This is a genomic window from Yersinia enterocolitica subsp. enterocolitica (assembly GCF_901472495.1).
In the GTDB taxonomy this organism is placed as follows: domain Bacteria; phylum Pseudomonadota; class Gammaproteobacteria; order Enterobacterales; family Enterobacteriaceae; genus Yersinia; species Yersinia enterocolitica.
On record NZ_LR590469.1, the window covers coordinates 634,386 to 692,056 of the forward strand.

Here is a 57,671-nt window from a genome sequence, read left to right on the forward strand (position 1 = left end):
TGAGTATTGCCGTGCTTACGACAAATTTACCCGTTACTTTCCCTAAACTCTCAGCAAGTGATTTTATTTTATCTTTTCTTATTCTACTCACAAATTCATGTGTGATTATATTTAATTCTTTAGCTAAATCTTCATTTGTAATTCCTTTTTTTATTCTTTGTAAGAGCCGTGTTGTCGATATCTCATTTCTTGACCTGTTTTCCGTATCAATAAAATCAACAAATATAAATGATATGTCTTTTGAAAAATCAATGACAATATCACCGGCTTGTTTAAAGTATATTTTGTAGGCTGGTTTATTTTTTTAATTTAAAATTTCTATTATTTTATTTGCTATTAAATCCTGTTTTGACATTTTACACTCCTTATATAGTGTCTTGTGCTGTTTTTATTACGGTCGCAATTAGTACATTTATTTGCGAAAATTGGAGGTAAAAATATCCTATCATAGGTTAATGTTTTAATCGTGCGGAAAACTGTCGCAGGGTTGAAGTATTGGACTAAATTGCTTATCTGATGGCTATACTTCTATCTATTTTAGGATTATTGCTCAACTTAATTCCTAATTATTGAGGTGTATCTTAATACAATTAACCTTTTAAAAGTAAATCTAAATCAATGGGGAAGGGGATGACACTCTATTGTACGACAAATTATATTGATAAAGAATATTCTCTGCGATTTATGAGCGGGAATATGAGAATTGATTACGCAATGGATCCTGACCTTTCTTCAAAATCCTCCAGATGCTCTTTTACCTCCTGGTGTAAAAGATAACCCGAGCTTAATAGTCCGGGATTTATATTCTTTTCGTTTCGTGGCTTAAGGCTGAAACCAGTCGTCAGCACTTTCCCACGTTTCCTGCAAAATCTCTTCAACCGCCTGTTTATCATCCGAACCACCGCCTAACACAGTTAACCCGTCAGCAGCTGCAAATCCCACTTTTACACTGACCTCACAAAACTGCCTGGTGAGTCGTTTATCCAATTCTTCAGTCAATGCATCGGTATACCCAGCAGGGATTTATTGATATTCAGGTTATTGAGGTGGTAATGGATAATTGATAAATGAGGCAAGAATGGGGCAAAAAATTATCGCAAACTAACTCGAACTATGCCAACAATAGGCAAGACACTTTGCGGTAAGGCACTGCCAGCCACGAAGTTCACACGAACTTACGCGAATTTAAAATCAACCACTTCACATTATGAATATGGGTGTCTAAACTTCATGTGACAATGCCCATAAATAAAGAGATGCGGTTGTGCCATAAGGCGTGTAGCGGCGGCGATAGCGTTCAAAACGTTCGCGCGGTAGCGTTTTGTGGCGATATAAATTCATCATGCCGCGGCGGATCGCCAAATCACCCCAACTGAGCACATCAGGGCGAGAAAGTGAAGAAATAAGTAGCATTTCTGCAGTCCAGATACCGATACCATTTAGGCTCGAAAGCTGGGTAATGACCTCATTATCCGGTAACAAAGAAATAGCTGATAAATCAAGAGATCCATCAAGTGCTGCATTCGCTGCACCTTTAATATATCCGGCTTTACGCATCGTCATTCCGCAGCCCTGAATAGCTTCTATCGGCGCTGCGGCAATAGTTATTGGTGTTACCGTGCCGACTAATGTCAGCAGACGTGCATTAACGGTGAGTGCCGCTTTAACAGAAATCTGCTGATCAACAATGTTTCTGATGAGTGCAGCAAATAAATCTGGTGATAATGGGCGGGCAATCATTCCTAATCGCTCGATAGCTGCCGCCATCTTTTTGTCCCGCCGCTTAAGATGATTTATCTCTGTTTCACCGTAACTGTAGAACACGTATTTGCTCCCAACATTGCCGACTATAAAATGATTTGATTTAGCATAACCTTAACGCCCACCGATGACTCTCTATTTCTTGCTTACTAAGCGCTCTGCGCCAGTACTATATTTTGATGGCCAATTTTTTGCAGTATTACTGAAATATCAACATCATCGATTTTGTCTGCCTTCAAGTGAGCAATGGCATATTCATGCCAGATTCCAGATTCCAGGAATAAAATAAACAGCTCTCTATCCAGATGATTTTCATTCACCATATTCAACATAATATTGAGCGCTTCAGACAATAATTTTCCTGGTTTATAAGGGCGGTCTGCTGCTGTTAACGCTTCAAATACATCAGCGATAGCCATCATTCGAACCGGGATACTCATCTGTTTATAAGTGAGTTGATAGGGATATCCCTTGCCATCCATACGCTCATGGTGACCACCGGCAATAGAGGGAACATTCGCCATAGTTCGTGGGAAGGGGAGTTTCTTGAGCATAACAATGGTCTGCATAATGTGCTCATTTATTTTATAGCGATCCTCTTCGGTCAAGGTACCACGCCGAATACTGAGGTTATAAATCTCTCCACGGTTATAAAGCAAAGTGGGTTCTGGTAGTTTGAAATCATAATACTCTGGGCGTTTATTCTTATTATCGCGATAGATAATATGCTCTTTTTTATCTGCCAATAGGGGTTCTTGTACTGGTAATGGGGTCGCTGGCTGCCGGGCTTTGCGCTCGCGTTCTTCCTGAGCAATACCGGCGTTATCATCTAATGTACGAGTCCAGTGATATCCGGCAATTTGCTGAATACGCGCGATCGCTTCATCAGACATAAATTCACCACCGATATTGCAGTGGGCAATAAAGTAAAAATCATCATCCAATTGGCGCAACTCTGCTGCCAGCGCTTGTTGATCAGTTTCATTGACGTTAATGGTGGCATAACGACGTAAGAAGTCGATCTCTTTTTCACGTTTTATGACTTCAAATCTCATGCGTATTTCATGAATACGGTCATAGATTAATTCCAGTTTTGTCGATTTATCCACGACAAATTCAGGTGTCGTTATCTTGCCACAATCATGTAGCCAGCATGCTGTATGCAGTTCTTCCCACTCATTTTCAGATAAATTAAAGTTAGCGAACGGTCCTTCTTTGATATTCACTGCGGCTCTGGCAAGCATTTTGGTGATTTCAGGGACTCGTTGGCAGTGGCCACCGGTATAGGCACTCTTGGCATCGATAGCTCCCGCAATAAGCTCAATAAATGCATTGAGCAGGTTTTTTTGCTCCTGCAATAATTGCTGGGTCTCTACGGAAACAGATAAACTGCCGACCAGCGCATTAACTAATTGAATTTTAGAATGTTCACGTTCTGCATTTAATTGATAAGGATTAAATAGCAACAAAAAACCCAAGAGTTGTTTATCGTGAGTTTTCATGGGCACAGCAACAAACCGCAAGGGTAAATAAGGCTGTAAGAAGTCTTGTAATTGACGGAATATATTTTCTTTATTTAGCGTTCCGGCAATAGTTTTTCCCTCAAGAACGGGCTGGAAAGTGGTGAAGCTATCTTCTGTTATACTCAATGAGGGCATTTCAGCTACTGGGATATTTTCACCATTCCAACGAAATGCTGTCGGTGTGAAATGGCCTTCTTGTTTATCTGCAAGGAATATAATGCCGCCGGTCATCGCGGCGATTTCAGTTGTTTCACTTAATAACCCCTGCATCTGGCGGAAGAAGTTATTTTCCGCCGTCAGCATATTGCCCATTGAAATAAACTGCTTCAGTGTCGATTTCATTTTTGACATTGATTTGTGCAGTTCATCGACTTCTTCAATCATAGAATGTTCAGACTCACGCTCTTCGAAATGCAAATTACTGATGGAATCAGCATCCTGACGGAGGCGAATCAGTGGATTGGATATCTTCCGAGAGAAATACCACACCAACGGTAAACTGAGCATTAATAGGATAAAGGCGATAAGGGTTGAGTGATTCCGAATGGAGTTTGCATCAGCAGTCAAATAACTGGCTGGCGTCGCAATAACTAGCTGATATTTATTGCCGCTGTTATCAATATCGACAATGGAGCCGTACCAGTGCTTACCCTGCGCTTCAAACATGATGCTGTTGCCATTGTTATTAGCCAGTTGGTTATTGCTCACAAGACTACTTTCTTGGGTATCTAGCAATGTTTGTAATACCGGGATTTGCTTATCCGCATGAGTAGGGTTTACTGGGGAATCTTTAGGTAAGCTTGCGATAACCTCACCGTGAGAATTTATAATAATAGCCTGGCTGCCAGGCGGTAGGTTCTGTCTTATTAAAAACTGCGATAACGAGGCTAGGGAAACATCCAACCCAATAATTGCCTGATTATTTTCAGACCGACGACTATAAGTGAAACCCACTTCACCGGTCCCCTTGAAAATATAAATAGGTGATGTAATAAGACCAGGGTTGGTTGATGCCATAATAAACCAATCCCGCTTTCTGGGATCATAGTTATCATTATCTCTCGGCATAACGGCAATGACTTGCTGCTTTTCGTTCAGATAAATAAACTGTTTTTCCGGCAAACTATCAAGGAATCGATTACTTTGAATCATCCACTCGGCCCCCTCTGGGGCGTGAAATAGTTTACGGTTAGCTTCGGTCAGACGCCGCAACATAAATAAATCGCCATTAGGATAGGCACTATATACGGCACTGGCATAATCATTCTGTTTCAGTATTTCAATAAATTTACTGACAAAACTCATGCGCTGTTCAAGTGTTGATAACTCTGTAATTTGCATACTGGCAAGGATGTTGACAGACATCATCATGGGCCGTGTTACTGCGTCTAATTCTGCTGCGATTGCCTCACCCGTTTTTTGATACTGCCGGTTGGTGCTGATTTCAGTCAATTTAGTCAATTGGCTATGACTGAAAATGATAATGACGGTACCAATTGAGACAATCAATAGAGTGAAGAGTACCGCAATCTGGATATGCAATGGATAGCGGCTTTTTAGTCCGAGCAAGTTACTGGGCATCATTGCGATCCTGGGAGGATATTATTTAACCAATTTTAATCATAGGATGCCCTTGCAGAAGTGACATATTCCTCTTTCTTTCAGTGGCTTACATTTATTTATATGATTATAAAGACTTTTATCGATATTAAGGTCGTATTGCTGGAGGAAAAAACTGGAGGTGGCCTAAAAAATAATGTTTTAGTGTGTAGAATATCTAAAAGCAGTATTTAGCAGCCCAGATGATGATGAGCAAAAAATGAGGGGATGCAACGAGTTGTATAGCGGGAAGGTAGGTAAATCCTGACGAAAATGATCAAAAATAGAGTCTGAGCAGACTCATCCAGGCCCTAAATTAGGTTTAAATAACGCTGAAAGCTCACTGGGGGGGGATCAGTATCCATAGCTTGCAAGCGATGATGCCCGCGTATGGCTGTAGGAGCAAATCCAAAACGTTTACGAAAGCGTTCTGCGAAACGTGATGCGCTTTCATAACCAACTTGACTGGCAATTAATGAAATTGGCCAATCTGTACCTTGCAATAAACGTAAAGCGCTGGTCATACGGACATCAATCATCAAATCACGTAATAGTATATTTTCGGCCGCTAATTTTCGCCGCAATACCACTTCGCTCATTGCCATATGATCGGCAACCTCAGCGGCTGACCATATTTTGTGTGGGTCAATTGACAGGCAGCGTCGTACCTTTTCACTTAATGAATGATCATCATTAAGTTTAAATTTAACACCGCGCTGAGCTAACCAAAGTAATAACTCAAGCATACGGTGCCTGACAATAGTAGGAGGGATATCACCCACATCGGATATTGCTTTAAATGTATTACCAAAAGTATTAATAAATTCAGGTGCCAAATCACGCACCGGCATAACCCCAGGTATAACGCCAAGGCCTGCGGAAGCAGGGTGATTAGCAAATGTCGTTATCAAACGCGGATCGCAGCGAAGTTGGTGGCTAAAAAATAACCCCTCAGTAGATAGTCCATTAATTATGTCAATTGTTTGACCACTACTGACGGCGACTATTTCACCCGGCCGGACGATGCACTCTTGATTATCCCAGCGAATGACTTTATGCCCACGGTTAACCATGATGAGCAAAGGATGCTCAATATAGACTGAGGTAAGGAGTAGCTCTGTATGTTGAATAACATGTGCCGAGCTACCCACACCGGGGCAAAATTTAATTGTACGTTCCATCGATATTCATTTCACAATTTTGGCCTGAGAATATCTTTACGCTTTGAATGGCAGACTAGCAACTTATTTTAATAGAAAATTCACCATCACTGACTATTTTAGCGAAAAGCTATGGAGTGAGAATAATAGTCAATCAGACATGGAAAATTGTTACCATCAATAAATTCATTTGTTAAAAACAATAACAATTTGAATTGATTGCTATTTTAATAATTGTAGTTGCAAGCGATAGTTCAGTTATAAACACTATTGTATGACCATGCTAGCGGTAGATTACTGTGTTTCGCCTAATAGCAAAGCATGGTCAGGGAATTGGCCGTACGTATTATTTACCGCCTGTTGTTTGGTCGATTGCCCAACTAAGTCACTTAATGTATCAAGGCGTAGTTGCAATAAACGTTTAATTTCAATTTCATTATCCAAAATAGCTCTTAGCTTCTCCCGTAATAAATCTTGCAGCATTAGCGATGAGCATGAAGAAATAGTGATATTAGCGGTGCTTTCAACAGCTTTAAGGTAAGTCATTTCCAGATCAACCAGCGCATCCCAATTGCCCTCGGTCGCCAGCACTAACATTTGCTCGCTGAGGGTCAGGATTTGTTGATATTCAGACAAAAGGTGCTGGTGACGTTCCATTAAATGGGGTCCTAATCAGGTTGATAATTGGGGCCGATCTGCCGCCAGGCATCCGCAATATTTTCGAGCAAAGCGAGCACTTCAGTAATTGCCTGTTCGTCATTATGCAAGTTGGCATGCAGCAAGCGCCGCGACATATAGTCATATAAAGCCGACAAATTCTCTGCCAGCTCACCGCCTTTTTCCATATTAAGGCCTGCACTCAGCCCATTATTAATAATGTTAATGGCTTTAGAAAGTGCAGCACCTTTGGCTGGAATATCTCCCTGATTCATCAAGATGCGGGCACGAACCAGGGCGCTCTGCGCCCCGTCGAATAGCATCACGATCAATTGATGTGGGCTGGCGCTCATTACCCCACTTTCCAAGCCTACCGTAGCATACGCCTGGCTCCCTGATCGGTTGTACATATCCTATCCTTTATGAAGAAAATTGCTGAGTTAAGAAACTGACAGTACTGTTCATTGACGTCATCATTTTATCCAATTGAGTAAATTGTGTTTTATAACGCTCAATGGTTAATGCAATGCTCGCGGTGGTCGCAGTGACTTGTGTATCCAGATTCTTTAATGACTTATTGATGCCATCAGTGGCACTTTTCAGTGTGCCCTTAGTGGTATCCAGTACAGTATTCAGCAAATTATCAGTTTGGGTTGCAAATCCAGTCTCTTTGCCATCACCAACAAAGAATGCCACCACACCGTTTGGCTTCTCAGTTAAGGCTTTATCCAGTTTAGTTGAATCTATTGTCAGTTTGCCTTTGATATCTTGTGTGATGCCCAAACTGGCCAAGGTCTTCACATCACCGGGCTGCGCAGAAGCCAATTGACTTTTCAATTGTGTTTGAATACTGCGCAATGTGCCATCACCGACCAACGCACCATTATTGGTTGACTGATCTTTACCCTGTTCAACCGCCGTATATTGGGTTAGTGAACCAAAAGTGGTTTGCAATGAGTTATAAGCATCAACCCAGGTTTGAATGGCTGTTTTCATCGCGGTGCTATCGCGCGTGATGTTTAGCGTTTCTGGTTCACTGGTCTTGGTTTTAGCTTTCAGTGTTAAGGTAACGCCTTGCGGTGCATCGGTAATAGTGTTGCTTTGGCGAGTAATTGCCACCCCGTTGACGGTTAGTGCTGCATCTTCTGCTGCCACTTTTTGCGTCATGCCACCGCTGCCACCGGTGCTGCTCGGTGTGTAATTAAGAAAATCATTTAACGTATCATCACCCGTTACACTAATAGTCATTTCTGACTGAGTACCGGTGTCTTTCGACGTTAACGCCAGATAATAGGTATTATCATCCGCTTTCATGATGCTGGCGCTAACACCGCCTTCTTGTTTATTGATGGCATCGCGGATACCGGTCAACGAAGTTTGGTCGCTGGTTAGAGTGACTTCAAGCGGATCTTTTTTGCCTGGTTGGATGATAGTGATAGTCCGTGAGGCATTATCATTACCTAACTTATTGGTCGCATCGGGTACCTCTGCGGACAATAAGGACTGTGATTTCGCCAGATTAGTCACTTCGATAGTGTAACTACCGGCACTGGCCGCACTATCAGTTACAGCACTGAATGCTGTGTTCGTGCTACTTACGGCGGTAGAGGTCAGTGTGTCAGCTTTTTTCAGCGCGGCTGAAGCGGTTTCCACTTTTGCCAGCGCACTTTGCAAAATACCATAAGCGGTAAGTTTGCTTTTATAACTGGTTTGCTGTGTGGTCAGCGGTGTTAATCGCGCTTGTTCTGCATTTGATAAACTCGTCAAAAGAGAACTTAACTCCATGCCTGATCCAACGCCCAGCGAACTGATACTTGCCATGTCTAATCCTTAATATTCAAGTGTCGTTACCGGGTTATCGGCCAGGGGATGGAAAAGTTTACACATAAAATAGAAATAATGATGGGCAGAATAGCAGGGGATAACAGAGTGCTATTTGCCGCATTGACCCACCTATTAGTGGCAATATTCCAAAATAGTTAATTAAAGGTTTGGTCAAATACGCCGATACAAGCTGTAACGGTGATAAAACCGTGGGTGATAAGCTCGAACCATAATCTAACAGAATTTAAGGAATACCAACTATGGCGGTCATTAACACTAACAGCTTGTCTCTGCTGACTCAGAACAACCTGAACAAATCCCAGTCTTCTTTAGGCACCGCCATTGAGCGTTTGTCTTCCGGTCTGCGTATCAACAGCGCAAAAGACGATGCAGCGGGTCAGGCGATTGCCAACCGTTTCACTTCTAACATCAACGGTTTGACTGTGGCAGCACGTAATGCCAACGACGGTATCTCACTGTCACAGACTGCTGAAGGCGCGTTGGGCGAAATCAACAACAACCTGCAACGTGTGCGTGACCTGACTGTTCAGGCGCAAAACAGCTCTAACTCAGCATCTGATATCGACTCCATTCAGTCTGAAGTTAACCAGCGCATGGAAGAAATCAACCGTGTGACCAAGCAAACTGATTTCAACGGCATCAAAGTATTGGATAACCGTACCAAGACAGACTCAAGCTACGATTTCCAGGTCGGTTCGAAAGATAATGAACAAATCAGCATTGCGATTGGTGCAAGTTCTGGCTGGAATCTGGCGACAGCCAATGCTGATGGTACTTCATCAGATACTGTAAATACTTATGCTTTCACTAAGACCACGGCTCTTGATACTAAGCAAGCCGCGTATGATTCGGCAAATGGTGCATATCTGGCAGCCGTTAAAGCCGATGCCACTAATGGCACAACAACGGCAGCAGCACTTAAAGGTGCCGCGGATACTGCGACTACCGATCTGGCAACCGCGGTTAAAGATGCTACCGCAGTTAATGAAGCGGTGAACGGTAAGTCACGTACTGTTGCCGCCAAGGGCTTTGATGTGTTGAATGGCACCGTCGCTGCTGATGGTAAAGCAACCGGTACCTCACCGTTGGCCGATATCGATAAAGCGCTGAAAGCGGTTGATACTCAGCGCAGCGTATTGGGTGCGTCTCAGAACCGTTTTGAGTCAACCATCACCAACCTGAATAACACCGTGAACAACCTGACCTCAGCCCGTAGCCGTATTCAGGATGCGGATTACTCAACTGAAGTGTCCAACATGAGCCGTGCACAAATTCTGCAACAAGCCGGTACTTCTGTTCTGGCTCAGGCTAACCAGGTTCCACAAACTGTATTGTCTCTGCTGCGTTAATATTATTCAGCCGATTCTTTCGAGCCTCCATATTATGGGGGCTTTTTTAATTGAGATTTTTAATCAATTTACCCTGCTGCTGATGGTTATTTTACTAAAGCTCTGAGGTTCGTTGCCGATAATAAAAAAGACGGTGATTGAAGCCGTAGGCAAATAAGCCTGAACCTTAGCCGAATCATATTTAAAGGAATACCTACTATGGCGGTCATTAACACTAACAGCCTGTCTCTGCTGACTCAGAACAACCTGAACAAATCCCAGTCTTCTTTAGGCACCGCCATTGAGCGTTTGTCTTCCGGTCTGCGTATCAACAGCGCAAAAGACGATGCAGCGGGTCAGGCGATTGCCAACCGTTTCACTTCTAACATCAACGGTTTGACTGTGGCAGCACGTAATGCCAACGACGGTATCTCACTGTCACAGACTGCTGAAGGCGCGTTGGGCGAAATCAACAACAACTTGCAACGTGTGCGTGACCTGACTGTTCAGGCGCAAAACAGCTCTAACTCAGCATCTGATATCGACTCCATCCAGTCTGAAGTTAACCAGCGCATGGAAGAAATCAACCGCGTGACCAAGCAAACTGATTTCAACGGCATCAAAGTATTGGATAACCGTACCAAGACAGACTCAAGCTACGATTTCCAGGTCGGTTCGAAAGATAATGAACAAATCAGCATTGCGATTGGTGCAAGTTCTGGCTGGAATCTGGCGACAGCCAATGCTGATGGTACTTCATCAGATACTGTAAATACTTATGCTTTCACCAAGAAAGCTGCACTTGATACTGCGCAAACTGACTATGATACTGCGAATACTGCGTATTTGGCTGCGGTTAAAAGCGGTGTTGCTGGTGATATTACGACTACCAAAGCCACACTGGATGGTAAAAACACCGCATTAGCTACCGCAGTTAAAGATGCAACTGCCGTTAATGAAGCGGTAAATGGCAAGGTGCGTACAGTTGCCGCCAAAGGTTTTGACGTGTTGAATGGCACCGTCGCTGCTGATGGTAAAGCAACCGGTACCACGCCGTTGGCTGATATCGATAAAGCGCTGAAAGCGGTTGATACACAGCGCAGCGTATTGGGTGCGTCTCAGAACCGTTTTGAGTCAACCATCACTAACCTGAACAATACCGTGAACAACCTGACTTCAGCCCGTAGCCGTATTCAAGATGCGGATTACTCAACTGAAGTGTCCAACATGAGCCGTGCACAGATTCTGCAACAAGCCGGTACTTCTGTTCTGGCTCAGGCTAACCAGGTTCCACAAACTGTATTGTCTCTGCTGCGTTAATATTATTCAGCTGATTCTTGCAAGCCTCCATATTATGGGGGCTTTTTTTATTCCAGCGCAGCGGAATGATACGCCGGATATACAGCTAAAGGTTTGGATGAGCCTGCCGATAATAAAAAAGACGGTGATTGAAGCCGTAGGCAAATAAGCCTGAACCTTAGCCGAATCATATTTAAAGGAATACCTACTATGGCGGTCATTAACACTAACAGCCTGTCTCTGCTGACTCAGAACAACCTGAACAAATCCCAGTCTTCTTTAGGCACCGCCATTGAGCGTTTGTCTTCCGGTCTGCGTATCAACAGCGCAAAAGACGATGCAGCGGGTCAGGCGATTGCCAACCGTTTCACTTCTAACATCAACGGTTTGACTGTGGCAGCACGTAATGCCAACGACGGTATCTCACTGTCACAGACTGCTGAAGGCGCGTTGGGCGAAATCAACAACAACTTGCAACGTGTGCGTGACCTGACTGTTCAGGCGCAAAACAGCTCTAACTCAGCATCTGATATCGACTCCATCCAGTCTGAAGTTAACCAGCGCATGGAAGAAATCAACCGCGTGACCAAGCAAACTGATTTCAACGGCATCAAAGTATTGGATAACCGTACTGCAACGGATTCAAGCTACGATTTCCAGGTCGGTTCGAAAGATAACGAACAAATCAGTATTGCTATTGGTGCAAGTTCAGGTTGGAACCTGGCGGCGGCCGGTGCCGGTGGTATTTCAGGTGATACCATTAATACTTATAAGTTCACCGCTACAACAGCGCTGAAAACCGCGCAAGATAACGTTAAAACTGCTACGGATGATGTGCCAGTCAAACAAAAAGCTTATGAAGATGCAGTTGCTGCGGACCCTGCTGATGCAGGGAACGCGGCGCTTAAAACTGCTTGGGATACTGCCAAGACCTTAGTAACGACCAATACTGGTTTATACAATACAGCACTGAAAACCGCTACTACTGCTGGTGAAGCGGTAAATGGTAATGCCCGTACCGTAGCTGCTGAAGGTTTTGATGTGTTGAAAGGTCAGGTTGCTGCTGATGGTACTGCTGCGGGTACTACACCGCTGGCCGATATCGATAAAGCGCTGAAAGCAGTTGATACTCAGCGCAGCGTGTTAGGTGCGTCTCAGAACCGTTTTGAGTCCACCATCACCAACCTGAACAACACCGTGAACAACCTGACTTCAGCCCGTAGCCGTATTCAAGATGCGGATTACTCAACTGAAGTGTCCAACATGAGCCGCGCACAGATTCTGCAACAAGCCGGTACTTCTGTTCTGGCTCAGGCTAACCAGGTTCCACAAACTGTATTGTCTCTGCTGCGTTAATTTAGGCTGAAATAATAATTTCACCCTATAAATGCACTATTAAGGCGGCCTTTATTGCCGCCTTTTATTCTAGGTTAATTTTTTTCCAGTAAAGAAATTACCCTAGATTAAAACATGGGATAAATACGGATGGCTGAGGAGTATTGAGTGAAAGAGCTTATGGTAGTTCAACCTGATTATGTTGCTAATTTCAGCTGCGTGGGTGCGGCTTGTCGTGATCATTGCTGTAAGCGCTGGAGCATTACTCTCGATAAACAAACATATCGTAAATATACTAAAAGCCAAAATGCCGAAATTAGGCGTATTGCGATAACGGATATATCAGTCAGTAGAGCCAGTTTTTCAAATTGGGCTGAAATTAAGCTCAATGAGCATGGCAATTGCCCTTATTTGGATCAAGATCAACTGTGCAAAGTACATAAGCGTTTAGGGGCGGATGCTTTAAGTGAAACTTGCTCATCCTATCCACGACTGGAACATGTATATCGTCATGAAAAGCGTAATAGTTTAAATATTTCTTGCCCAGAAGCTGCGCGGCAAGTGCTGTTTAACCCGACTGCTTTGAATATGCAGTCTATGCCTATTCAGAAAAATGGTTATTTCAGGGCACCAGAACTCAACATTGAAGGGCAATTAATTAATTTATTTTGCGCTAATTTTTTGATGTCTCCTCAACCACGCATTGAAGAAAACTTATACAGCATTGCCTCTTTCTTACTTTATTGTCAAAAATTAGAAGGCACTATAGACAGTAAATTACCGGCGATGGAGGCGTATTTTGAAGCGCTACTTGGGAAGCTGCAAGGCGGCTCTGTAACTGGGTATTTGGAAAATATTCCATTCAATCAAAATCTTCAATGGCAGTTGCTTATCCGTACTCAACAATGTTGTGTTGACTCGCCAAATTCAAGAGGAAGGGAAACCTTATATAGTTACCTCGGAAAGCTGATTGAGCATCTGGTCGTTGAGTTCGACAATGAACAACTTGAAGAAAGAATGAAATTATTGAGTGCCGCTTGGAATGACAAGGCATTGCTCTTTTTTTCCGACCATCCTCACGTATTGCGTAATTACTTTCTTTATCGATTGCACCACAACCAATTTGCTATCCGTGGTGGTCAACCGCTATTAAAAGAATTCTATCTATTAATGGTCGATTTCTTCTTTATCCGCTCATTGATTAGTGCCCACATACTTAAAGTTGGGCTGATTACGGAAGATGATGTTATTGATATTTTCTATTCTTATCATGCATTTAGGCAGCACAGCGCAAAGGTTGAAGCAGATTTTCGAACCGAAATAGACAAAGTGAAGATTAATGACGATCTCTCGTTATTACAACTTTTGGTATAGCGCCAGAGATCGGGTTTTCATCACTCAGATAAAAATTAATTGCGTTATTGAAACCCTTTAAAGCGAGACAGATAGCATACATAAGTGGGCATAAGTCAAATAGCCGCCTTTTTATAGGCCTATTCAGGCGATTGTCTGACTGACCGGACAGGATAATGGTACGACTCTCTTACCCTTAGGTGCCTGTCTAGTGAGCGATCTGTATACCGCCGAAGGCGTGATGGACAAGAATTCCCTCTGGCAACGCTATGTTCCTCTGGTGCGACATGAGGCATTGCGTTTGCAGGTGCGCCTGCCGGCCAGCGTGGAATTGGATGATTTGTTGCAGGCTGGGGGGATTGGTCTGCTGAATGCTGTTGAGCGTTATGACGCTTTACAAGGAACCGCATTTACCACTTATGCGGTACAGCGTATACGTGGCGCGATGTTGGATGAGCTGCGTAGCCGAGATTGGGCGCCACGTAGTGTACGGCGTAATGCACGCGAAGTAGCCAGTGCGATGCAAAAGGTTGAACAACGGCTCGGACGTCCGGCGACTGAGCAGGAAGTCGCACAAAATCTTGATATTGATTTGACTGAGTACCGCCAGATCTTGTTGGACACCAACAACAGCCAGCTTTTTTCCTATGACGAGTGGCGGGAAGAGCATGGCGAAAGCGTCGAACCCATGCTGGAAGGGCATGAAGACGCTAATCCGCTACAGCATTTATTGGAAGGAAATCTGCGCCAACGTGTTATTGAAGCGATCGAGGCTTTGCCGGAACGTGAAAAAATGGTGTTGACGCTGTATTACCAGGAAGAGCTGAACCTGAAAGAAATCGGAGCCGTGCTGGAAGTGGGGGAATCCCGCGTCAGCCAGCTTCATAGCCAGGCGATAAAACGTTTACGCGCCCGCCTGAATAACGACTCATAATTCATTTTCGCTCAGTGATATCACAGTGTTTAACTTTATTAATGCAGGTCTTCTTATGCCAGGACTTCAGTTAAAAAAGCGGCCGCTGAGCCGTTATTTAAAAGATTATAAGCACGGCCAAACTCATTGTTCACATTGTCATAAACAACTTGATCGTATGGCGTTGGTTTTCCGCGGACAAATTATCAATAAAGAAGCGATTGCCGGTATGGATCAGCCTATTGATGATCAAGTCTGGTCAAAACTTCAGCATGAATTAACCGCATTGTGCCGTTTTTGCAGTGAGATATATTGCAACAGCACGCCGGGCTATTTCGATATTATGGCGTTCAAACAGTATTTATTTGAGCAAACTGAGATGAGTCATAGTACGGTTCGCGAATATGTTGTGCGGTTACGTCGGTTGGATGAAATGCTGGTTGCGACCAATTATCCGGCAGAGAAATTCGCCAGCGAAACTATGCATCAGCGTATTATTGATGAACTGCCAAATGCAGCACATAACAATTACCGCATTGCTTTGCGTAAGTATGATCAATATTTGGCATGGCAAAAGAACTACTAAGGGTTATGACGGAGTGTTATCACTTGAGAAAACTCTGTGTTTTTCATTGAGAGCACTTCTAAGATAAAGCAAAACGATTACGTCATTACCTTCAATGATTCCGCGCCCGGCAAGGTTCTCCTTAGCCGGGCTTTTTATTATCCTCTATATTCACCTGCGCTATTGCTTGCCTGCATCTATAATAAAATCAGTGATTATTGCTGTCACTTCTGATAAATCTATGTTTTCCCTCCGCACTTGAGCAGGGGTGTTAACGACGTTTACTGACCTGAGCCACTGACTTGAGTCAGTTGGGGGTTGGTTTGCTTCTGCCTATCTGCAACTCGAATGACTTCGGGTAATTTTGTTGCAGTAACTCATTAATTTTCTGGAGGGGCCGTGACGCTTCAACATAAACTGGCGCAATTTCCGCGCCTGGATTTGGTCGGTAATGCCACGCCATTAGAGAAACTATCTCGTCTTTCTGACTATTTGGGACGCGAAATCTATATTAAACGTGATGATGTCACACCCTTGGCACTTGGCGGTAATAAGCTGCGTAAGCTGGAGTTTTTAGCGGCTGATGCGTTGAGGCAAGGAGCGGATACACTGGTGACCGCGGGGGCTATCCAATCTAATCATGTGCGCCAAACAGCGGCTGTTGCTGCAAAATTGGGCTTACATTGTGTTGCGTTACTTGAGAATCCTATCGGTACCTCACAGGAAAATTATTTGACCAATGGCAATCGATTGCTGTTGGATTTATTTAATGTTGAGGTGGTGATGTGCGATGGATTACATGATCCAAACCAGCAATTGGCTGAGTTGGCAACCCGCATCGAGGCGCAGGGATTTCGCCCTTATGTGGTACCGGTTGGTGGCTCTAATGCATTAGGGGCCTTGGGATATGTGCAGTGCGCATTGGAAATTGCAGCTCAATCGGCTGGAAATGTCACCTTCAGCTCGGTGGTTGTGGCTTCGGGCAGTGCGGGTACCCATGCGGGGTTGGCTGTTGGTTTACAGCAACTGTTGCCGCAAACGGAGCTGATTGGTGTCACAGTATCGCGCAAAGCAGAAGAACAGCGCCCTAAAGTTACTCATATTCAACAAGAATTAGCGACATCGCTCGGCGTGACCAGCGGGCCTGCGGATATCACCCTATGGGATGATTATTTTGCGCCGCAATATGGTATGCCAAATGAAGAAGGGCTGGCGGCAATCGGGTTATTGGCAAGGCTGGAAGGGATATTGCTGGACCCGGTTTATACCGGCAAGGCAATGGCTGGTTTACTTGATGGCTTTGAGCAGAAAAAGTTTCGCGATGATGGCCCCATTTTGTTTATTCATACCGGCGGCGCACCTGCATTATTTGCTTATCATCCGCAGGTGTAGTCTTTGGTTATTGCTTATTCTATTTGTAGCTATCGTTATTATTTTATATTCCTTTATTTCATTAGTAACACTGATAAAGTGTTGAATATCAAAAATAAACATGACAGTTGGAGTATTTATGGGCTTTTCAATTGTACGTCGTCGGGTTGTCCTGGGCATGATGGCAGTTGCACTGGCAACGGGTCTAAATGTGAAGTCGTATGCTGCGGGTGACCTGTTAGATCAGGTTAAAGAGCGAGGAACCCTGATTGTCGGGTTGGAAGGAACTTATCCACCGTTCAGCTTCCAGGGTGAAGATGGCAAACTCACCGGCTTTGAAGTGGATTTCGCTAATGCATTGGCAGAACATATGGGCGTTAAAGCAAAAATCACTCCAACCAAGTGGGATGGTATGCTGGCCTCACTGGAATCTAAGCGTATTGATGTGGCGATTAACCAAGTCACCATTTCAGATGAGCGCAAGAAAAAATATGATTTCTCAACGCCTTATACAGTATCCGGCATTCAGGTTCTGACCAAAAAAGGCAATGAAGGCAAGTTCAGCAAACCTGAAGATTTGGTGGGTAAGAAAGTAGGTGTGGGTTTGGGCAGTAACTATGAGCAATGGTTACGTGAAAATCTGAAAGATGTTGATATTCGTACCTATGATGATGACCCAACGAAGTATCAAGACCTTCGTGTCGGTCGTACTGATGCCATTTTAGTTGACCGCTTAGCCGCATTGGATTTGGTGAAGAAAACCAACGACACCTTGGCCGTTGCTGGCCCGGCATTTGCCCGCCAAGAGTCAGGTGTGGCATTGCGTAAAAATAATCCTGAGCTGTTGGCAGCGATCAATCAAGCTATCGCTGAAATGCAAAAAGATGGCACATTGGCCAAAATTTCAGAAAAATATTTTGGCGCGGACGTAACTAAATAATGCAAGAAAGTATTCAACTGGTGCTGGATTCAGCACCATTTTTATTGAAAGGTGCCTGGTTTACCCTCCAGCTTAGTCTGGGGGGGATGTTTTTTGGTCTGGCATTAGGCTTTATGTTAGCCATGATGCGGTTATCCCGATTTTTGCCTCTTTCACTTCTCTCTCGTTTTTACGTTTCTATTTTCCGTGGTACTCCGTTAATTGCTCAACTGTTTATGATTTATTATGGTTTGCCGCAATTTGGGATTGAGCTGGATCCTATGCCAGCAGCCTTAATCGGCTTATCACTGAATACGGCCGCTTATACCTCAGAAACATTGCGTGCTGCGATTTCATCGATCGAGAAAGGGCAGTGGGAAGCCGCCGCCAGTATCGGGATGACGCGTTGGCAAACTCTCTACCGCGTTATATTGCCGCAAGCAGGTCGTACCGCACTCCCCCCGCTGGGTAACAGTTTCATCGGTTTGGTAAAAGACACCTCGCTGGCAGCGACCATTCAGGTCCCCGAACTTTTCCGCCAGGCGCAATTGGTGACTTCTCGCACCTTGGAAGTTTTCACTATGTATCTGGCGGCCTCACTGATTTATTGGATCATGGCGACCCTGTTATCAGCATTACAAAATCGTCTGGAAGCCCATGTTAATCGTCAGGATCAGGAGTAGCCATGAGTACCATCGACATTAAAGAGCTGACCAAACAGTTTAAAGGTCAACAGGTACTGCACGGTATCTCGCTTGAAGTGAACAGTGGCGAAGTGGTTGCGATAATCGGGCCAAGTGGTTCAGGTAAAACCACGTTGTTACGCAGCATCAATCTGCTTGAGACGCCTGACTCTGGGATTATTCGTGTTGGTGATATAGAGATTGATGGCAGTATCCCTATAAATAAGCAGCAACGGCAAGTTCGCGCATTACGACAAAAGGTCGGTTTTGTGTTCCAGAGCTTCAATTTATTTCCTCATCGCTCGGTGTTGGAAAATATCATTGAAGGGCCGGTTATAGTGAAGGGTGAAAAACGGTCAGAGGCTGTAAAACGTGCGCGTGAGCTGTTGGCGAAAGTTGGATTAAGTGGCAAGGAAAACGCTTATCCTCGTCGTTTATCCGGTGGACAACAACAGCGTGTGGCTATCGCGCGTGCACTCGCTATGCAACCTCAGGTCATTCTATTTGATGAGCCGACATCCGCATTAGACCCTGAGCTGGTGGGTGAGGTGTTAAATACTATTCGCGCATTGGCTGAGGAAAAACGGACGATGGTTATCGTCACTCATGAAATGAGTTTTGCTCGTGATGTGGCAGACCGGGCTATTTTTATGGATCACGGTAGGATTGTGGAACAAGGCCCGGCGAAAGAATTGTTTGCTCACCCGCAGCATGAACGTACCCGACAGTTCCTTGATAAGTTTTTGAATAATCACTGATCAAGCTGTTCCAGCTAACTATGCAATGTCATTGTGGGGGCAGTCATGTGGCCCCCATTTTGTTTTTATAATTATTCACAATGGAAAGGGAATAACGGCTAAAATTTCTTATAATTTATGTAGCTGATTATATTTATACGAAGGGCGGTTCTTTTCTTAAAATTTTATCAATGACATTTAACACGCCTGAATCATTATTCGAGTTGGTCTGATATTTCGCTATTTTTTTTATACGATCTGGCGCATTTGCCATAGCAAATCCAAATCCGGCATATTGCAGCATCTCAACATCGTTGCCACCATCACCAAAAGTCACGACTTCTTCATCTTTCACACCCCATATATTCTGGAGTAATTTAATACCATTGGCCTTATGTACACCAGGTATGATCAGGTCAACAGAACCATGGCCACTGGACACTGGCGTTACAATACCGCCTAATTCAGCCTCAATGAATGTCATAAAGTCAGCCAATTTTTCATCGGGCAAACTGATTGCGAACTTAAATGCGGGTTCTTCGATTTGACTGAAGTTATCAATAATTTTAAGTCGGTGGTAATATTTGCTCATGGTGGTGTAGAAAGTATTATCAGATGAACTGAGCATACAAGCACCATTCTTGCCACAAACAATAATATCAAGATGAGGTAGTGGTAAGATTGTTTTTAGAACTTTGTCACAGTTTTCATCGGATAGCACTCCGCAAAAAATTTCTGTATTTTCATTACTAACGTAGGCACCATTTTCGGCGACAAATGCGATTTCATCAGCGATATCGGGAAAGAATGAGATGAGCTGGTAATATTGGTTGCCACTGGCAACAACAAATTTTATTCCATTATCTTTTAATTGTGCATATTGAGCGCTAAACCGTTTCCTATCAAAATTCATCTGGTCGTTAAGAAAGGTTCCATCCATATCAACAGCAACGATTTTAATACCCATCTTGTTTCCCTCTTTTACATATTGAAGATAGTAGCTTGATAGAAAATATCTTAACGCTATTTATCTAAAAAAAAGCTAGCAAAATTTTGCTAGCTGGTAAAATTACCATACTCAGTCACAAATTTTATCTTTAGATGAATCTTAAAAATATGTTTACGCTGTATTAATTTTTGATGCGGTTATTCCTCGTTGATATATTTCAGCTTAAATGCCCCGACCGCAATAATAAGGAATGTCAGAGCCATAATGGCGAATGCGGTATAAAGATCAGTTAAGTGGGCAATAAAACCAATCAGCGCTGGCCCGCCCAGAACACCGAAGTAACCTAGTGTTGCAACCATTGCAACGGACATATTTACCGGCATCACTTTTTCCTGGCCCGCCAGGGTTATCAGTACCGGAACAATGTTTGCGGCCCCAACTCCGACTAGCGCGAAACCAAGCAATGTGAATTTCCAGTCGGGGATAATGACCGCAACCGCATAACCGATCATGGCGATGATACTGCTGAGAACCAGTACGCGTTTACGCCCCAAAAGGCTGACAACTTTATCGCCAGTGAAACGCATGATTGACATCGTTCCACCAAAAATTGCAAATCCCCAACCTGCATATGTTATATCAAGGCCACGGTCATTAGTGAGAAAAACGCCGCTCCAATCTAATACTGCACCTTCCGCCATAAAACAAATCATGCACATTAATGCCATTAACACGAGTCGGAAATTGGGTTTTGGTTTTGTTATCGCTTGCTCAGTAGGTTCTTTATGATCACCAAAGGGGATTAATTCATTGAGAACCGTCACGGTAATAATAGCGATTACTGCAATGGCAATGAATGTTACGGCAAGAGGCATCAAACCAAGCGTAAATAATATTGCACCACCACCTGCTCCTGCAATTGAACCAACACTGAACAAACAATGAAAACCTGACATTAGTGGTTTATCAGATGATTGTTCAACTAGTGAGCCTTGGACATTGACTGCAACATCTGCCAGACCGATTCCAGCGCCAAAGAAAAATAGGCATAAAGCCATCAAAGGGAATTGATCAATGATTGCCAGAGTAGGCAGGAATATACAGGCTAGGACGATACCTAATAGCATGATATTTCTACAACCAAAACGGCCGATGAGTTTCCCGGAGAACAGCATGGCTAGTAAAGAGCCAGTTCCCAAACAAAGCAACAGTAATCCTAACGAGCCAGCATCAAAATGCAGACGATTTTGTGCATAGGGTACCAGTGAAGCCCAAAGGCCCATTGCAAATCCTGCGACAAAAAATATTGCCCGTGTAGCGGAGCGTTTAGCATAAGTATCCAGAGTGGCATCGAGTGTAGAGCTAGACATTCAGTAGTTACCTTTCTCTGGTGAGTGGTCGCGAAATCAAATTTGTCAGCAATGTAAAATTACTTAATAAAAGACTTATATTAAGTCACAAAATATAATAATGGCGCTCAAGAAGTCAAGAACATTCTTGCCGTGGAAGGTGTTTATTTATAGGCGATAAATAGGGAATAGAATGTGAGCGCTGAAGTGAGACTTTTAGTGCTGAGGCAGGGTTTTAACATCATCGGCTTGGGTAAGTTAGCTATCAAAGACTCTAAAATTATTATAGGCGTCGAGGGTATATTCTGATATGCCCTTATGATAATCAGATTTTATACAATCGCGATAGACAAATTGCGGAATATGTTTGCTATCAAAATTTTTTAATAACTCGATAGCTAGCGCATCAATACATGCTTGATCGATGTTATTACCTGATATTGCTATGGTGGCCGGATTAATAATAACAATTAAAGATGAGGTGATATGCAGAAGCCTTTCAAACTCGGGGGTATGATGAGAGCAAGTACTCGTTCCGTTGGTTAAATTATCATAGAAAGGAAGTTTTGATACTTCCCCCGCGAATTGGCTAGCCCCACGTAGCATTTTTCCGGAAATAACCATGCCACAACCTGCGCAATGTCTTGGGGGCATGAATATGTAAGCGACTGGGTCATTTGTACCGCGGCAATCATTTCGGTAGAAGCCAAATGCAGTGTAATTCATATCATTGCCCACTTGAACAAAAATACCCAATTGGTTATTTAGCTGCTCAGCAATATCCAGTCCTTCTAAGTGAGTAATATCACAAGTTAGGACTTTTCCATCGACCACAACACCGGGAAGACCGAGGCCTAATGCTTTGATATTAGGATGTTTATCTATTATCTCTTTAATATGGTTAATTAATATTTCTACAGTCAGATTATTATAAATTTCATTATATTCTTGAGTTTTTTTGCCATCGGCCGAGGTGAGATAAGACGAAATAACGCCGCTGTCATTTGTACCCTCGGCATAGACACTTAATACACTAAAGTAATTTGGATTATATATATAGCGTTTGGCTGGCCGGCCACCGCGTGATTCATCGAGAGATTCCTCTATAACTTCTCCCTCAGCGCATAATTCATTCAGTATCGTGCCACAGGTTGCCAAACTTAAACCAGTTTGAGCGGATATATCGCTTTTCGTTGCAGATACCAGTGATTTTAATGTGCCAGTCACCAGCATAATATTTTTTTTCTTCATCTGTCTGGTAGTGTTAATCAGCACGGTTGTCATTTTTTTACCCATAATTTAACTGGAAGAAATATAACATGTTCGTATTTATGAATAAATAATATCATGATCCTCGCCGGATGCTACAGTGTTTAAAATGAGAGATAAACCCCTCGTGCTTGTCGAGAGATATTGGCAGCATTAGGTTTTAAGTGGGCCACAGAAGAGACCAAAATGCTTTATCAAGATAGCATTACGCATTGTCTTGGTGCAAAAAAGCCGTTGCCGCAATGGTATTTAATGGAGTTCAATGCGGAGATTATTGGCTGTGTGGGGCTAATTACTAATGATTTTATCAGCCGGATGGATCTGTATCCTTGGCTGTGTGCGCTCTATATTGAAGAGAACTTTCGTGGGCATGCTTATGGTGAGTTGCTGATAAAGCACTTGGCGGAAGAGGTCAAAAGCATCGGTTTCGACGAGTTACATTTATGCACTGACCATATTGGTTTCTATGAAAAATATGGTTTTACTTTTACCGGGATGGGCTATCACCCATGGGGTGAATCTTCACGAATTTATTCTCTGTCACTGATTTAATTGGAGTAGTGAAAAGAGCGAAGGAGATTGCTGTGAGTATAAATAAGGTTACATTGCAACGGGTCTATGATGCTGAACCACCTTATCAGGCCAATACTTTCTTGGTTGACCGTTTATGGCCGCGTGGGATCAGTAAGGCGCGCCTGGAGGGGGTTGTATGGCTAAAAGAGGTCGCACCGGATAACGCGTTGCGGCAATGGTTTCATCAGCATTTGGATTGGCCGGAATTTGTCATACGCTATCGGGCCCAGCTCAATAACTCTACGGCTTGGGAACCTTTGCTGGCGGTGTTGAAGCAACAGCCAATCACGTTGCTATATGGCAGTCGTGATGAGCAAAATAATCAAGCAGTCGTTTTACGCGATTTTCTTCTCAGTAAACTGTAGTCCTTTAACTTTACTCACTATTATTGAATCAATCGGTAGTGTCCGTTGCATTATTCAATAGCGGTTTAATATTAATCTTAGCCGTATTCGCGTTAAATTTAGCCCGTAAGTTTGTTTATCAAGCTACGGGCTGAATGTCTTTTTTAACCTACTGGCTTTTGTTCATACAAATCAGAGGTTGCACTGTTTTAGCGCCACTTTCTTTGACTGGCATATTTCTGTGTTCTGCTGCAACTTCTCGGGCGCGTTTACGCAAACTAAACCAGCCAACGACTAACAATACGGCGATGACAGGTAAAGTCGCAACGGTCCAGGTACCATTCGGATAATCTAACGCCATCATGATTAATACACCGGCCAGGAAAAATAGGGTTAGCCAGGATGTCACGGGAGCACCGGGCATTTTAAAGGCGACGGGTTTGGCCGTGCCGTTCTTTATCGCCTGACGTAATTTCATCTGACACACAATAATGAATGCCCATGAGCTAATAATCCCTAGCGACGCAATATTCAAAACAATCTCAAATACCTGTGATGGGACGAGAAAGTTAAGCACTACACCAAAAACATAAATGCCGACAGTGACCAGTATCCCGGCATAAGGGACTGATTGGGGACTCATTTGGGACATGAATTTTGGTGCTGAACCGCCCATCGATAATGAACGTAGAATGCGACCTGTAGAATACAGCCCCGAGTTCAGGCTGGAAAGAGCGGCGGATAGCACCACTATATTCATGATTGTCCCAATATAAGGAACGCCTAAGTTACTGAAGAATGTCACGAAAGGGCTTTGGCCGGCCTGATAGGCATTCCAGGGGAGTAAACATACCAACAGGACCACTGAGCCGACATAAAACAGGCCAATACGTAAAATCACACTATTGATCGCTTTGGGTAGCATTTTCTCTGGGTCTTTGCACTCGCCGGCTGCGGTGCCAATTAACTCAATACCTGCAAAAGCAAATATAACTCCCTGAACTAATACCAGTGCGGGAAGTAACCCGTGGGGGAAGAATCCGCCATTATCAGTGATCAGATGCATACCGGACGAGTGTTCACCTACACTCTGGCCGGTTCCAAGAAAGACAACCCCGACGACCAGAAATATGGAGATGGCGGCCACTTTAATCAATGCGAACCAGAATTCCATCTCCGCAAACCATTTAACGCCAATCATATTCATGGTGGCGACAATTGAAAGTGCGCCTAACGCAAACAGCCATTGGGGTACATCAGAGAAGGTTCCCCAATAATGCATATAGAGAGCAACGGCGGTAATATCGACGATCCCTGTCATTGCCCAGTTGAGAAAATACATCCATCCAGCAACATAGGATGCCTTTTCGCCGAGAAACTCGCGAGCATAAGAGACAAAACTACCACTGGAGGGGCGGTGTAAAATCAGTTCGCCGAGGGCTCTGAGAATGAAAAATGAGAAAACCCCGCATACCAAATAAACCAATGCTAATGCTGGGCCTGCCATTTGCAAACGAGCACCTGTACCTAAAAATAGGCCGGTACCAATAGAACCGCCGATCGCTATCATTTGTATATGACGTCGGCCCATACTTTTGTGATAGCCAGTATCATGAGAATCTAACCAGCGTTTTTTTGCGTCGTGATGGGTTTCTGCAGAGTGCTTTCCTGACATCATAGACATTCCCTATTTTCCTGTCTGTTGTGCAATCATCGTGAATGTATTACTGCAACCGATTGCTAAAGGTTAATGCATAAATAGCGTCTTAGCGCCTTCACTTGTTGTGGCTTTGATCATTACTCTTGAATTATGGGAGGGCATGCTATCGTTTCTATCGTGATGAGGCAAAAAAATATTCACTTATAAATTATTTTTTTTGCGGCATTAACGAAGTCACTAATTGAATGGCTAAGGTTAATTTATAATTACACCGCATGCTTACATATTAATACATTTAGTGTAACTATTGATTGTTTTTAGAACAACTCGTAACCGGTTGTTATGTCGATGAATGCGGAGAGCTTGTTTTTTTACTATAAATCAATTCTGTATATTTTCTATCGATACTATTTTTAGCCTGGCTTTATATTTTATTACTATCATTTTGGATTAAATTGCAGTTGATCTTAATTGGTTGAATTAGATGAAAACTTTTATGCAGATATTCTTTTTATATGCATGGTTTGTCTTTTGGGCACAAAACACATACTTTGGCATCGGGTCTATAGGTGTTTTAATTATGATCAATATAAAGGGTTGCCAATAAGGTATTACTCCAGGCATTGATAGCATACTGCGTTGAAACTGGGGGCAGCCGCTAAGCTATAGCACTTAAGGCCACGAGTAGACTGGCTGTCGTAAGCGAGCGATTTCATGCATGCAAAGTGTTTATATCTAAACAAAGATTTTAATCTAACCATTTTTAACTAAAAAAGCATAACAGAGAAACTTGATTACATTCGGATTTTTTAATTACAAAACACCGAGTTAAGTTAATTAAAATAAACCTGTCGTGATGCTCTCAAATGCAATAAGTATATCAGTATCTCTTGTTCTTTTGCTCTGAGTGGAGTGGTATCTTGAGGTTGAGCATTTACATCTTCTGTTTTTATTATTGATGTTAATAATAATATTGCTGATGTTAATAATAATTTTTAGCGACAGGTTAATCGATTACTTCCTTAAATAGGTCTGTGATAAATATCGAATATCATTAGCTGATCATAACATTCAATACGTTACCTCTTGTTCCTTAGGTGCTACCCAACAGTAGGTCTAAAATGAAAAAAACAAATCAGGACATCACTCTTGCTTGCGACGAAGAGATCGGTATGGCAGATAAGTTTTCCATCAAAACGTTGATTACCAACGTGAACAAAATGAATATAAACACTATGCCAATGGCTTTATTTATGACCATTTCGGCTATTGTGTTTATTTCGGCTTATGCCAGTTATCTACCCAAAAATATGATTGGTGGCTTGGCTGTTATTATGACGATGGGCTTTGTGTTATCCCATATTGGTCGCCATATTCCAGTATTAAAAGACATAGGTGGCCCAGCTATATTGTGTCTGATGGTGCCATCAGTGTTGGTCTACTTTGGTATTTTTCAAACCAATACGTTAGATACGGTTCACTTGCTGATGAAGGAGGCGAATTTACTCTATTTTGTCATCGCCAGTCTGGTTGTTGGCAGTATTCTTGGCATGAATCGCGTGGTACTCATTCAGGGAATGACACGTATGTTTATCCCGCTGGTAGTGGGAACCATCACTGCCGTCGCTACCGGGTTATTGGTGGGTAAGTTATTCGGTTTCTCCCTTTATCACACTTTTTTCTTTATTATTGTCCCGATCATCGGTGGTGGCATTGGTGAAGGTATCTTGCCGTTGTCCTTGGCTTATTCGGCGATTCTTGGGCAAGCACCTGATATTTATGTTGCCCAGTTGGCTCCAGCGGCAGTGGTCGGAAACATTTTTGCTATTATCTGTGCCGGTGTGTTGGCACGTATCGGTATGCGGCGCAAAGATCTGAATGGCGAAGGGATGTTAATTCGTTCAGCGCAAGACAATGCGGTGTTTACCTCGCAAGAAGGGCCAAAACAGGCTGATTTTCAGTTAATGGGCGGTGGGCTATTAATGACCTGTGCATTCTTCATTGTAGGTGGGTTATTTGAAAAGGTTGTGCATATTCCTGGCCCGGTACTTATGATTTTGATTGCCGTGATGTGCAAATACGCGCAGGTTATTCCGTCAAAAATGGAGCAGGGTGCGCACAGCTGGTATAAATTTGTTTCTACTACGTTGGTCTGGCCTCTAATGATTGGTCTGGGGATGTTGTATGTTCCGTTAGAAAGTGTTGTCGCCGTATTCTCCGTTGGCTATGTCGTGGTTTGTGGATCTGTTGTTTTATCAATGGCGGCCATCAGTTTCATTACTGCTCCCTATCTAAATATGTATCCCGTGGAAGCCTCCATTGTGACCAGTTGCCACAGCGGACTCGGTGGGACAGGGGATGTTGCTATTCTTTCCGCCTCAAACCGGATGTCATTGATGCCATTTGCACAGATAGCCACCCGTATTGGCGGTGCATCCACGGTAATTGGTGCCACATTGTTGTTAGGTTGGATAATTTAAAGCTGTTAGGTTGGATAATTTAAACAAACACTTTGAGTAATAGCATAACAAACGGCATTTTTTATCGGATGCCGTTTGTCATTGAGAATTAAGTTCTTCTTGGTGCTAATACTATTGGCAATACTGTTTTAATACCTCCTGCTGGCTGGGCAAGAGTTTATAGAGATAAACCGGCCGGCCGGTTGCGCCATACAGAACTTTAGTGCTGAGAACTTCAGTATCGGAAAGGTAAATTAAATATTTACGGCAAGAAACGCGTGAAATACCAATAGCATTTGCCATCTGCTCCGTCGAAAACTCCCCATCCTGTACTTCCAGAATCCATTCACATACAGTTCGTAGTGTTTGCGCTGTTAGCCCTTTGGGTAATTTTTTGCGCTCGACGGGCGTGGCATTACTACGCCGTAATAATGAATCGACATCTTCTTGCGCACAATATTCGCGCTGCCCCAGCAAACTCTGTTTTTCACGATAAGTCGACAGTGCTTCTTCAAAACGTGAGAATTGGAACGGCTTAATTAAGTAATCTACTACCCCGTATTGCAGTGCTTTTTTGATGGTATTCACATCAGTCGCAGATGAAATAACAATAACATCAGTATGCTCACTGAATTCACGTAAAACTGGCAGCAAGTCTAATCCATTGTCCTGGCGCATGAATACATCTAACAGGACCAGGTGAATCGGCTGTTCCGCTGCCATCACGTGCTCCCGGGCCTGCTGTAAACTGGAGACTGAGCCGCAGCAGTTGAAGCCCGCCACTTGGCTCAGATAACACTTGTTCAGCTCAGCTACCATTGCATCATCATCTACTATTAATACATTAATCATGATTTACCGCGCTGATGTTGTTTGAATAATTGTCACTGGAGATCATATTATTTGAGGTTACTTCGTAGGGGAGGTTGATAAAGAATTGGGTAAAAACACCCGCTTCTGAATCGAACTCAATATTGCCGCCAATACTTTCCAAACTCTGGCGAACCAGGCTCAAACCAATGCCGTGTTCATTTCCTTTCGTGGAAAAACCATTATCAAAAATACTGTCTTGCAACTCGGTTGCAATACCCGGCCCATCATCACTGACAACGCAATGTACACGGCCATTTTGATAATGGAAGCTGACATTAATTTCTCGTTGAGACTGGTTGCCAATGGCTTCCATAGCATTCTCAATCAGATTGCCCAAAACTGTAATTAAGGTAGTCGTTATTTGCTCATTATCGGTATCGGGCAACAAGCTATCGTCACTGATAGATAACGTGATACCCAAATCGCGTGCCCGGTTGATTTTCCCCAGCAGGAAACCGGCAATGATTGGAGATTTTACTTTGCGCAGAAGAGAGCCAATTTCCGCCTGATAATTATTCGATGTTTTAACAATATAATCTTCAAGTTGCTGATAATACTTCATATGCAATAAACCCAAAATCACATGGAGTTTATTCATAAACTCGTGCGACTGTGCTCGTAAGGCATCGGCATAATGCACCATGCCAGTGAGGCGTTGCATCAATTGACTCACTTCGGTTTTATCGCGGAAAGTGGCGATTGCGCCGATAATATCGCCTTTGACCATTACGGGAACAGTATTGGTCAGTAATATGCTGCCATTAAAGTTTATTTCTTCATCGCGTCGGGCAATCCCGGTTTCCAATACCTGCTCTAAATACAAACGCACTGGCCAATACTTGCTGGCACTACTGAGTAATAAATTCTCCATCGGCCCACTTTGTTTAAATAAGCGCTTCGCCTCATGGTTTACCACGGTAATGCGCGAGTTGGCATCAACTGCGATAACGCCTTCTTTAATGGATTGCAGCATGGCGTTACGCTGTTCAAATAAGTTGGAGATCTCGTAGGGTTCAAAACCCAACATAATTCTTTTCAGTGCTTTGACTAAAAACCAGGTGCCGAGTGATCCAATCAGCGCTCCAAATAATATGGTCCAGGGAATAGTCCAACGGGTTTCACTGACAACCGAGTCAATGCTGGTAAGAGAAATCCCAATTGCGACAACACCTATTTGTTTGCCGTGAGGTTCATAAACAGGAATAAAAATACGCAATGCTCTTTCCAGTACACCTCGGTTTATCGCGCTGTTTTCTTTGCCTTGTAGCGCAGGTTCTAAATCATTGCCGATAAAATGTTGTCCGATCATCTCTGGATTAGGATGTGAATAACGTATGCCGTTCATATCAGTCACAACAATAAATAGCAGGTTATTCGCTTTCTGAACTTGACTGGTATAGGACTGTATTTGTTTCCCAGTTTCAGGATCGGTTAATCCGTGAATGATGGTGGGCGAAAAAGAGAGCGACCGGGCGACGGCAACGGCTTTGTCTTGCAAACCCTCTTGTGCCATCTTGCTAAGTTGAACGAAGAACAGTGTGTGAACTACCAATAACACGGAGATAATCACCGCAGAAACCATGAGTGTGATAGATGTACTGAGTCGTAACGGCACTTTTTGCTTTCCAGCCGTGGTTGCATTGTTCATGTCATGCTCCAGAAACGCCGGCCTGTGTGACCCTCAGACATCCAGATTGATGAGATGGGTGTTATATCAATAGTTGCCAACAAAAAAGGATACAAACGAAGTTGCCCTGTAGTTTACGCCGTTTATTTATTAGGGCGCTAAGACTTGGGATTACTTTAGCTACATAACGATTTATATAGTTATCAAATTTCCCTCCTCTGCGGGACTGTCTGTATGGCAAGAGGAGGTGCAGGCTATTTATCGATCAATCAGATTGACGCAGGGTTGGGGCGATAATCAATTCAATCTCTTTAGTGGCTAGTTCTTCATGGGCTGTAGACGCCAAACCGGTATCAGTAATCACGGCATCAAAGTCAGTAAGAGGTAAGGCTAAATAAGTGGCAATCTTGCCGTATTTTGATGCGTCAGCCAGTAGCACGCGCTTGCTGCTAACCTCACTAACTGCCCGTTTCACCACAACTTTGTCTTCATCCGGTGTTGAAATGCCGCGAGACCCCCAGCAGGATGCTGAAATAAAGGCGATATCAATGGATAAATTTCGTAGCGCACGGGCGGCGGCATCACCGACACAAGAACGGTTTTCGCGACACAATGTGCCACCTGAATGGATCATTTTACATTGGCAGGATTCAATCAAAAAATTAGCGATGACAAAGTCATTGGTGACCACCAATAAATCATCCCTGGCTTCCAGTTGCCGTGCCAACGCCAGTGTGGTGGTTCCGGCATCAAGATAAATACAGCTATTACGTGGAATATGCAGCGCTGCCGCCATACCAATGGCGTTTTTCTGGCTGCTGTACATGAGCGTTTTATCTTGATGAGAGGGCTCAGCAGCCAGCCGCTCAGTCGAACGAACCCCACCCGAAACGGATAACACTGCACCTTGTTCTTCCAGTTTTTGCACGTCACGACGAATAGTCATGTGCGATACACCTAAACGTTCAGTCAGTTCAGCAATGCTGACGACGCCACGCTCGGCAACCAGTGCCAGTATCTGTTGGTGACGTTCAACGGGGATCACGTTCGCTCCTTATTCAGTTTGTTCATTACATGGCAATGGTAATTAATGTGATTATACGTCAGTGATTAGAAAATATTTCTCATTTTTTAACGCTAAGAATCACTAATTTATTCATTTTATTCCTTATGATGCCCACGCGAACCTCATTATTGATGTTAATTCATGTGATTTATGAGTCTTCTGTGTTAATTATTGTGATTTCATTCACAATAATACGGCAATCCCCTGGCTACCATTAACATAATAAATCAAATTATCACCAAAATTAACACGGAGGGGTTATGACTCACACAAAAATGCTATCAGCATGTGTCATGGAATCTGGCTTGATAAAAGAACAGGAGAGTATCTGATGCGATTAGGCGTTATTGCAGATGATTTCACCGGTGCCACAGATATTGCCAGTTTTTTGGTGGAGAATGGCATGTCGACGGTGCAAGTCACTGGCATACCTCAAACGGATTGTCAGGTGCGGGCAGACGCTATAGTGATCAGCCTAAAATCGCGCTCTGGTTCAGCAGAGAAGGCCGTGGCAGATTCTTTAGCGGCGTTGGCATGGTTACAACACCAGGGCTGCACACAATTCTATTTTAAATACTGTTCGACATTTGATAGCACTGCGCAAGGTAACATTGGTCCTGTGACTGATGCATTAATGGATGCTCTTGCTCAGCAACAAACTGTCATCTGCCCCGCGCTACCAATTAATGGGCGCACAGTATATCAAGGGTATTTATTTGTTATGGGGCAATTATTGTCTGAATCAGGGATGCGCCATCATCCGGTGACCCCGATGACTGACAGTAACCTCCTGCGCCTGATGGATGCGCAGAGTCGTGGGCGCAGTGGTTTGATCAACAGCTCCGTGATGGATCAAGGCGTTGACACGGTAAAATCACACTTGCGCAGTCTGAAAGATGAGGGCATTCGCTATGTGGTACTGGATACCTTAAACGACGACCACTTACTGACACAGGCTGAAGCGGTGCGCGATATGGTGTTGGTGACGGGGGGCTCTGGTTTGGCTATCGGCTTGGCGCAGCAGTGGATGAAAGGCGTTCAGCATCACTTACCTGCCACGTTAACCGGTGCCCCGCAAGGCAAGTTATGTGTTGTGTTATCCGGTTCTTGTTCAGCAATGACCAATCGGCAGGTCGCTCGCTATGTTCAACAGGCTCCAGCCCAGTCAATTGATATAACCCGTTGTCTAAATGAACCTGAATCCTATGCCAAAGAGCTCTGTACCTGGGTGATGGAGAATATCTCTGGGCCGTTGGCTCCGTTACTGTACGCCACATCTGAACCTGAGGTCATACAGAGTATCCAGCGGCAGTGGGGTGCGGCTGCCAGTAGTGAAGCGGTGGAACATCTGTTCGGGACTTTAGCACGGAGCTTGCAACGGCAAGGTGTCCAACGTTTCATCGTGGCCGGCGGCGAAACCTCCGGTATTGTCGCTCAATCTTTAGGTATTCAAGCTTTTCATATTGGGCCAGCCATCTCACCTGGGGTTCCTTGGGTAAAATCGACCGACCACCCCATTTCATTAGCGTTGAAGTCGGGTAATTTTGGTGATGAAAACTTTTTTGCCAGAGCACAAACGGAGTTCGCAGTATGAATGAGCAGCAGGCACGGGAAGATATGGTCAAGTTGGGAGCCTCCTTTTTCCAACGAGGTTACGCCACCGGCTCAGCGGGAAATCTGTCACTGAAACTGGCGGACGGCACATTATTAGCGACGCCAACGGGCTCCTGCTTAGGTGAGTTAAATGCTGAACGGCTATCAAAGGTCAGTTTAGCGGGGGAATGGATTTCGGGTGATAAACCCTCAAAAGAGATCAGCTTTCATCGTGCAATCTATCTTAATAATCCTGAGTGTGAAGCCGTCGTTCACTTGCATTGCCTTTATTTAACCGCACTTTCTTGCTTGCAAGGCCTTGATTGCCACAATGCCATTAAGCCCTTTACACCTTATGTGGTGATGCGGGTCGGCGATGTTCCTGTGGTGCCATATTACCGTCCGGGAGACCCTCGGTTAGGGGAGGCGTTGGCAAAGTTGGCTCCGCAGTATCGTGCTTTTTTACTGGCAAATCACGGCCCGGTCGTCGTGGGGAAAAGTTTGCGAGAAGCGGCAGACAATATGGAAGAGTTAGAGGAAACTGCACGCCTGATATTTACACTGGGTGACCGACCTATTCGTTATCTAACCGATGATGAAATCGCCGAATTAAGGAGTTAAATATGCCTAAGTTTGCTGCTAATTTATCCATGATGTTTACAGAAGTTCCTTTCCTTGAACGTTTCAAGGCGGCAAAAGACACGGGCTTCGGTGGTGTGGAGTTTTTATTTCCCTACGATTATCCAGCAGATCAATTGGCGGCGAAATTGAAAGAGCAAGGTTTGCAACAGGTGTTGTTTAATACCCTTCCCGGCGATATTAGTGCTGGTGAATGGGGGCTGGCGGCGCTGCCGAGTCGAGAAAAAGAAGCTCGCCGTGATATTGATTTGGCTTTGGAATATGCGCTGGCACTGGGCTGCCCATCTATTCATATCATGGCTGGTGTGGTACCTGTAGGCGCAGACCGAAAAAATTATCAACAGACATTCATCGACAATGTGCGTTATGCCGCTGACCGGTTTGCCGAGCATAATATTAATGTCATGATTGAAGCGTTAAATCCGAAGATAAAACCTAACTACCTGTTCTCCAGCCAATATCAAACATTGGAATTGGTTAACCTCATCAACCGTCCTAATGTATTTACGCAGTTGGATCTATTCCATGCGCAGATAGTGGACGGTAATCTCAGCCATTTAATTACCGCGTTCGCAGGGCGCTATGGGCATATTCAGATTGCATCAGTACCGGGCCGTCATGAACCCGATGAAGGTGAGATTAATTACGCCTATTTATTTGGACTACTGGATGAGATTAACTACAAGGGGTGGATTGGTTGCGAATATCACCCGAGAGCAGGTACCGTGGCAGGGCTGAGTTGGATACAACCCTATTTATCATAAGTATTAATATGCTGGTCGGCCCTTAGCATCGCAATACAATGTTTGGCGTTTATTAAAGGGCTGTTTACCGATACTATAATACTATTATGTCGGATTAATACGGCATAACATGTTTATCTGCTGTTTGTTATTATCTTACTCCCCCGCAAAACTTCCCTGCCTTATCGTTATTACGATGATATTGCAACAGTTCTGATAATTTTTCTCTGTAAAAACATAATTAAACTATTCAAAAACAACTGATATACAGTTTTCTAAACCTAGGATATCTTACTCTAAGAATTTCATGAGTAATTCATAAATCCAAAGGTTAAAGAAGCGCAAATCATAATTACTATTTTATATAAATTAAAACGTATATACCAAAAAGAATTCGAGTTGCGGGAAGGCGGCAATTGAGTAAGTCCCGCTGAGCTTACTTAAGTAAGTGATTCGGGTGCACGAGAGCAGCCAACGCACATGCAGCTTGAAGGATGAAGGGTATAAGTATTTCTGCCGCTTAAAATAAGCCTTACAGGCAAAAGAAAGACAGAAATATAAACAGAAGTTAAACGGGAGGTAACTATATGCCTACAGATGATAGCAAAAATGGAATTATCGACTATGTATCCACCGGGCATCTGCCGGATCCAGATACTGTGGTTAAATTGGTGCAAGAAGCCCACAAACGGTTTAGCACTGATAATGAAGGTGTCGTTTCGACGGTTTATCCTGCATTAGAACGTATCCCTCCTAATCTATTTGGCGTCTGCATGGTTGGTACTAACGGTAAAGTGCATTCAGCCGGCGATGTAGATTATGAATTTACCATCATGAGTGTCTCCAAACCTTTTGTTTTTGCCTTGGTCTGCCAGGCCATAGGCGCGAAAGTCGCTCGTGAAAAACTGGGTGTGAATAGTACGGGTATGGCATTTAACTCAGTGACTGCCATTGAGCGGGCACCTGACGGGCGCACTAATCCTATGGTGAACTCTGGTGCTATTGCCACGACCAGCCTGGTACCCGGTGCCACCAGCGATGAGCAGTGGAAATTCATTTATGACGGTTTGTGCCGTTTTGCTGGCCGTGAACTGACCCTTAATGAAGAAGTGTATCAATCTGCATGTGAAACTAATTTTCGCAATCGTGGCATAGCCAATTTGCTGGAAGGTTATGGCCGTCTGGGGTGTGATCCCCTTATCGCAACCGATCTCTATACGCACCAATGTTCACTGAATGTCAGTGCGCGCGATTTAGCTGTCATGGGCGCGACACTGGCAGACGGGGGCGTCAATCCACTGACTCGCGAGCGGGTGGTAGATAATGATGTTTGCCACTACGCATTGGCGGTAATGGTAACGGCAGGGTTGTACGAAACATCTGGCGACTGGCTTTATGATATCGGCCTTCCTGGGAAAAGCGGTATTGGTGGCGGTATTGTGACAGTGTCACCGGGTAAGGGGGGGTTGGGGACTTTTGCACCGTTACTGGATAGTGCTGGTAATAGTGTTAAAGGGCAACTGGCCGCCCGGTTCTTATCACGTAGTCTTGGGATGGATATGTTTGTTTCTGCGCCTTACACCGAAAAGAGTTGAGCCGTGAGAGTCATGTAAAGCTCAAAAAACCGGTCATGTGGCGACAAATGCGCGTTGTAACACCGGATTGAGTCTAAACAATATTGTTTTTCAAAAGGATAGAGATATTTATGGCGAATCAATCAACTCACCGCGCAGGTGCGGAAGTTAAAGAGTCTTGGGTGCCGATGATCACCATCGCATTGGCCCAGATTCTGATGTCATTTAACGTGGCCTCCCTGCCGGTAGCGTTAGGCGGAATGGTCAAGAGCTTTAATGTCCCACCAACGACCATTGCAACGGCGATCGTGATGTACTCACTCTCTGTTGCTGGTTTCGTGATGTTGGGTGCCAAACTCAACCAACGTTTCGGGCCGCTGGTGGTATTCCGCTGTACCGTTCTGTTGTTTGGTGTCGCGCAGGTCATGATGACATTCAGCCCGAATGTCACCGTGATGATCAGTGCTCAGGCATTAAGTGGTCTGGCGGGTGCCGCGTTGGTTCCTGCTCTGGTGGCCTTGATTGCTGAAAACTACCGCGGTACGCAACAGGCTACAGCACTGGGTGCTTTAGGCTCAGCGCGTGCCGGTGCCGGTGTGGCAGCATTCCTGATTGGTGGAGTTCTGGGAACATATATCGGCTGGCGTCCAGCATTCGGCATCTTGATTGTGTTGTCTGCAATCATCTTTGTGTTGAGCTTCCGTTTGAAGTCTGACCAAGGCCGCCCGGAAGTTGGCATTGATGTGTTCGGTGTCATTTTGGCGGCGTCGGCGATTATCCTGCTGTCATTTGGCTTTAACAACCTGAACCGTTGGGGCTTTGGTCTGGTTCGTGATGGTGCGCCATTCGATCTGCTGGGCTTCTCTCCCGCACCTTTCATGATTGTACTGGGAATTGTGTTGGGTCAGGCGTTTGTGGTCTGGACTCGCCGTCGTCAAGAACAAGGCAAAACACCTTTATTGGCACTGGAAGTGCTTAGCTCACCGACTGAAAAAGCCGCTGTATTTGCTATGTTTGCGGTGGTTGCACTGGAAGCTATGCTGAATTTCTCGGTTCCGCTGTATATCCAGATAGTGCAGGGCAGTACCCCGATGGCGACGGCGATTGCCATGATGCCATTTAACTTATCGGTGTTCTTCTCAGCGATGTTGATTGTTCGTTTCTATAAGAAGCTGACACCACGCAAGATTGGTCGTTATGGTTTCATCACCTGTACTATTGCTCTGTTGTGGCTGGCATTTGTGGTGCGCAATAACTGGAGTGAATTCGCTGTACTGTTTGGTTTAGTGGTATTTGGTCTGGCTCAGGGTGCATTAGTGACTTTACTGTTCAACGTATTGGTCAGTGCTTCACCGAAAGAATTGGCCGGTGATGTTGGCTCATTACGTGGTACCACGAATAACCTGGCAAATGCCATCGGTACTGCTGTTGCTGGCGCGTTACTGGTTGGTTTGCTCAGCGCCAACGTGATACGTGGCGTGGCTGAAACGCCAATTTTGACGCCAGAAATTCAGGCGCAAGTGAATATGGACAGCATCAACTTTGTCAGTAATGACCGCCTGCAAGGTGTGTTGGCGCAAACCACTGCGACACCTGAGCAGGTCGCGGAAGCGGTGCGAGTCAATGAAGAAGCCCGTCTTCGCTCACTGAAATTTGGTTTATTGATTATGGCGTTGTTATCACTACTGGCAATCTTCCCGGCGGGGCGTTTGCCTAATTATCTGCCAGGGGAATTACCTGCGGATAATCTGGTTAAAAAAACCGGTAAGTAAGCCGAGTTATCATCGGCAGTAAAAAGAAACTGACCATTTATTATGGACTGACAGTGTGCCGCGAATACGGCCCTGTCAGTTTTTTTAGCCAAAACATTCACTCAATCATGTCGTTTTTATCTCAGCACTGTAATGGCAGAAAACTGTAAATGATGCATAAATTCGCGTAAAATCAGCAAACGTGCAGCAAATTCATTATCTGCGGGAATGCCTTCCGATGCAGCTGGTCTACCCATCATGACGGCTGCCAGTCGGTCAAACATCCGCTCAACAGAATCCAGTGACATAACCATTTCCGCTTGCGTGGGTAAGCCCGCAAGATCTGCAATCTCAGCAATATAACCATCGGTGGTAATCAATTGTGAGGTTTTATTCACCGCAGTGCTGATGCGAATAACTTCATCTTCCACCACCATAATGGCGGTTTCCATCTCATCTGGCGTGGGGGGATGATGTTTGAAATAACGCAAAGCAACATTATTAGAGCCAACAGTAAGGCGCTGTTCAGCGAAAACCATGCCAGAGCTACCCGTGACCACAGTTGTCGATTCATGGCCGATAGATAGCAGAGTTATTAAATAATTATCACCGATAATTGCGCGAACCTGTTCATATTCCGTTTGAATGTGACTCATCACCAAACCGCCTTATTCATTGCTGTTACTCGCTCTAATCTTGCGAGGCATTCCGCATTTTTAAACGAAAATTCAAAAGACTAAATATATTTTGATACGGATCAAGACACATTTCCGTTGTTTAGTGTTAATGTTAATAAATCTCATTATCAACTTCATGTGCGTCACTTATTATGCGAATTTGGCACAAACTTTTCTTGCTTTGCTGTTGTTGGTGGCTATCCAGCTCTTTAGCCTGGGCGACTCCAGATTATCAGCAGTGGGTCAATGATATCCAATCCCGTCTCGATAAAACCTCCCAGTTATACCAACAGCAGAAAAATGATGAGGCCCGTACCACGGTGCAAATGGCCTATTTTGAAGTATTTGAGAATCTGGAAGGGCCGATTCGCATCAATATTTCGGCGCAGAAAAGTTATCAAATGGAAGCCGCCTTTGGTGAAATCCGGCGCATGATCGGTGAGGGGAAGCCTCAAGCTGAGGTTGATAATAAAATTAATTGGCTTAAAGGTGAGTTGACTGGCGTCCTGCCGATTTTGACTGATGGCCATAAACTTACCGCTGAACAGCAACATGCAACCTATGAGAATAGCGACATTGCTATTTACTGGCAGCAAAGTTTTAAGATTATCGATGACTTATTGGCGCAGGCTATTAGTGAATATCAAGAAGGTAAATTCGCCGCCGCCAGCCACAGTGTGCAACAGGCGCACTATTTGGGATTTAAAAACTCTGAAATGGAGATGTCAGTGCGTGGCAATCGTTCCGCACAACAAGCGGCGACGATTAACCAACAATTTACTGCTCTTATTGATTTAACCCGCCAACCTGACCAACTAACCGAAGTTGCCTATCGTGTCACGGGCTTACTTCAAACTATAGAAGACACATTGCCGGGCTTACCAACTACCCGCGAACAGCAGCAAGTTACTGCTGATCAACCTGTCTCAGGACAACCTTCTGACTCAAATACCAATTCTGATGGGCAGGCTAATGCCGATTGGGCGGCTGTTTCTAGCAAAATAAATCAGGCTATTAGCGAAGCTGTCAGCCAGTACCAGAGCGGGCAAACCACGCCAGCAATGATGGCCGTTCAGGATACTTATTTTGATTTATTCGAAGCCAGCGGTATGGAGAATAAAGTTGGCTCGCGTGATGCTGCGTTTAAATCAACATTAGAGGGCCATTTCACTCGCTTAGTCAGTTTGATGAAAGCTGGTCAGCCAGTAGAACAGCTACAAACGGAAGCCGCAGCCTTGCAAAAAGATCTGGCCAGCGCGGTTGAGATGCTCGGGGGTGGGGATGAAACTGATTGGAGTCTGTTCATCTACAGTTTGCTGATCATTGTCCGCGAAGGGTTGGAAGCCTTGCTGATTGTCGCGGCTATCGTCGCTTATCTGGTGAAAAACAATCATCAGGACAAGTTACCACTGATTCGCCAATCCGTGGTGGTAGCCTTAATTGCCAGTGTGTTAACGGCCTTTGTCTTCCAGTGGCTATTTGCAAATTCAGGGCAAAGCCGAGAGTTATTAGAAGGCTTCACCATGATGATCGCTGTGGTGATGCTGTTCTCTATGAGTTATTGGTTGCTATCAAAGACGGAAGCACGCCAATGGAAAGCCTATCTGGAGGGCAAATTCTCCAAGTCACTCAGCAGTGGCTCAATGATAGGGCTATGGTTAACCAGTTTCCTGGCGGTGTACCGCGAAGGGGCTGAAACCGTCCTGTTCTATCTCGCACTGATGGGCGACGCCAGTACAACGAGCGGTCACTTGTCTATTTTGGCCGGCTTTGGTGTCGGTTGTGTCATCTTGCTGGGGGCTTATCTGGTGATGCGTTTTACTGTCGTCAAGTTACCACTTAAACCCTTCTTTATGTTTACCGGTGGCTTTATGTACCTGATGGCATTTGTGTTTGCCGGTAAGAGTGTTCTTGAGTTGATTGAAGGCAAATTGTTTGAGCCAACACTGCTGCCTGGCGTACCTGAAATTAGTTGGTTGGGGATCTATCCGTATCTGGAAACATTGATTCCTCAAGGAATATTGCTGATTGCTGCGCTGGTTGCCTTGTGGGTAATGCAGCGGCGGGGGCGCACTATTCCGGCTCAGTAATATCTCAGTATGATGGCCCGGCATGATGCCGGTGTGAATAACAAACTGTACTTATCATTTGATACCTGAGGGTGTGTTACATGACTATGAAGAAAACAATTATTGCCAGCAGCATCATTGCCAGCATTTTTGCAGCACCTGCTGCTTTTGCCTTTAAAGAGTATCCTGCGGGCGAACCTATCAAAATTAATGATATGGAAATTGCTGCGGTTTATTTGCAACCGATTGATATGGAACCTCGTGGCATGGGTCTGCCTGCCGCGAAAGCCGATATCCATCTGGAAGCGGATATTCATGCGACGGAAGGTAATAAAAATGGTTTTGGTGCCGGTGAATGGATGCCATACCTGACTATCGCGTATACCCTGGTGAATACAGACACTGGCGCTAAACAAGAAGGCACATTTATGCCTATGGTTGCCAGTGATGGCCCACACTATGGCGCGAACATCAAAATGATGGGCGTAGGCAATTATAAAGTTACCTATCATATCAGCGAGCCATCCAAAGCGGGTTTGCATCGCCATACCGACAGCGAAACCGGTGTTGGTCGCTGGTGGAAACCTTTTGATGTGAGTTATGACTTCAAATATACCGGCCTGAATTGATAGCACTGGCCGCGATGACAACATCGTTGTCGCGGCTTTTCTTTATGATAAATGGTCAGATAATGGGTGTTATCAGTTTCCTGTAAGGTCAGCAGTGATAACTGGCAGGTGTTGTGATCCCTCCAAGGTGTGCAAATGAGTTACTTTTTTGTTTCCGTACTACAAGCCTTTTTACCTGTTGCGTTATTGCTGGGGCTGAGTTGGGTTGTGAGGCCAGCGCCTGCACTAAATCGCATCGTATGGATAACAATACTTATGGTAGTGGTGGGGATGTGGGCCGGTACCCATTATCCTAAATCGCAGCAATTGCAGTTAACTCTGGCAGGGGTTCAACTCCTCGCATTAATATTATTTTTATTCAGTCAGCTTACTCCGAGCCGTGCATTAGGCTATTGCTGGCAGGCTTTGCTGGTATTGGGGGCTGCATTTAATTGGGGAAATAACCCCAATCTGGGCGCGTTTACTAATACTCATGTGATTAATACTGATTTGCTACTTAATCTGGCCGCCATTGTGGTGGCATTTGCTTGGGTCGTTTTCAGTGCGGTATTGCTGCTGATGATGGTTAGGCAGTTGCGGTATATCCGCTGGCCACTGCTGATCCTGTTAACGCTATTGCTGATTTTGCCGCTGAGTGGCGATGCAATCTTGTTATTGATGAAGCTACAGGTCTTGCCGTTAACCAAATCACTGCTCAGTTATGTCGCTTTAGTTACCAATGGGCATGCCTGGTTGAGCTATATTTGTGCGCTGCTGTTGGCGATAACAACCTTGTGCTATTTAATGCCGCTGCGCCTTGCCAGTGAGGTAGTGGCTGAACATTCGGAGCCGATTGCGCACCGTCAAGCTTTGGCCGATTACCGTAACGTACGCAGAATCTTTATTTTCTCCTTACTTGCTTGGATAGTGGTGGCTGGTGCCCAACTTTACTGGGATAAAGTCGCCTCGCAACCCCCTCAGTTATCTGAAGCTTTACCCGTCACGCTAGCCGCCGATGGCTTAGTTCATATCCCCGTCGAACAAGTGCGGGATGGTAAATTGCACCGTTTTGTCTGGGTGGCTGATGATGGTAAAGCTGTTCGCTTCTTTATCATCAACCGCTATCCCGATCGCTTGCGCCTGAGTGTGGTCTTTGACGCTTGTCTATTGTGCGGTGATCAGGGCTATGTGATGGAGGGTAATCAGGTGATCTGTGTTGCCTGTGCGGTGCATATTTTTATTCCGTCTATCGGCAAAGCAGGGGGATGTAACCCGATCCCGTTGGAAGATTGGAAAAGCGATGATAAAGAGTTGGTTATTCCCAAAGCTTCTCTTGAGGCGGGCGTGAATTACTTCACGACGGTTGTTACTTTAGATGTCATTGATCCAGTTGATAAAACTCACCTGACTAACCAAAAGGCTGAGTATAAATATAGTTATGGCGATAAAACCTACTTCTTCTCATCTGAGGCTAATTACAACCGTTTCCGCGAACATCCAGAGCAATTTGTCACTCCGGCTCTCAGTGATGAAGACAGTGACTCACAGGAGAACCCATAATTATGTTGTGGCGCATGCTCAAGCAGTCTTGGTTCCGGAATGTCCGTCGTAAATCGCTGGCAGTATTTACGGTATTTTTGGCCGCTGGACTCATTTCTTCACTACTGGCCGTGTCGATAGATATTGGCGATAAAATGTCCCGCGAACTGAAGTCTTATGGTGCCAATATTTTGATTGAGCCAGCCGGTCAGGTGGCATTGCCATCCCTGTTTGGTGAGAAAAGTAATCCACTCACGGGCCAGGATTTTCTGGACCAGGCTGAATTACCCAATATCAAAGATATTTTTTGGCGTAACAATATTGTGGGTTTTGCCCCATTGCTGAGTGGGGAAACTGAGGTTAACGGTCAGGATATCCCGCTATTAGGTACCTATTTTAATCAGCCCGTTGATGTGCCTGATGAAGAGGATTATCACACCGGCCAGCAAATTATTAGCCCTTATTGGCAGGTCAATGGTAACTGGCCGCAAGAGCCGGTCAAACCTGATGTCACAGAAGTCGAGGCTTTATTAGGTAAGCAACTGGCACAACAGAGCGGTTGGAAAATCGGTGATGAACTGAACCTTGACGGAGCTTCTGGGCCGCTGAAAGTGAAGATAAGTGGCGTGCTCAGCAGTGGTGGTGAAGAGGAAAGTCGCCTGGTGTTGCCACTGGCCGCGGTGCAATCGCTGCTTGGCCTTCCGGGGAAAGTTCAGGCAATCCGAGTCTCGGCTCTGACGGTGCCGGAGAATGAACTATCGCGTAAAGCGCGCGAAAATCTGGAAGCTCTCAACGCCGAAGAATATGACTTGTGGTACTGCACTGCTTACGTTTCTTCCATTGCTCACCAATTAGAAGAGGCAATATCCGGTTCAGTGGTGCGGCCGATCTGGCAAGTCGCTGCATCCGAAGGGGTGGTGATTGAAAAGATACAGCTATTGTTGGCGGTAGTGACATTGGCCGCATTGATTGCAGCAGCAATGGGGATCGCGTCGCTGATGACCAGCACGATTATGGAGCGGGCGAAAGAGATTGGTTTAATGAAAGCCTTGGGCGCTCGGCAGTGGCAAATTCTGATGCTGTTCTATCTTGAAGCGGCAATCAGCGGCTTGATTGGCGGGCTGGCGGGTTGCCTGGCGGGGTGGGGGTTGGCAAAAACCATCGGCCTGATGCTGTTTGGTGCACCGCTGAGCTTTGCCTGGATGGTGGTGCCTTGTGTGCTGGTGATTTCTGTTTTAATTGCAGTGATTGGAACATGGTTCCCCGCCCGTCGCATCGCCCGTCTTTATCCGGTGGAGGTGCTCTATGGCCGTTAATCATCGGGCAATTCAGCATAAAGGGTTGGATGGCATGTTCTGGCGACTAGTGCTGCGTGCACTGCGCTTGCGCTTGCAACGAGTCAGTGTTGTCTTTGCGGCATTGACAGTTGGCGCGGCGATTGTCACGGCAATGTCAGCGGTGTATTTCGATATTAATGCCAAAATGAGTCAGGAATTACGCACTTTTGGGGCGAATTTTTACATTGGCCCTGGGCACGGCAGTACATTTGAACAGGGGCGCTTCCAGCCAATTATTGATGCTGCGCCCAAAGGGCTGATCAATGCTTCAAGCCCCTATATTTATGGGATGGCGCGCACTGAGCTGGAAAAAGTAGTGCTGATGGGGGTGTGGTTTGAGTCATTACAACAGCTCGTCCCTTATTGGCAAGTGACCGGTAACTGGATTGGCGTTAGTTTTGATGATCGCAATGCCATGATTGGCGTCAAACTAGCCGAGCGTTTGCATGTCAAGGTGGGTGACACGCTCACTTTGGTTAATGGTAGTGAACGCCAACGTTTGCAAGTTAAAGGTATTGTTGAGGCTGGCGACGCCACAGATAACATGTTGATCGTCAATCTGGAGTTGGCGCAAAAATGGCTCAATCAGCCGGGGCATATCAGTAATGCATTATTGAGTGTCAGCAATGACGTAGGTCAGGTTGAAACCTTTGCCAGCCATCTTCGTGAGCAATATCCGGATCTTGAGATTAGGCCGATTCGTAAGGTTTCAGCTTCCGAAGGGCAGGTTCTCGACAAGATAAAAGGGCTGATGGGGTTGGTCTCTGTGGTTATCCTCATTTTGTCATCCCTTTGCGTTAACACCACCTTAATGGCGATAGTGGGCGAGCGCTCAAAAGAGTTTGCTCTGCAAAAAGCACTGGGAGCCAGTGGTGGTGACATTATCCGCCAGATGTTAACCGAAACTTTGATTATCTCGCTGGCTGCTGCCGTCTGCGGTGCGTTGTTAGGTTATATATTGGCACAAGTGTTGGGGCAAACAGTATTCAGCGCGGCAATTGCTTTGCGTGCACCGGTATTACCGCTGACGCTGGTGTTGTCGTTGTTAGTGGCCGCTGTGGCGGCAATTGTTCCCACCCGCCGGGCAATTCATATTGAACCCGCTAAAGTCCTGAAAGGAGAGTAGCAAATGACCTCGTCACTATTACGGGTGCAACCTGAACACGACACCGATGCGGTTATTGAAACTCGGCATTTATACAAACGCTTTGGGCAAGTGACGGCACTGGAAGATATTAATATCCGCATTAATCGTGGCGAGTTTGTGGCGATTATGGGGGCATCTGGTTCAGGTAAAACCACATTGATGAATATTCTGACCTGCCTGGATACCGTAACTGAAGGGCAGGTATTGCTCGACGGGGTTGATGCTGCTGGCTTGGATGAAGAAGGGCGCAGGAAATTCCGGGCAGACAAGATTGGGTTGGTGTTCCAGCAATTCCACCTTATTCCGTATTTGACTGCGCTGGAGAACATTATGTTGGCGCAGCATTATCACAGTGTGGTGGATGAAGACGCGGCTCGACAAGTCTTGGAACAGGTTGGGATGACGCCACGTATGAGTCACTTACCTAGCCAACTTTCGGGTGGTGAGCAGCAGCGGGTATGCATTGCGCGGGCGCTGGTCAATCAGCCACCCATTATTTTTGCTGATGAACCTACGGGTAATCTTGACGAAGAGAATGAGCAGCGGGTATTGGATTTGTTAAACCATATCCATCGCCAAGGTAGAACCATTGTGATGGTGACCCACAACCCGGATTTAGGCTGCGTTGCTGACCGGATTATCCGCCTTCAGCACGGTAAATATCTTAATGAAGAGAGTAATCATCATGTGGCGTAAAACGGTCGGGTTATGCGCTTTACTGTTATTGCTGAGTGCTTGTAAGCAAGAAGAAGTTGCCGTGGGGGAAGTTGCCCCCCAATTGGCGGCTTATGACCTGCAAGGCAAACCCGTTGCACTCGAACAGTGGAAAGGCAAACAGGTTTACCTCAATTTCTGGTCAGCAAGCTGTGGTGGCTGCCTGGCTGAAATGGCGGCATTGGATAAACTAAGTCAACAATATCAGCAGGATATTGTGGTAGTGGCGATCAATACTGATCCGGAACAGGTGGATATTGCCCCAGTGCTGGCGCAGCGTAACATCAGTTACCCCGTCATTCGCGATCAACTGGGCATTACACAGGAGCGCTATCAAGTCATTGGCACACCAACCTCTTTTATGATTGACCGTAACGGTAAGGTAACGGAGTTGCATCAAGGGGCGCGGGATGAGAAAGCGCTGACCACATTGTTCCAACAATGGGCGGCGGGGGCATAATGAAAGTCTCACTGCTGACTGCGTGCATAATCGTGTTTAGTGCCACAGCTCAGGCCGCCACTGACGGCGAACATATCTATAAACAAACGTGTTCAAGTTGTCATGGGCGGCTGGCCGATCGAAAAGGGCTGGATAAAGCACCGCCGCTGATATCGTTATCTCGCAATGAAATCGTTGAGGGTCTAACCGCGCGGCGTGATGGCAAGATTGTCGGCAGAGGTAATAAGGCAAAAGCACATTTGACTGATGATGATATTCAAAAATTGGCAGACCATATTGAGAGCCTAAAAGCGGCTAAGTCCAAAGTCCCATAAAGTTATTTTGCGCGATATTCTACTGATTCCATGCGTTAGATAGGCTGTGAGCTTGCTTGCCAGGGCAGCTTCATTTAATAACATTTATGCTGTACCATATGTTGTATATTAAATGCATCTTTAAATTATCTGAGGAATATCAGCATGGAAAATACATCAGCCTTGCTTTGCTACAAACAGTTACCTGTCTGGAATAGCGCTGGCGTACCCGCTATGTTTCGTGAAAAGCACAATACCAAAGCCGGAACATGGGCCAAATTGACGATTCTGAGTGGAGAAATGGATTTTTTGATCCTTGATGAAGCGGGTAATACGCTGGAGAGGCACTCTTTCTCTTGTGAGAATCAGCCTCCCTTTATTGAACCACAAGTTTGGCACCGTATTGCCGCGTGTTCAGATGATCTACAGTGCCAACTCAGTTTTTATTGTATGGCAGAAGATTTTTATCATAAGAAATACAATTTAACACCAACTCATTCTGAAGTGATTGAGGCAGTGAAAACGGTGAAACCCGGAAAAGCACTGGACTTAGGCTGTGGTTCCGGACGTAATTCGTTGTATCTTAATTTATTAGGTTTTGATGTGACTGCAGTCGATAAAAATGGCGACAGTATTAGTCATCTGCAACAGATCATTGAACAGGAAAAACGGCTAAATATTACCGCTAATACCTATAACATCAATGAAGCCAGCCTGGATAATCGCTACGATTTTATTCTCTCGACAGTTGTATTAATGTTCCTACAACCAGAAAGAATCCCGTATATTATCAATAATATGCAAGATTGCACCTTACCTGGTGGTTACAACCTGATTATCTCCGCGATGTCGACTGATGACTTCCCTTGTACGGTGCCTTTTTCTTTCACATTAAAATCGGGTGAATTACGCCATTACTATAAAGATTGGGACATCATTAAATACAACGAAGATGTTGGGCAATTGCATAAAACCGATGCACAAGGTAACCGGATAAAATTGCGTTTTGCGACTTTGCTGGCGAAAAAACCGTAATGACACTGACGGCTTCGTAAGATTCAACGCTCCGCTGGGTAATCTATTATTTAGCGGGGCGGTAAATCGGGTTCATCACGTAATCGACCGACAATATAATCAATGAAAACACGAAGTTTGGCGGGCAAATAGCGTGTTGGAGGGTAGAGCAACCATAAACCGCCGCTGTATGAGCTGATAAAGCGCCATTCGGGTAATACCTGCACTAGCTGTCCCTGCTGCAAGGTTGTTCTGGCGGTAAAATAGGGCAAACTGCCAATACCGATATGTTGCAATACTGCATCTAGCCTGACACCGGTGTGATTCGCGGCGTAGCGGCCCTTTACTGCAACCGTGATAGCCTTAGTCCCTTGACGAAACTTCCAACGCGCGTCCCCCGGTGTTTCTCCGAGATAAATACAGCTGTGTTGAGCTAAATCATGAGGATGCAGCGGTGTACCCTGGGCAGCAAGGTATTCAGGGGTTGCGCACAGTAGATGTTCGATATTCATCAGTTGCCGCCCGACCATCCCCGGAGGGGGTTGGTCTGTAATCCGAATGACCAAATCCACATTTTCATCAATAAAATCGACATAGCGGTCATCTAATATCAGCTGCACATCTATTTTGCTATAGCGCTGTAAAAATTCAGGCATATGGGGATGGACCACAAATCGCCCCACTGCTTTGGGCACACTGACGCGAATAAGCCCTTCCGGTTCCTGACTATATTGACCACTGATCTCCATCACCGAGTTGGCGGCATTGAGCATGGCGTTACAGCGTTTAAAAACTTCTTCACCGCTTTCACTTAAACGCAATTTACGTGTCGTTCGTTGCAATAAACGGGTTGCCAGTGCTTTTTCAAGCCGACTGACGCTGCGGCTAATGGCGGAAGGGGAAACCCCCAATTGGCGCGCGACAGCTGAAAAACTGCCAGTTTCGACGACCTTAACAAAAATAGCCATTTCACTTAGTAAAGCTAGCGGAAGATTTGTGCTCACAGCGCAATAGTCCTTTGAGTATGTAGCGGATTATCACATCAGACTGACAGCAATATAATCATAATGGAAATGATAAAAGGATAATGATTATGACGACCCGTCTATTTTTTGAGAACGATACGCTGACAATGGATGTTGATGTAATGAGCTGTGCACCGGATGGCGAGGAATTTGCCGTGATATTGCTGGCGACTATTTTCCATCCGCAAGGTGGGGGGCAACCTTCTGATACCGGTTATATAGGCGATAATCAAGTGTTGCGGGTTGTTCAGCAGCAGGAGCAATTAATTCATTATCTGGCGAAGTCGATTGCACCGAGGACTTATTATGCCCGTGTGGACAATGAGCGCCGCTTGTTAAATACGCGTATGCATTCAGTGGGGCATCTTATCGGGAATATTGGTGAAGGTTATGGTTGGCAGCCAGTGAAAGCACATCACTGGCCGGGGGAAGGGCGAGTATCATTTAAACGGACACAAAACCCACAGGTACTTGATATTGATATTATTCAGGCAGCGTTGGAACAATTTATCCGGCAAGATTTACCCAGACAAATTTCAGTACAAGATAATTTTCGCGAAGTGGGTTTTGGCGAATTATCGGCCTATGCCTGTGGCGGTACCCATGTCGGTTCATTGCACGAACTGGGTAAGGTTACTGTGCTGTCAATTTCAGAGAAGAAAGGCGTTATGTCAGTCAATTATCGGGTTGATTAACCTGTGAAGATAAAAAGCATGAGCAATTTCTAACATAGCCTGCACGGATGATTCTTTTAGTATTTAATGCTGTTGAGAATTATTAATTAACTTCATTGATAATCATTATCACTGAGTGTAATAATATCATCCATATGAGTTCCGTGGAGTATGGATTGTGGCGAATACAGCTGAAGTGATTTACCCTTCAACAACTGCGATTTCTGATGAAATCGCCAGTTTGTTCGCCTGCACATTCGTGCACTTCTCAGAATCGTTTTATGTTGATGCGGTAGATATACCCCAAGATAGTGTATTGCTTGAGCAGTGGTCGGCTGAAAATAGTCTGCCAGCATTGATGCAAAACTATGAGAATCACTATTACAGCGAGACTGGGCTTAACCCAAATCATAAAGCGCTGCATTCATTATGGGGGCAATGGTATTTCGGGTTGGTTATCCCACCGATGATCTTGATGTTACTGGCATTACCTGCAACGATTGATACCCGCCCGGAGAGAGTTCGTATTAAATTTCACCCAACTGGGCGGCCTGAAGCTATCTATTACCAACACGACTGGTTAGATAAATCACCGTCATCTTTATTGCAACGGCTCTATTTATTACTCGATCATCATATTATTCCTGTTATGAAGAGAATAGAACGTCAGCCAAGAGCCAATACTCGGCTGATATGGAATAACATAGGTTATTTGATATTTTGGTATCTGCGCGAATTCGCAAATAAGTTAGGCCCAATTGAGGGCTATGACGCCATTATTGAAAATCTTTTTCTCACCTCAAACTTGCCTGATGGGCGAGAAAACCCGCTCTATCGTACTGTTATTCCGCGTAATGGGGGAATGGAGCGCCGTACTTGCTGCCAGCGTAATAAACTTCCTGGTGTTGGCAGTTGCCTTGATTGCCCGTTAGAATCTCGCCCATAACCGGTATATCATTCAGCTTACAGACAAAGTAAGCCATGAAGGATGTTTCGGTGAATAAAGAAAAAATTGCTCATTTAAATGCGGTCAGTCGTAAAGCTCGTACGGTCATGGAGCGAGAAGGGCTTGATGCTTTGGTTGTCACCGTCTGCGATAATTTCTATTACCTGACCGGTTTTGCCAGTTTCTTTATGTATACCTTCCGGCATACTGGTGCAGCGGTCGCGATTATGTTTCGTGATGAAAGCATTCCATCTCAAATCATCATGAATGAGTTTGAAGCTGCCAGTACACACTTTGATATGCCCAATATGGAGCTGAAAACCTTTCCGGTGTGGGTGGATGTTGATGACCCGCGCAACCCACTGAATCATCAGAAAAAACCTGAACGCCCTATTGGTCCACCGATCGAGGCTGTCTTTGGTTTGGTGAAAGATGCCCTTGAGCGCGCAGAAGTGTTGGATAAGGCTATTGCTATTGAATTACAGGCTATGTCTAACGGCGGTAAAAGTGTGTTAGATAAAGTGGCCCCTGGGCTGAAGTTGGTTGATTCGACAGCGTTATTCAATGAAATACGAATGATTAAAAGCCCGTGGGAAATTCAACACCTGCGGGAAAGTGCTGAAATCACTGAGTTTGGTATCGCCAGCGCGGCGAAGCATATCCGAGTGGGTTGCACCGCTGCCGAATTGACCGCTGCATTTAAAGCTGCTGTCATGACTTTCCCTGAGACCAATTTCTCTCGCTTTAATCTTATTTCAGTTGGCGATAATTTCTCACCTAAAATGTTCCCTGATGAAACCCCGGCAAAGCCCGGTGACTTAATTAAGTTCGACTGTGGAGTCGATGTGGCGGGTTATGGTGCCGATCTTGCCAGAACATTTGTCTTGGGGGAGCCGGATGAACTCACGCAACAGATATATAACACTATCCGAATCGGCCATGAGCATATGCTCTCGATGGTTGCTCCGGGCGTTAAGTTAAAAGACGTGTTTGATAGCACGATGGATGTGATCAAAAAGGCTGGTTTACCGCATTATCACCGTGGTCATCTTGGCCACGGTGATGGGGTGTTTTTGGGGCTGGAAGAAGCACCTTTTGTTAGCACATTGGCAACGGAAACATTCCGGCCAGGTATGGTGCTAAGTCTGGAAACACCTTATTACGGTATCGGAATTGGTTCGATTATGCTGGAAGATATGATTCTCATTACCAATGACGGGTACGAATTTTTAAGTAAATTGGATCGCGATTTACGCCAGTATAATTAATTTGTGCGTCATTTCTCATTTTTATGAATTAAAATTCATTCCTAAATAGACTCTTGTTTTTTAAAAGAGTCTATTTTTAATTTTTAGAATGATACCGTTAATGATATGAAAACAATAAAATATCCATATAAAATATGGGGTTGAAGTGCAATTGTGTTTTAACTTTTTGGCAATGCTATTGAGTTAACTCACCGGCAATTAAAATCATTCTATTTTCTATTATAACGATCGTGATAATTTCGCTCTCTCGTTATTGCAGATCTTCGCTGGGTGCCAGTTTAAAAAATATTTTAGAGAGTCAAAATGTTAAGCAGCAAATTTCTCCATAACAGGCCTGAAACCGCGTCATACGCTCTTTTTTGTAGAACACTGTATCGTAGCATTTGCTTAGTAAAAATATTTAGTCTTTAAATTTCGCTTATTAATAGCATTTTCTACTAAGAATAATCCTAATCTAATCTAAATTAACGCCCATTCTACTTTTTCTCCTCTATTAATCGCTGGAATAACAATATTCTATAATAATTACGCAATAGTATTTCCTTTCAACTATCCTATGTAACATGCTGTAATACATTCCAAGGACTTCATTTCATCATAATTCCATAATGAAAAATGGATGTTCGTGAAGTAGCTTTTCTTGAAAATCAAACAAGTTGCTGGCTTAAGGGTTATATAATGTATAACGCATTCACGACACTGCTGCGCCCGTTGCACCGGCACAGAATTACTTTATTAGCGCTATTAATTTCCGGCCTTTCAGTTAATCCAGCTTTGGCAGAAACACAGTATGATTCATTGATCATCAAAGCCAGAGCAGGGGATACCGCGCCGGTCCTTGATTATTTACAAAAAGAATCTAAAGCTGGGCCGCTTAATAGTGGTCAGGTTGATGACTGGCTGCAAATCGCCGGTTGGGCTGGGCGCGATCAGGAGGTCATTGATGTTTACGAAAGATATCATTCCTCGGTGAATCTCTCCTCACGTGGACTGGCCTCTGCCGCGCGAGCATATCGCAATGAAAAACGTTGGGATCAAGCTCTGGCTCTCTGGCAAAGCAGTTTGAAGAAAGACCCTACCAACCCTGATCTCATTACCGGTATGATCATGACGCAGGCCGATTCCGGCCGTGGTGGTGCGGCGTTACAACAGGCAAAAGAGTTGGCCGAGCGTAACCCTTCCGCGCAAAATTATATGACCCTGTCTTATCTCAATCGTGCCACTAATCGCAATTATGATGCGCTGCAGGCCTCCAGTGAAGCGGTGCGGCTGGCACCTGAATCTGAGGAGGTATTAAAAAATCACCTCGAGATTTTACAACGAAATCGTATTGCTGATCCGGCATTGCAGCTGGCCAGAGAAAATCCGCAATTAGTGACGGCTGAGCAGTATCGACAACTTGAAAGAGATGCGGCTGCTGAGCAAGTTCGAATGGCGGTACTGCCAACACGCAGTGAAACTGAGCGTTTTTATATTGCTGATCAGGCGTTAGCTGATTATCAGGATTTGTTAGCGCGCTGGAGTAAAGACCCTGACGCACAGGCAGATTATCAGCGAGCGCGCATCGACAGACTCGGCGCGTTATTGGTGCGTCGTAACACCGCAGAGCTGATTAAAGAGTATGAAAGTATGGAAGCTGAGGGCTATAAAATGCCTGACTATGCCCGCCGTTGGGCCGCTTCTGCATATATTGATCGCCGGATGCCAGAAAAAGCCGCGCCGATCCTCACCAGCCTCTATTACGCCGACGGAAAAACATTCCGTAATAGTGATGATTTGCTTGATGCTGATGATCTCTATTACGCGTTGAATGAAAGTGAGCAATTGGATAAGGCTCATCAATTCGCCAAGAGCTACAGCGAGCAAACACCTTATCAGGTGGGGGTTTATGGCCTGCCGGGTAAAGAGCCAAATGACGATTGGATGGAAGGTCAGACCTTGCTGGTGCAATCCTTGGTCGCACTGAATGACTTGCCTGCCGCCCAGAAAAAACTGGAGACGCTATCCAGCACCGCACCCGCTAATCAGAACTTACGCATTGCTTTGGCGAGTGTTTATCTGGCCAGAGATTTACCGCGCAAGGCTGAGCAAGAGCTGAAAGCGGTAGAGTCGTTGGCACCACGTAGCCTTATTCTGGAACGTGCGCAAGCCGAAACAGCGATGGATTTGCAGGAATGGCGTCAAATGGAATTGTTAACTGATGATGTCATTGCGCGATCCCCGGAAGATGTCCCTTCGCAAGAGTTAGACCGGCAACGCAAAGTTCATAATATGTATGAATTGCGTATTTCCAGTAATCGCACGCTCTCTTCCAATAGCCCAGTGAGTGGCAATAAGGACTATGGTGTCGAGACTCTATTATATAGCCCACCGATAGCTGACAATTGGCGTGTTTTTGGTGGCGGCGACTACAACAATGCGCAATTTGAAGAAGGTAAGGGCATCAACCGTATTATGCGCCTTGGCGGAGAGTGGACTTCACGTGATGTCTGGGCTGAGGCTGAAGTGAATAACCAAAATTACGGTTTTGGTAATAAAACCGGTTTCCGTTTAGCAAGTTGGTACGACTTTAACGACCACTGGCGTGTGGGTGGCCAGGTGGAGCGACTGGCGAAAGATACCCCGCTGCGTGCTATGAGAAATAACATCACGGCTAACAGTGCCTCTGCCTTTGTGTTGTGGAAAGGTGATGACCGGCGTGATGTAGAATTCAACGTGACGCCGTCAGATTACTCTGACGGTAACAAACGTTGGGAATACGAGCTTAATGGGCGTCAGCGCATCTGGACAGGGCCTTATCTGACGGCTGATTTCAATTTAGGCTTAGCCGCCAGCACTAACACCAAAGAAGACGTGATTTATTACAACCCGAAAAGGGATTTCACTTACCTTCCTGCGGTTACCCTGAATCATATTATGTATCGCCATTATAAAACTATCTGGAGCCAGCAAGTGCAACTTGGTGTGGGCGGCTACTGGGAGAAAAACTACGGTAATGGCCTGGTCACTACGGCAAGTTATGGGCAGCGAGTTCAATGGAATGATGTGGTCGATACAGGTTTAGCAGTTACCTACGACAAGCGCCCCTATGATGGTGTCCGTGAACATGACCTCTCACTCGCTTTCGATTTGAATTACCGTTTCTAAGGGAAGTCGCTATGGCGAAGATACTATTTTTTATCCGGATACTTGTAGTTGGAATGATAACGTTACTGGCTTCCGTCTGTTATGCAGAGAAACCGGTATTTGTTCCACCTGCCGAGCGCGCATTGCCGCTCAGTGAAAGGCCGTGGCAGAAGAATACGTTTGTGGTTATTGCTTATCATGATGTTGAAGATGAGTCAGCTGACCAACGTTATTTGTCGGTAAGAAGCAGTGCATTAAGCGAACAACTGGCCTGGTTGAAGGACAACCGCTACAACGTGGTTTCCGTCGATCAGATTCTGGCGGCACGTAATGGCGGCACTCCTTTACCTAATAAAGCTGTTTTACTGACATTCGATGATGGCTATAGCAGTTTCTATAACCGCGTTTATCCATTCTTAGAAGCCAATAATTTAAGCGCAGTATTGGCTCCCGTTGGGACGTGGATCGATACGCCACCCAATAAAAAAGTGGATTTTGGTGGTTTAAGCACTGACAGAGATCGTTTCCTCACCTGGAAACAGATCACTGAAATGTCTAAGTCAAAGCTGATTGAAATCGGCGCACATACTTATGCTTCACACTATGGAGTGATTGCCAACCCGCAAGGGAACACTGAGCCGGCAGCAGCCAACCTGATTTATGACCCCAAAACCAAAAAGTATGAGACAGAAGCTGCATTTAAGCAGCGGATGGAAAAAGATATTTCGTTGATAACCGAGCGCATTATTAAAGCGACCGGTAAACAGCCGCGGGTTTGGGTGTGGCCATACGGCGCACCAAACGGCACTGTGCTCAACATCTTGCGCCAACATGGCTACCAAATGGCGATGACATTGGAACCGGGTATTGGCAACGTCAATGATCTGATGAATATCCCGCGTATTCTGATCAGCAATAATCCATCATTGAAAGATTTCGCCCAACTTGTCACGTCGGTGCAGGAAAAAGACATTATGCGGGTGGCGCATGTCGATTTGGATTATCTCTACGATCCAGATCCGGTACAGGAAAAGGAAAATCTGGATAAATTAGTTCAGCGGATTTCCGATTTACGTGTCACTACCGTGTTTTTACAAGCATTTTCTGACCCGAAAGGGGATGGCAATATTCGCCAAGTTTACTTCCCGAATCGCTGGATCCCGATGCGTCAGGACTTGTTTAACCGAGTTGCATGGCAATTAGCTTCGCGCCCGGATGTTGACGTTTATGCCTGGATGCCGGTATTGGCGTTTGAGATGGATTCATCTTTACCGCGAATTCAACGTATTGATCCGAAAACCGGTAAGACCAGCATTGATCCGGACCAATATCGCCGCCTGTCACCGTTTAATCCTGAAGTTCGGCAGCGCATCATCGATATCTATCGCGATATGGCCTATAGCGCGCCAATTGACGGCATTCTTTATCACGACGACGCAGTGATGTCTGACTTTGAAGATGCCTCACCCGATGCGATTCGCGCATACGAAAAAGCCGGTTTCCCAGGTTCCATTGCAGAGATACGTAAAGACCCGGAAACGATGGCTCGCTGGACGCGTTATAAGAGTAAATATTTGGTTGATTTCACCAATGAATTGACCCGTCAGGTCCGTGATATCCGTGGCCCGCAAGTCAAATCAGCCCGTAATATATTTGCTATGCCGATTTTAGAACCGGAAAGCGAAGCATGGTTTGCGCAGAATCTTGACGATTTCCTGGCTAACTATGATTGGGTTGCCCCGATGGCAATGCCGTTAATGGAGAAGGTGCCGTTATCAGAGTCTAACGAGTGGCTAGCGCAACTGGTGAATAAAGTTGCACAGCGCCCAGGCGCACTGAATAAAACTGTTTTTGAACTGCAATCGAAAGACTGGACCAAACCAGAGGGCAGCAATGCCATCAGTGGCCCAATACTGGCAGGATGGATGCGCCAGTTGCAGTTAAATGGCGCGCAAAATTTTGGTTACTATCCGGATAACTTTATCACTGGCGAACCACCGCTAAAAGATGTCCGTCCTGTGCTATCTTCTGCCTGGTATCCTTTATATGATCGATAGAATTATTGCATTACTCATCCTATGCCTGGTTCTGAGTATTCCCGCGGGAATGATCCTGCTCTTTACCGGCGACGTGTTGCTGAATTTTGTCTTCTTCTATCCGCTGTTTATGTCCGGCATTTGGATAACGGGTGGTGTCTATTTCTGGCTAAAGCGAGAAAGACACTGGCCGTGGGGCGATGATGTACCGCCTCCAGAGCTGAAAGGCAACCCACTGGTGTCAATTTTAATCCCTTGTTTTAATGAGGGGTTGAATGCGCGGGAAACTATTCACGCAGCACTGGCACAGACTTACACCAATATCGAAGTGATCGCTATCAACGATGGTTCCAGTGATGACACGGCGCAAGTGCTGGATGCCTTATTGGCTGAAGACCCACGCTTGCGTGTTATTCACTTGGCTCATAATCAAGGTAAGGCTATTGCCCTGCGGATGGGGGCAGCAGCGGCGCGCAGTGAATATCTGGTGTGTATTGATGGTGATGCTTTGCTGGACAGTAAAGCAGTGCCTTATCTGGTCGCGCCATTAATTGCTAACCCGCGGACCGGAGCGGTAACCGGTAACCCACGCATCCGTACCCGTTCGACCTTGATTGGCCGGGTTCAGGTAGGGGAGTTCTCTTCTATCATTGGGCTGATTAAACGAACTCAACGGGTTTACGGGCAAGTCTTTACCGTTTCTGGCGTAGTGGCTGCTTTTCGCCGTAGAGCATTGGCGGATGTCGGTTACTGGAGTCCGGATATGATAACTGAAGATATTGATATCAGTTGGAAACTCCAGATAAGACATTGGTCAGTATTCTTTGAACCACGGGGTCTGTGCTGGATTTTGATGCCAGAAACCTTAGGGGGTTTGTGGAAGCAGCGCCTACGCTGGGCGCAGGGTGGGGCAGAGGTTTTCCTGAAGAATATGTTCAAGCTGTGGCGCTGGCGTAATCGCCGGATGTGGCTATTGTTCCTTGAATACTCACTGTCTATCACTTGGGCCTTTACTTACCTGTTCAGTATCATCCTGTTCCTGCTGGGCTTGGTTATTACCTTACCACCAGGCATTCATGTGCAGACTGTGTTCCCGCCAGCCTTTACCGGCATGGTATTGGCACTAACCTGTCTGTTGCAGTTTGCTATCAGTTTGGTGATTGAACGGCGCTATGAGCCTAAACTGGGTAATTCACTATTTTGGATTATTTGGTACCCAAT

Annotated in this window: 50 protein-coding genes (2 of these 50 cut by a window edge); 33 read left to right on the plus strand and 17 right to left on the minus strand. The window is 45.1% G+C overall.

The genetic code is table 11. The features are described 5' to 3' along the window. From FGL26_RS02925 to fliD, 8 genes are all read right to left on the minus strand, one after another. A protein-coding gene (locus tag FGL26_RS02925; RefSeq protein WP_005168850.1) for a hypothetical protein crosses the window boundary here: on the minus strand, positions 1-91 show its beginning. 305 nt of this gene lie to the left of the window's left edge; only the first 91 of its 396 coding nucleotides appear in the window; its start codon is at positions 89-91; its stop codon lies beyond the left edge, outside the window. 731 nt (positions 92-822) lie between these two features. Then, complete coding sequence (locus FGL26_RS02930; RefSeq protein WP_071530597.1) at positions 823-1,023, minus strand: DinI family protein; 201 nt, start codon at positions 1,021-1,023, stop codon at positions 823-825. A gap of 198 nt (positions 1,024-1,221) precedes the next feature. Continuing rightward, positions 1,222-1,824 (minus strand): DNA-3-methyladenine glycosylase family protein, encoded by a 603-nt coding sequence (locus tag FGL26_RS02935; protein ID WP_005168857.1) that lies wholly within the window; start codon positions 1,822-1,824, stop codon positions 1,222-1,224. Positions 1,825-1,910: 86 nt separating this feature from the next. Next, positions 1,911-4,865, minus strand: a complete 2,955-nt coding sequence (locus tag FGL26_RS02940; RefSeq protein ID WP_005168861.1) for an HD domain-containing phosphohydrolase — start codon at positions 4,863-4,865, stop codon at positions 1,911-1,913. A gap of 329 nt (positions 4,866-5,194) precedes the next feature. Continuing rightward, a complete protein-coding gene (locus FGL26_RS02945; RefSeq protein ID WP_005168864.1) occupies positions 5,195-6,064 on the minus strand; it encodes a helix-turn-helix transcriptional regulator in 870 nt (289 codons plus the stop codon). 273 nt (positions 6,065-6,337) lie between these two features. After that, entirely contained in the window at positions 6,338-6,700 is a 363-nt protein-coding gene (fliT, locus tag FGL26_RS02950) for a flagella biosynthesis regulatory protein FliT (RefSeq protein ID WP_005160355.1), read from the minus strand. 11 nt (positions 6,701-6,711) lie between these two features. Continuing rightward, positions 6,712-7,110 carry a flagellar export chaperone FliS gene (fliS, locus tag FGL26_RS02955; RefSeq protein ID WP_005160351.1) on the minus strand — a complete coding sequence of 133 codons (399 nt, stop codon included), beginning with the start codon at positions 7,108-7,110 and terminating at the stop codon, positions 6,712-6,714. 10 nt (positions 7,111-7,120) lie between these two features. Further along, positions 7,121-8,521, minus strand: a complete 1,401-nt coding sequence (gene fliD / locus FGL26_RS02960; protein ID WP_005168868.1) for a flagellar filament capping protein FliD — start codon at positions 8,519-8,521, stop codon at positions 7,121-7,123. A 263-nt stretch (positions 8,522-8,784) separates the two neighbouring features. Here fliD and FGL26_RS02965 point away from each other — a divergent pair, with 263 nt between their 5' ends. From FGL26_RS02965 to tcyN, 10 genes are all read left to right on the plus strand, one after another. Beyond that, entirely contained in the window at positions 8,785-9,894 is a 1,110-nt protein-coding gene (locus tag FGL26_RS02965; protein ID WP_032908341.1) for a flagellin FliC, read from the plus strand. 198 nt (positions 9,895-10,092) lie between these two features. After that, a complete protein-coding gene (locus FGL26_RS02970; RefSeq protein WP_011816590.1) occupies positions 10,093-11,193 on the plus strand; it encodes a FliC/FljB family flagellin in 1,101 nt (366 codons plus the stop codon). Between the two features lie 189 nt (positions 11,194-11,382). Continuing rightward, positions 11,383-12,528, plus strand: coding sequence for a FliC/FljB family flagellin (locus tag FGL26_RS02975; RefSeq protein ID WP_032908342.1), 1,146 nt, complete (start codon positions 11,383-11,385; stop codon positions 12,526-12,528). 147 nt (positions 12,529-12,675) lie between these two features. Next, positions 12,676-13,881, plus strand: a complete 1,206-nt coding sequence (fliB, locus tag FGL26_RS02980) for a flagellin lysine-N-methylase (protein WP_005168899.1) — start codon at positions 12,676-12,678, stop codon at positions 13,879-13,881. A gap of 190 nt (positions 13,882-14,071) precedes the next feature. After that, entirely contained in the window at positions 14,072-14,794 is a 723-nt protein-coding gene (locus FGL26_RS02985) for an RNA polymerase sigma factor FliA (RefSeq protein ID WP_005160341.1), read from the plus strand. Positions 14,795-14,849: 55 nt separating this feature from the next. Then, entirely contained in the window at positions 14,850-15,359 is a 510-nt protein-coding gene (gene fliZ / locus FGL26_RS02990; RefSeq protein WP_005160338.1) for a flagella biosynthesis regulatory protein FliZ, read from the plus strand. A 378-nt stretch (positions 15,360-15,737) separates the two neighbouring features. Next, positions 15,738-16,730 (plus strand): D-cysteine desulfhydrase, encoded by a 993-nt coding sequence (locus FGL26_RS02995; RefSeq protein WP_005168903.1) that lies wholly within the window; start codon positions 15,738-15,740, stop codon positions 16,728-16,730. Between the two features lie 118 nt (positions 16,731-16,848). After that, a complete protein-coding gene (gene tcyJ / locus FGL26_RS03000) occupies positions 16,849-17,649 on the plus strand; it encodes a cystine ABC transporter substrate-binding protein (protein WP_005168907.1) in 801 nt (266 codons plus the stop codon). Continuing rightward, entirely contained in the window at positions 17,649-18,311 is a 663-nt protein-coding gene (gene tcyL / locus FGL26_RS03005) for a cystine ABC transporter permease (RefSeq protein WP_005160319.1), read from the plus strand. The genes tcyJ and tcyL overlap by 1 nt, the downstream gene beginning before the upstream one ends. 2 nt (positions 18,312-18,313) lie before the next feature. Continuing rightward, positions 18,314-19,069 carry an L-cystine ABC transporter ATP-binding protein TcyN gene (gene tcyN, locus FGL26_RS03010; protein WP_005168910.1) on the plus strand — a complete coding sequence of 252 codons (756 nt, stop codon included), beginning with the start codon at positions 18,314-18,316 and terminating at the stop codon, positions 19,067-19,069. A gap of 133 nt (positions 19,070-19,202) precedes the next feature. Here tcyN and FGL26_RS03015 read toward each other — a convergent pair whose 3' ends face one another. From FGL26_RS03015 to FGL26_RS03025, 3 genes are all read right to left on the minus strand, one after another. Next, on the minus strand, positions 19,203-20,015 hold the full coding sequence (locus FGL26_RS03015; RefSeq protein ID WP_005168914.1) for a Cof-type HAD-IIB family hydrolase: 813 nt from the start codon (positions 20,013-20,015) through the stop codon (positions 19,203-19,205). A gap of 179 nt (positions 20,016-20,194) precedes the next feature. Further along, on the minus strand, positions 20,195-21,367 hold the full coding sequence (locus FGL26_RS03020) for an MFS transporter (protein WP_011816585.1): 1,173 nt from the start codon (positions 21,365-21,367) through the stop codon (positions 20,195-20,197). Positions 21,368-21,604: 237 nt separating this feature from the next. Beyond that, positions 21,605-22,630: an ROK family protein gene (locus tag FGL26_RS03025; protein WP_005168920.1), complete on the minus strand. Its 1,026-nt coding sequence runs from the start codon at positions 22,628-22,630 to the stop codon at positions 21,605-21,607. A gap of 126 nt (positions 22,631-22,756) precedes the next feature. On the opposite strand from FGL26_RS03025, the gene FGL26_RS03030 reads away from it, so the two are divergent. Then, positions 22,757-23,167 carry a GNAT family N-acetyltransferase gene (locus FGL26_RS03030; RefSeq protein ID WP_042593225.1) on the plus strand — a complete coding sequence of 137 codons (411 nt, stop codon included), beginning with the start codon at positions 22,757-22,759 and terminating at the stop codon, positions 23,165-23,167. Positions 23,168-23,199: 32 nt separating this feature from the next. Further along, positions 23,200-23,553 carry a DUF488 domain-containing protein gene (locus FGL26_RS03035; RefSeq protein WP_005168925.1) on the plus strand — a complete coding sequence of 118 codons (354 nt, stop codon included), beginning with the start codon at positions 23,200-23,202 and terminating at the stop codon, positions 23,551-23,553. A gap of 148 nt (positions 23,554-23,701) precedes the next feature. On the opposite strand, the gene ansP is transcribed toward FGL26_RS03035, so the two are convergent. Continuing rightward, positions 23,702-25,216: an L-asparagine permease gene (gene ansP, locus FGL26_RS03040; RefSeq protein WP_032912707.1), complete on the minus strand. Its 1,515-nt coding sequence runs from the start codon at positions 25,214-25,216 to the stop codon at positions 23,702-23,704. A 1,097-nt stretch (positions 25,217-26,313) separates the two neighbouring features. Here ansP and FGL26_RS03045 point away from each other — a divergent pair. After that, the gene (locus FGL26_RS03045; RefSeq protein ID WP_005168928.1) at positions 26,314-27,672 is read left to right on the plus strand and encodes a 2-hydroxycarboxylate transporter family protein; all 1,359 of its coding nucleotides are present in this window, start codon (positions 26,314-26,316) and stop codon (positions 27,670-27,672) included. Positions 27,673-27,783: 111 nt separating this feature from the next. On the opposite strand, the gene dcuR is transcribed toward FGL26_RS03045, so the two are convergent. The 3 genes from dcuR to ygbI all read right to left on the minus strand — a co-directional run bounded on the left by dcuR (position 27,784) and on the right by ygbI (position 31,196). Further along, positions 27,784-28,503 carry a two-component system response regulator DcuR gene (gene dcuR, locus FGL26_RS03050; protein WP_005168932.1) on the minus strand — a complete coding sequence of 240 codons (720 nt, stop codon included), beginning with the start codon at positions 28,501-28,503 and terminating at the stop codon, positions 27,784-27,786. Next, positions 28,496-30,172, minus strand: a complete 1,677-nt coding sequence (locus FGL26_RS03055; RefSeq protein WP_005168935.1) for a sensor histidine kinase — start codon at positions 30,170-30,172, stop codon at positions 28,496-28,498. Before FGL26_RS03055 ends, dcuR begins: the two co-directional genes overlap by 8 nt. A 244-nt stretch (positions 30,173-30,416) precedes the next feature. Next, positions 30,417-31,196 carry a DNA-binding transcriptional repressor YgbI gene (ygbI, locus tag FGL26_RS03060; protein ID WP_005168938.1) on the minus strand — a complete coding sequence of 260 codons (780 nt, stop codon included), beginning with the start codon at positions 31,194-31,196 and terminating at the stop codon, positions 30,417-30,419. A gap of 352 nt (positions 31,197-31,548) precedes the next feature. On the opposite strand from ygbI, the gene otnK reads away from it, so the two are divergent. From otnK to FGL26_RS03085, 5 genes are all read left to right on the plus strand, one after another. After that, positions 31,549-32,811, plus strand: coding sequence for a 3-oxo-tetronate kinase (gene otnK, locus FGL26_RS03065; RefSeq protein WP_005168940.1), 1,263 nt, complete (start codon positions 31,549-31,551; stop codon positions 32,809-32,811). Then, positions 32,808-33,431, plus strand: coding sequence for a 3-oxo-tetronate 4-phosphate decarboxylase (otnC, locus tag FGL26_RS03070; RefSeq protein WP_005168943.1), 624 nt, complete (start codon positions 32,808-32,810; stop codon positions 33,429-33,431). Before otnK ends, otnC begins: the two co-directional genes overlap by 4 nt. Positions 33,432-33,433: 2 nt before the next feature. Then, positions 33,434-34,213, plus strand: coding sequence for a 2-oxo-tetronate isomerase (otnI, locus tag FGL26_RS03075; RefSeq protein ID WP_005168948.1), 780 nt, complete (start codon positions 33,434-33,436; stop codon positions 34,211-34,213). 566 nt (positions 34,214-34,779) lie between these two features. Then, positions 34,780-35,787 (plus strand): glutaminase A, encoded by a 1,008-nt coding sequence (gene glsA / locus FGL26_RS03080; protein WP_005168952.1) that lies wholly within the window; start codon positions 34,780-34,782, stop codon positions 35,785-35,787. A gap of 110 nt (positions 35,788-35,897) precedes the next feature. Beyond that, positions 35,898-37,538, plus strand: coding sequence for an MFS transporter (locus FGL26_RS03085; RefSeq protein ID WP_005168954.1), 1,641 nt, complete (start codon positions 35,898-35,900; stop codon positions 37,536-37,538). Positions 37,539-37,654: 116 nt separating this feature from the next. On the opposite strand, the gene FGL26_RS03090 is transcribed toward FGL26_RS03085, so the two are convergent. After that, entirely contained in the window at positions 37,655-38,173 is a 519-nt protein-coding gene (locus FGL26_RS03090; RefSeq protein WP_032908346.1) for a hypothetical protein, read from the minus strand. 173 nt (positions 38,174-38,346) lie between these two features. On the opposite strand from FGL26_RS03090, the gene FGL26_RS03095 reads away from it, so the two are divergent. The 9 genes from FGL26_RS03095 (at position 38,347) to tehB (ending at position 47,396) form a co-directional block, all read left to right on the plus strand. Further along, positions 38,347-40,284, plus strand: a complete 1,938-nt coding sequence (locus FGL26_RS03095; protein ID WP_005168961.1) for an FTR1 family protein — start codon at positions 38,347-38,349, stop codon at positions 40,282-40,284. A gap of 80 nt (positions 40,285-40,364) precedes the next feature. Then, the gene (locus tag FGL26_RS03100; RefSeq protein WP_004390794.1) at positions 40,365-40,892 is read left to right on the plus strand and encodes an iron transporter; all 528 of its coding nucleotides are present in this window, start codon (positions 40,365-40,367) and stop codon (positions 40,890-40,892) included. A 135-nt stretch (positions 40,893-41,027) separates the two neighbouring features. Continuing rightward, positions 41,028-42,431, plus strand: coding sequence for a Fe-S-containing protein (locus tag FGL26_RS03105; protein ID WP_005168965.1), 1,404 nt, complete (start codon positions 41,028-41,030; stop codon positions 42,429-42,431). 2 nt (positions 42,432-42,433) lie between these two features. Beyond that, positions 42,434-43,726, plus strand: a complete 1,293-nt coding sequence (locus FGL26_RS03110; protein ID WP_005168967.1) for an ABC transporter permease — start codon at positions 42,434-42,436, stop codon at positions 43,724-43,726. Positions 43,727-43,760: 34 nt separating this feature from the next. Next, positions 43,761-44,873, plus strand: a complete 1,113-nt coding sequence (locus FGL26_RS03115; RefSeq protein WP_172653834.1) for an ABC transporter permease — start codon at positions 43,761-43,763, stop codon at positions 44,871-44,873. 3 nt (positions 44,874-44,876) lie between these two features. Next, positions 44,877-45,590: an ABC transporter ATP-binding protein gene (locus tag FGL26_RS03120; RefSeq protein WP_005168971.1), complete on the plus strand. Its 714-nt coding sequence runs from the start codon at positions 44,877-44,879 to the stop codon at positions 45,588-45,590. Continuing rightward, positions 45,580-46,068, plus strand: coding sequence for a TlpA family protein disulfide reductase (locus FGL26_RS03125; RefSeq protein ID WP_005168973.1), 489 nt, complete (start codon positions 45,580-45,582; stop codon positions 46,066-46,068). The genes FGL26_RS03120 and FGL26_RS03125 overlap by 11 nt, the downstream gene beginning before the upstream one ends. Further along, positions 46,068-46,382: a c-type cytochrome gene (locus tag FGL26_RS03130; RefSeq protein ID WP_005168975.1), complete on the plus strand. Its 315-nt coding sequence runs from the start codon at positions 46,068-46,070 to the stop codon at positions 46,380-46,382. Before FGL26_RS03125 ends, FGL26_RS03130 begins: the two co-directional genes overlap by 1 nt. Before the next feature lie 144 nt (positions 46,383-46,526). Beyond that, positions 46,527-47,396: an SAM-dependent methyltransferase TehB gene (tehB, locus tag FGL26_RS03135; protein ID WP_005168976.1), complete on the plus strand. Its 870-nt coding sequence runs from the start codon at positions 46,527-46,529 to the stop codon at positions 47,394-47,396. A gap of 50 nt (positions 47,397-47,446) precedes the next feature. Here tehB and FGL26_RS03140 read toward each other — a convergent pair whose 3' ends face one another. Beyond that, positions 47,447-48,379, minus strand: coding sequence for a LysR family transcriptional regulator (locus FGL26_RS03140; protein ID WP_005168979.1), 933 nt, complete (start codon positions 48,377-48,379; stop codon positions 47,447-47,449). Positions 48,380-48,468: 89 nt separating this feature from the next. Here FGL26_RS03140 and FGL26_RS03145 point away from each other — a divergent pair, with 89 nt between their 5' ends. The 6 genes from FGL26_RS03145 to pgaC form a co-directional block, all read left to right on the plus strand. Beyond that, positions 48,469-49,095, plus strand: a complete 627-nt coding sequence (locus tag FGL26_RS03145) for an alanyl-tRNA editing protein (RefSeq protein ID WP_005168981.1) — start codon at positions 48,469-48,471, stop codon at positions 49,093-49,095. A 157-nt stretch (positions 49,096-49,252) separates the two neighbouring features. After that, positions 49,253-50,020: a siderophore-iron reductase FhuF gene (gene fhuF, locus FGL26_RS03150; RefSeq protein WP_005168984.1), complete on the plus strand. Its 768-nt coding sequence runs from the start codon at positions 49,253-49,255 to the stop codon at positions 50,018-50,020. A gap of 50 nt (positions 50,021-50,070) precedes the next feature. Then, positions 50,071-51,288 carry a M24 family metallopeptidase gene (locus tag FGL26_RS03155; protein ID WP_005168987.1) on the plus strand — a complete coding sequence of 406 codons (1,218 nt, stop codon included), beginning with the start codon at positions 50,071-50,073 and terminating at the stop codon, positions 51,286-51,288. A 678-nt stretch (positions 51,289-51,966) separates the two neighbouring features. Then, positions 51,967-54,435, plus strand: a complete 2,469-nt coding sequence (gene pgaA / locus FGL26_RS03160; protein WP_005168990.1) for a poly-beta-1,6 N-acetyl-D-glucosamine export porin PgaA — start codon at positions 51,967-51,969, stop codon at positions 54,433-54,435. Positions 54,436-54,446: 11 nt separating this feature from the next. Beyond that, complete coding sequence (gene pgaB, locus FGL26_RS03165; RefSeq protein ID WP_011816568.1) at positions 54,447-56,471, plus strand: poly-beta-1,6-N-acetyl-D-glucosamine N-deacetylase PgaB; 2,025 nt, start codon at positions 54,447-54,449, stop codon at positions 56,469-56,471. Then, positions 56,461-57,671: the 5' portion of a poly-beta-1,6-N-acetyl-D-glucosamine synthase gene (gene pgaC / locus FGL26_RS03170; protein ID WP_005164390.1), read on the plus strand. 124 nt of this gene lie beyond the right edge of the window; only the first 1,211 of its 1,335 coding nucleotides appear in the window; its start codon is at positions 56,461-56,463; the stop codon falls past the right edge of the window. Before pgaB ends, pgaC begins: the two co-directional genes overlap by 11 nt.

Coding starts and splice junctions, on each gene's coding strand:
- FGL26_RS02940 (WP_005168861.1), bottom strand. CDS start 4,865: ATGCCCAGTAACTTGCTCGGACTAAAAAGCCGCTATCCATTGCATATC.
- FGL26_RS02945 (WP_005168864.1), bottom strand. CDS start 6,064: ATGGAACGTACAATTAAATTTTGCCCCGGTGTGGGTAGCTCGGCACAT.
- fliT (WP_005160355.1), bottom strand. CDS start 6,700: ATGGAACGTCACCAGCACCTTTTGTCTGAATATCAACAAATCCTGACC.
- fliS (WP_005160351.1), bottom strand. CDS start 7,110: ATGTACAACCGATCAGGGAGCCAGGCGTATGCTACGGTAGGCTTGGAA.
- fliD (WP_005168868.1), bottom strand. CDS start 8,521: ATGGCAAGTATCAGTTCGCTGGGCGTTGGATCAGGCATGGAGTTAAGT.
- FGL26_RS02965 (WP_032908341.1), top strand. CDS start 8,785: ATGGCGGTCATTAACACTAACAGCTTGTCTCTGCTGACTCAGAACAAC.
- FGL26_RS02970 (WP_011816590.1), top strand. CDS start 10,093: ATGGCGGTCATTAACACTAACAGCCTGTCTCTGCTGACTCAGAACAAC.
- FGL26_RS02975 (WP_032908342.1), top strand. CDS start 11,383: ATGGCGGTCATTAACACTAACAGCCTGTCTCTGCTGACTCAGAACAAC.
- fliZ (WP_005160338.1), top strand. CDS start 14,850: ATGCCAGGACTTCAGTTAAAAAAGCGGCCGCTGAGCCGTTATTTAAAA.
- tcyJ (WP_005168907.1), top strand. CDS start 16,849: ATGGGCTTTTCAATTGTACGTCGTCGGGTTGTCCTGGGCATGATGGCA.
- tcyL (WP_005160319.1), top strand. CDS start 17,649: ATGCAAGAAAGTATTCAACTGGTGCTGGATTCAGCACCATTTTTATTG.
- tcyN (WP_005168910.1), top strand. CDS start 18,314: ATGAGTACCATCGACATTAAAGAGCTGACCAAACAGTTTAAAGGTCAA.
- FGL26_RS03015 (WP_005168914.1), bottom strand. CDS start 20,015: ATGGGTATTAAAATCGTTGCTGTTGATATGGATGGAACCTTTCTTAAC.
- FGL26_RS03020 (WP_011816585.1), bottom strand. CDS start 21,367: ATGTCTAGCTCTACACTCGATGCCACTCTGGATACTTATGCTAAACGC.
- FGL26_RS03025 (WP_005168920.1), bottom strand. CDS start 22,630: ATGACAACCGTGCTGATTAACACTACCAGACAGATGAAGAAAAAAAAT.
- ansP (WP_032912707.1), bottom strand. CDS start 25,216: ATGTCTATGATGTCAGGAAAGCACTCTGCAGAAACCCATCACGACGCA.
- FGL26_RS03045 (WP_005168928.1), top strand. CDS start 26,314: ATGAAAAAAACAAATCAGGACATCACTCTTGCTTGCGACGAAGAGATC.
- dcuR (WP_005168932.1), bottom strand. CDS start 28,503: ATGATTAATGTATTAATAGTAGATGATGATGCAATGGTAGCTGAGCTG.
- FGL26_RS03055 (WP_005168935.1), bottom strand. CDS start 30,172: ATGAACAATGCAACCACGGCTGGAAAGCAAAAAGTGCCGTTACGACTC.
- otnK (WP_005168940.1), top strand. CDS start 31,549: ATGCGATTAGGCGTTATTGCAGATGATTTCACCGGTGCCACAGATATT.
- otnC (WP_005168943.1), top strand. CDS start 32,808: ATGAATGAGCAGCAGGCACGGGAAGATATGGTCAAGTTGGGAGCCTCC.
- otnI (WP_005168948.1), top strand. CDS start 33,434: ATGCCTAAGTTTGCTGCTAATTTATCCATGATGTTTACAGAAGTTCCT.
- glsA (WP_005168952.1), top strand. CDS start 34,780: ATGCCTACAGATGATAGCAAAAATGGAATTATCGACTATGTATCCACC.
- FGL26_RS03085 (WP_005168954.1), top strand. CDS start 35,898: ATGGCGAATCAATCAACTCACCGCGCAGGTGCGGAAGTTAAAGAGTCT.
- FGL26_RS03090 (WP_032908346.1), bottom strand. CDS start 38,173: ATGAGTCACATTCAAACGGAATATGAACAGGTTCGCGCAATTATCGGT.
- FGL26_RS03095 (WP_005168961.1), top strand. CDS start 38,347: ATGCGAATTTGGCACAAACTTTTCTTGCTTTGCTGTTGTTGGTGGCTA.
- FGL26_RS03100 (WP_004390794.1), top strand. CDS start 40,365: ATGACTATGAAGAAAACAATTATTGCCAGCAGCATCATTGCCAGCATT.
- FGL26_RS03105 (WP_005168965.1), top strand. CDS start 41,028: ATGAGTTACTTTTTTGTTTCCGTACTACAAGCCTTTTTACCTGTTGCG.
- FGL26_RS03110 (WP_005168967.1), top strand. CDS start 42,434: ATGTTGTGGCGCATGCTCAAGCAGTCTTGGTTCCGGAATGTCCGTCGT.
- FGL26_RS03115 (WP_172653834.1), top strand. CDS start 43,761: ATGTTCTGGCGACTAGTGCTGCGTGCACTGCGCTTGCGCTTGCAACGA.
- FGL26_RS03120 (WP_005168971.1), top strand. CDS start 44,877: ATGACCTCGTCACTATTACGGGTGCAACCTGAACACGACACCGATGCG.
- FGL26_RS03125 (WP_005168973.1), top strand. CDS start 45,580: ATGTGGCGTAAAACGGTCGGGTTATGCGCTTTACTGTTATTGCTGAGT.
- FGL26_RS03130 (WP_005168975.1), top strand. CDS start 46,068: ATGAAAGTCTCACTGCTGACTGCGTGCATAATCGTGTTTAGTGCCACA.
- tehB (WP_005168976.1), top strand. CDS start 46,527: ATGGAAAATACATCAGCCTTGCTTTGCTACAAACAGTTACCTGTCTGG.
- FGL26_RS03145 (WP_005168981.1), top strand. CDS start 48,469: ATGACGACCCGTCTATTTTTTGAGAACGATACGCTGACAATGGATGTT.
- pgaA (WP_005168990.1), top strand. CDS start 51,967: ATGTATAACGCATTCACGACACTGCTGCGCCCGTTGCACCGGCACAGA.
- pgaB (WP_011816568.1), top strand. CDS start 54,447: ATGGCGAAGATACTATTTTTTATCCGGATACTTGTAGTTGGAATGATA.